Source organism: Kaistella sp., assembly GCF_041824135.1.
Taxonomy (GTDB): Bacteria; Bacteroidota; Bacteroidia; order Flavobacteriales; family Weeksellaceae; genus Kaistella.
This window is the reverse complement of record NZ_JBGZYM010000106.1, coordinates 1-57,671: the sequence shown is the minus strand read 5'-3', so window position 1 is coordinate 57,671 and position 57,671 is coordinate 1. Positions and strand designations below refer to the sequence as shown.

Genomic DNA, 57,671 nt, shown 5'->3' with positions numbered 1-57,671 from the left:
CGATTATTTACAATCCCAAAACCCAGCAGATTTTTCAGTTCGTTGAAGTGTCGAAATAATTAAAAAAGAAGAATGTCCCAAAATTTAATTCAGAATACGATCGCTTTTGTTAAGGAAAAACTGGAAGGTGCCGAAGCCGGACACGATTGGTTTCACATTGAAAGAGTTTGGAAACTATCAAAAAAGATAGCTGATTCAGAAACTTGTAATCTCCAGGTTGTTGAACTTGCTGCTTTGCTTCATGATATTGCAGATCCCAAATTTCACGATGGTGATGAAACTTTAGCCTTGAAAATATCTAATGAGTTGCTACAAAGTCAAAATGTTTCTGCAGACATAATCGAGCAGGTTTTATTTATTATTAAAAATATTTCCTTTAAAAATAGGGAAGAAGCGCCAGAGGTTTTGCCTATTGAATTACAAATTGTTCAAGATGCAGATCGCATTGATGCAATTGGCGCGATTGGGATTGCCAGGACTTTTAATTATGGTGGATTTAAAAATAATTTAATGTATCATCCGGATATTCAGCCAGCTTTGAATATGACCAAAGAGGAATACAAAAAATCGAAAGGGACAACCATCAATCATTTTTACGAAAAGTTGTTGCTTTTGAAAGATATGATGAACACTGCAACCGGCAAAAAGCTCGCAGAAGAACGTCACGATTTTATGGTTGAATTTCTCGATCAGTTCTCTCGGGAGTGGAATGTGGAGTAGAGAAGATCCAAGTAAAAAGAGCCATATTGAAAGTGAAAGGAAGTAATTATTATGAGTGGTAAACTTTAAATATAAATTATCGGCTTTTTTACTAATCAAATTTCGTCTATTTGATCGATTATGTGAAGAGTAAGAAACCACTCAGCACAACTTCATCAACCCCGAAATAACCATTTTCTACGTGGTAATTTTATTTATCTTTACGCCATGTTTTATTTGTTTTTCCTGCTTGCAGTTTTACTTTCTTTTGGGTTGCTTTTCTCCGTTATTAAAACCGGTAGATTCAGCTCGTATGCTCGTGCATATCGATTGGTAATTGTCGGACTTGCCGTGGTTGCCTTTACCTATTATTTTATTCAGAAAAGTATTGATCATTTTGTACAGGATTCTATGACGGTGCAGGTCGTTAATAAATTGCCTTTTCCCGTAGACTTTTACATCATTAAAATTAATAACGATGCTGATCCTGATTTAAAATTTGAAACACGTCATTTGGGAATTATCAGAAATAACTATTATCGCATCGATTATTTAAAAATGGATTCTTCTGACCAATATTGGATTGCCGCGTATATGGGCAAAAAAAATCTGGTTTATTTCTCGCAACATTCCGTTCCCAACAAAAATGAAGATCAAATAATTGAGGTTCAAAATTACATCGTGCAGAGTTCAAAATTAGCAGAAATTGCTAAAACACATATCGAGGAACTCAAATTTGAAAATATTAAATCCGCGATTTGGATGACTTTGAGTTTGCTTCTTTTGTTTCTAAACCTGGCTTTATTTTTTAGAAAAGATAAAATAAAAATCCCGAAATAAATTCCGGGATTTGCTGTTATTTAGTTTTCTTTTCCTTCAAGGCTTCTTTGTCCTTGTCACTTGGATTCCAAACTTTCACTTCCGAATCTTTCGAAACTCCGGATAGAACCTGAACATTTATTCCATCGCTCGCACCGAGTTTTACGTTAACTTTTTTGAATTTTCCATCGGGTTGTTTCACTTCCACAAAAGAATTATCTCGGCCATTTACTTTTTCATACTGAATTAAAGATTCATCCAAAAGCAAAGCATTCTTCTGAGAACTTAAGATAATCTCGCCGTTGGCAGAAAATCCAGCTCTGATATATTCATTGGTTTTATTAAAAACATCACCTTCAATCGGGAATTTTATCGTTCCAGCTTCATCTTTTCCTTTGGGTGCGATCATGGTTACACGACCTGGAAACGATTTATTCTGCAGCGCACCGATGACGATGTTCATATCCATTCCTTCTTTTAATTTTCCAGCTTGTGCTTCGTCAATGGTTCCTTCAAAAATAAGAGAATTCAAATCCGCAATTGAGCAGATCGTACTTCCTGCGTTGAAGGAGTTGGCTTCAATCACCTGACTTCCAACTTTTACAGGAACTTCTAATACGGTTCCGTTGGCTTTAGACCGAATCTGTGTGGTAGCCAAACCAGCTAATTCTGGCGTCGCGCCCGTTTTCGCGATCTGTAGATTTTTCTGCGCAGTTTGTCTTTGTTGCTGTGCATTTCGTAAACTTTGCTGCGTAGATTGCAATTGCTGTTGCGCTGAAATATATTCCTGTTTAGAAATCACGCCTTGAGAATACAAACTTTGTTGCATCGCAAATTGTTTCTGCTGTTGAGCAACATTAATTTGAGCATTGCTGATCTGTAAATTAGCGCTGTTAATTTCCTGCGTCGCCGCATTCACATTTTGGATACTCGGTACAATTCTGATCGTAGCCACCAATTGACCCGCGACCACTTTATCACCTTCAGTCACCAAAATTTTATCAATAATTCCAGAGATATTCGGTTTGATCTCAATTTCTTCTCTTGGTACAATTTTTCCGGTCGCCATCACTTTATCATCCATATTTTGCACGAATGGTTTTTTGGTGAGGAATGCTTCGCTTTCTGTTGAGTTGGATGAAATCAGATATTTAATTCCAAAAATCAACGCCACAACAAAAATCAATCCCAAGAATAGGTAAATTGCTTTTTTAAAGGTGAACTTCTTTTTCATATAATTAGTTTATTTTTTAATTTTTTTTTGGGCGACTTTTTCCATCCTCCATTCCCGCTTTTTTGCTCGGCTGGCGCCTCACAAAAAGAGCTCCATTCAGGCTGGGTCGCAAGGCAGTTTTTTAATTTAAAAAACGTAATCAATTTCCTATTTCTCATTACCCATTACTCATTTCTAATTACCCATTACTCATCATTCAGGATTACTCCGATCTCAGCGCTTCAATTGGTCTAATCTTCACCGCTCTTTGCGCTGGAATCATACCGACAATCAATCCTAAAACTACCATGATCGCCATCGCCCCGAAAACCTGTCCATAATTAACCGTCGGGTTGTAAAAAGGGAATGCATCCTGGTCTTTCGTAATGAGATTTAAAATCATCAGCAGAAATATTCCCAGCATAAAACCAATAAGGCCAGATGACAAAGTGATCACGACACTTTCCAATAAAATCTGATTTCTTACTTCTGCAGGTTTTGCACCCAAAGCACGACGGATTCCGATTTCTTTGGTTCTTTCCGTTACGGTAATTAGTAAAATATTAGAGATAGCAATAACGCCGGCTAAAATTGTTAATGATCCCACGGTAATAGTAAGTAACTGCATTCCGGTGAGGAATCCTGTTAGTTTTCCAAATTCCTTTCCGAGGTTAAAAGATCCGAAAGCATTGGTATCATCAGGGGAAACATTGTATTTGGTTTTAAGTTCCGTTTTTATTTGATCTTCCAGAAGACTTAGATCTGCATCGGGTTTCCCTACGATCGCAAAAAATCCTACTTTATCACCTTCATTATACATTTTAGAATAAGTGGTAAAGGGAATAAATGATTCCTGATCATTATCTGGGCCACCAGTTTTCTTTACCCGAAAAACGCCAATTACATTAAAGAAAACTCCTTTTACATTGATCGATTGTCCTATCGGATTTTCATTCTTTTTCGCATCAAAGAGGTTTTTATAAATCTCTTCTCCAATAACGATCACACTTTTATTTCCAGAAATATCAGCATCGTTAATGTACCGTCCGAAGATTAGGTTTTTTTCAGAAATTTTATTTCCAACTGGAAAATCTCCAGTTAAAGTATAAGTTGCATTCTTTCCATTTCTGGAAAATGATTCTCCTGGCGTTCCAAATTTTCCTCGGGAAGTTTGCGGAGAAATATAGTCGATCTCTTTAATTTTTTGGGGAAGTAACTCCAGGTCGCTTAAATGCAGATCCATTTTTCTGCCTTTTGGAAATCCATCATAAGGAATTGTAGTATTCTGTGCCCAAAGGAAAATGGAGTTGGTTGCAAACCCAGAGAACACTTTATCGAACCCATTTTCCATTCCTTTGGCGGCACCCAAAAGGGCCACAAAAAGAAACATTCCCCAGCCCACACCGATCATGGTGAGGAAGGTTCGTAACTTATTATTCTTGAGGGAATAATAAATTTCTTGCCAGGTATCTATTTTGAAAATGATGTTCATAATGTCAACTTCTTTAAGTGAGTAAATTCACTAATTAATGCGAAATTAATTTAATGGTGCTAATAAAGTCTTTTATCTATGTTCTTTTATCTAAAAAGCTATTCGCTTCTCAACGCCTCAATCGGTTTAATTCTACTGGCTCGATACGCTGGAACAAATCCCGCAATCAATCCGGAAATGACTAAACTGACAAAAGCTGCCGTCACGATTCCCCAACCAACTGATGGATCCATGATAAAATATTTTTCTAAACTGTCGCCAATTAAATTTAAAGTGAGTATTCCTAAACCAACGCCCATTAAACCAGAAACGACCGTAATCACAATACTTTCCTGCATAATTAAGCCTACGATACTGCTCGGTTTTGCACCAATCGCTTTTCTAACACCGATTTCCTGGGTTCGCTCTTTCACAATGTAAACCATGATATTGCTAATTCCGATAATTCCGGCGAGCAAAGTTCCCATTCCGATGAATCCAACGATAAGCGTGATGATGAATAAAAACTGAAAAGTTCGATCCATGTTTTTAGCATTGTTCCTGACCACGACACCATTTTCATCGTCAGGCGAAACTTTATGTTTTGCTTTTAATTCTTTTTCTACTTTCTCACCATATTTAATGGCTTGCTCCGGAGTGAGATCTGTATTATAAGTCAGAAAAATAGTACTTACTGTATCTGAACCTTTTTTGAGTTGCTGCAAAGTGGTGATCGGAACAGTGATCATTCGTTCATCGAAATCGCCACCATCGTCAGAGAAAACTCCGACTACTTTAAACATGGTTCCATTAATATCTAAATCTTTACCAATCGGACTGCCGTTTTTAATTAAATCCCGCTGAACCATTCGTCCAATGACGGCGACTTTTTGCTGACGGTTCATATCCAACGGACTTAGATATCTGCCTTCAGTTAAATTTCGGTTTTCGATAATTTTCTCATCGGGATTCGCGCCGCTAATTTGATAGTTACCACTTTCTCGACCATATTTCACCGTCATGTTGGCTGAATATCTTGGCGTAGAACTTTCTAACTTTTCAGGATCTTCGGTGCTGATTTGTTCGTAGTCATCGTTTTTTAGAACGATTTGTCGATCGGATTGTAAACCTCCATAGGCGATGGTTGTTTTACGGGTGAAAATAGTGATAAGGTTAGTCGCATCTCGAGCGAAACCTTGAGTAAAAGCATTTTGAAGTCCAGTTCCAATACCGAAAAGCACAATGAAAATATATAAACCTAAGGCCACGGTAAAGCCAGAAAGTACCGTTCGCAATATATTACTGCGAATGGATTCAAATATTTCTCTCCAGCGGTCGAGGTCAAACATATTGTCTAATTTTCTTTAAAAGCATTTTTTATTAAATTCACCATTCACCAAGTGGTCATTATTTATTCTAAAACTCTTTGGGTAATAAATTCATCACTTTCTATAATACCATCTTTTAAGATGACATTTCTTTTGGTTTCGGCGGCAACATCAGGTTCATGGGTCACAACGATAATTGTTTTACCGCCACGATTAATTTCCTGAAGGAGTTTCATAATGTCGTAGGTTGTTTTTGAATCAAGTGCTCCAGTTGGTTCATCGGCTAGAATTACTTTTGGATCGGTGATTAAGGCACGTGCTATGGCAACTCTTTGTTTTTGTCCTCCCGAAAGTTCATTCGGTAAATGGGTTGCCCATTCTGCCAAACCTACTTTCGCCAGGTATTCCATGGCTCTTTCATTTCTTTCTTTCCGTCCTATATTTTGGTAGTAGAGTGGAAGTGCAACATTTTCTAAAGCAGTCTTATAGCCAATCAAGTTAAAGGACTGAAAAATAAATCCTAAAAACTTACTTCGATATTCTGCGGCTTTTATTTCTGAAAGATGTTCGATCGGAATTCCATCAAGTTCGTAAATACCAGTATCTTTTTCATCTAAAATACCAATGATATTAAGTAAAGTCGATTTTCCCGACCCCGAACTTCCCATAATGGAAACGAATTCGCCTTCATCAATTGAAAGATCAATTCCTTTTAGAACGTGAAGTTTGCTCTTTCCGGTGTCGTATGATTTGTTGAGATCCTTAATTACTAACATCAAGTGGGGTTATTTACGTAATAAGTAGGTTTTTTATTTTGTTTGTTACAAATGTTTCGATAAACTGTAATTTAGGATAATTCTACCTATTGTATTTAATGCATAGTAATTATTTCTCTTTTATATTATTTTATATTAATTTTTTTTATTAATAGTAATTGTGTTTTTATTTAATATTATATAAGAATTAGTGTTGTTATAGTTTAAAAATTTCTAATTTGTTTTTATTAAATGGATAAATTTTACGATTTGATTTACTTTTGATTCAGTATGTTTGCATCAAGTCTGAATTTATTTATAAAAGAAGACTTCAAACACAAATAAAAACACAAATACGATGAAAAAAAAGATACAGCTTATGCTGTTATTCTCGGCTTGTGCCATGTCGGCTCAGTCTGGAAATGTAGGAATTAATACTTCTACACCCGAAGAAAAGCTCCATGTAAATGGTACAATGAAGGCAAAGGATATCATTTTAGATCTTAATGCCAGTGCGTCACAAATTCCTGAACTTTCTCCAGGCGAAAATTATTCTTTCCTTCTTAAATCTACCACTGCTAACCGAATTACAACCTACAACGTTCAGTCAAGTGGAGGAGGACCGACCAATACTTTCCCTGCTCCGTTTGGTATTATTCAATATAATATTAGCACCGACAATGGTGATAGGGATTGGGTTAACGCTTACAATACGAAGATTAACGCTTCTAAGTATGTCGTAATTGTCAATTCTTTCAATTTTAATCTTCCAGTGGTTTTAAATTCAACAGGTGTAGCAGCAAGGCGTCTTGCTCCAGTTGCGCAAGTTTATACTTACGAACAAGGTGGAACTTGGTGGATTAAAGCCGATTATAATGGATTTGCACCTCCGTCAAGCACGACCACTGCAGGATTATGGAATGTAAGTCTCATGATTTTCGATAAGACTTTTGCGAGAAATACACCAGTAACGGTCAATTTAGCGGGTGCCACAACTGGTGCTGCTACCTCTGCCTTGATTACCAATTAAAAAACACACTATTATGAAAAAAATAACTACAATTTTAGGATTGACTCTTTCGGCTGTGCTTTTCAGTCAGGTAGGAATCGGAACCGAAACTCCCCGCGATCAGTTGGATGTCATCGGAAATATATTGCTGGACGATTATCTTATTTTAACCGATACCAAAATCGTAACGGGCAATTATAATCTCCTGGTTAGATCCGAGGATTCTAATCCAGTGGGTGAAGTGAAGGTTTTGAATACCAGAACACGTACCGTTGTTCCAATTAATAAATACACGGTAAAGATCACCAACGTTGATGATGTTAGAGTGCTTAAATTAAATACGGGCTTAGACGTAAGTAAATATTTTGTTGGATTGGCAGAAGCGACTTTTACTGGTGCCAATATCATTCAGGTAAGTCCAACTGCAACCGGAAATACATCAACTCCTGTACATGGTACCTATCTAACGACGGTAGAACCAGGAACAGGAACAGCTGCGGGGAAATATGTAATAAGTTTAAATTTTAATGGGGCGAGAACGGATGCCAATGCCAACGGAACCTGGGATGTTTCCTTCATTGTTTATGAGAAAACGTTAGTGAAAGATTATGGGGTTTTTACAGGATCGGTTAGTGCTTCTGCCAACCCGGTTTATTCAGGAGTTTCTACCAATACCCCAGCAGGATTACAATAAAAAATAAAAATGATGAAAAAATTAATATTATTTGCGATTCTGTTTGTTATTACAGATCTGCAGGCACAATCTACCAATAATAACGTCGGGATCAATACCACCAATCCAACAGAAAACCTGGATGTGAATGGAGTCGTTCATGCCGACAAACTTTATCTTCGCGCGCCGGGAGATCCGCAGGAGTTGCCTATTAAATTTATGGCTTCGTCTAACCGAAGTCTAGATGTTTATGATTCTCAGGCAGGCGCATCGTCGCTGGTCAACTATATAAGTCTTAACTTTACCAATGTTTCTAACGTTGGAGTTACAGCTTACGATACTAAAATTTCTGCGGCTGATTTTACGGTTGCAGTTCGCAGTTTCAGTATTGAAAATACACCAACAGATATTGACGTTTACACGATGCATGATTTAAATGCTACAAAAACTTCCTCTCCTTATTATCAGCCAAGTCCAGATTTTGTGGCGTATGTGCAAAGTGGCACTTGGTGGGTCAGAGCCAGGTATCTTGATGCTAAATTTACAAAAGCTGGTGCAGGACCGGTAGCTGCAGATCGTTTTAATATCAGATTGCAATTATTGGTGTACAAAGAATTGATCACTAAAAACGTTGCCACACCAACTCCGGGAGCAGGATTAGATCTTGGTGGTACAAACGGATCAACTTCAGTGATACCGACTCCTACAGGATTTTAAATGACTCTGAAATTTTATACGGAAATTAGAGATTTCATACAATCACTCCAGCGAAAGTTGGAGTGATTTTTTTTAAGAAAGCGAGGTCCAATTAATTAATCATTCTATTTTTTATCCCCGCTTATTCATTCATCGTCTTGGTTGAAATTGGCGCCGTTTAATAATTTTTAACCTATTATGTGATGGTATAGAAGAGTTGTTTAAATCAGGATCGGGTCTAATCGTCGTGATCAAGTGTCGTACCGTTCTAAACGTAATGGGAACGCAAGGTCTGTGTGATTGTGGAAAACTTTTACCGCTTATAGTCAGTGAATTAATGATTACGACTTTCCTCATAAGGTTTCATTTCCTATTTTTGTACGGAACGCAATATGGTTAAAATTCTCTGTTTTAGCTTTCATTCGTTTTATAAACAGCTAATAATCATTACATTGTGTAATCGCTCTTTTCTAAGAGTAGTCACTTAAAAATTAAGTTTTATTATGGGAATTTTTGATAAAAGAATAGGATATAAACCATTTGAGTATCCAGAGGTTTTACAGTTTGTGGAAGCCATTAACAAATCATTTTGGGTACATTCAGAAGTTGACTTTACAGCTGATGTTCAGGATTTCCATTCTCAGTTAGAACCGCATGAAAAGAATGCGATCAAGAATGCTCTGTTGGCGATTGCCCAAATTGAAGTTTCTGTAAAAACATTTTGGGGGAATTTGTACAACCATATGCCGAAACCAGAATTGAACGGTTTGGGAGCGACGTTTGCAGAATGCGAATTCCGTCATTCAGAAGCATATTCCCGTTTGGTGGAAGTTTTAGGGTACAACGATGCATTTAATCAGGCTATCGAAATTCCTGCCCTTAAAAAGAGAATCGAGTTTCTTTCCAATGTTTTGAAACATGCCAATTCGAGCACTCAAAAAGAATATGTTTCTTCCTTGTTGCTGTTCAGTATTTTAATTGAAAACGTTTCCTTGTTCTCTCAGTTTGCGATTATTTTATCGTTCACGAGATTCAAAGGATATATGAAAAACGTTTCCAATATCATCGCCTGGACTTCCGTTGATGAGCAAATTCACGCCAATGCTGGGATTTATTTGATCAATAAAATACGTCAGGAACAACCGGATCTTTTAACCGATTCAGATATCGAAGATATTTACACTTTGGTCGATCATTCCATCAACGTAGAAGAAGAGATCCTGGATTGGATCTTCGAAATGGGCGAGATCGATAATGTGAGCAAAGAAAATTTACTGAATTTCATGAAATTCCGTGTAGACGACAGTTTGAAGAAGATCAATATGAAAACCCGCTACAATATCACGCCGGAACAATTCCGTCCGATGGTTTGGTTTGAGGAAGAAGTTTTCGCCAATTCAATGGATGATTTCTTCGCCAAAAGACCGGTTGATTATACGAAACACGATAAGAGTATTACCGAGAACGATTTATTTTAGTAGACGATGAATACTTTAGAATTTCTTTGGAGCATTGAAGAGCTTAGATCATTCATTATAAAATCTATAGTTATGATAATTGTTATTTTTGTTAGTCTCTTCGTTATTCACTTTGTTAAAGTTATTTTGGGACAGAGATCAAAATTTATGTTATTTGAGGTTTTTGATATAAAAAAAAATCTAATCTAGTTTCGTTTTGCTCTGGAAAACGAAACTAGAATTTAATAATATGGAACTTTTACTTTATTAATAGTAAAATTCTTTATTTCGTTTTGTATTCGAAAACGAAATAAAGAAAAGTATTGTAATAGTTTATCATTTTTCAGATTGTCAAGATAGTAATGTTAACCTTGAAAAGATTGAGAAAGGAATTGTTAAAGTAAAATCTGTAAAATCTTAAGAAGTAAGATTGATCAATATCAATAGTTTAACAAACGGAAGATTCAATTGGTTTTAGCCAAAACCTATTGTAGGAATTCAACCTTGTCAAGGTTCAAAACCTTACTTGGATTTCACCATCAGCAGGATTAAAAAACATCTACTGTAAATTAATTTTTTTAAAAGTGAGCATATGAAAAAAGCAACGCAAAACCAGATCGAGCAACTAGAAAAATTAAGGGAGAAAATTAAATTGTCTACTGACGTTGAAGCGAAAACTGATTTATTGGTTAATGCAGAAGAAATATTGAAGGAGATTGACTTTATGAGTAATTATTACACCAATTTCGTCGGCGATTTAAGAAGATATAAAACCCAGAAAGCAATAGCAATAGAAAGTGCTCTTGTCACGATCCTGGATGAGGCGATCGAGCAATACAAAAACTAAAAGAGGTTTATGCTATCTTCTAATCCTTATAAAGCGCGAGCGAAGCGATCGTCGAAAGAAAGATAGTTAGCATTATAAGCATTAATAAGAACGGGCTTTAGCCCTTCTAAAAGAAAGAAAAATTCCAGTGGCTTTAGCCAAAACTTATTTTGGAATTCAACCTTGTCAAGGTTTGAAACCTTGACAAGGTTTTTAAAAGGTATTAGGAATTTTCAAAAGAAAAACGACAGAAGTTTCTAGCCCCGATTGTAGTGGAAATCCTGGCATTGCGAATTGTAAATTTAAATGGATTAACCCTTTTCTATCGCAATGACAGATTGCAACGGAAAGCGGGACCGAGATATAAAAGAAGCAAAAATTGGATGCTTCAAAAAAATAATAAAAACACATTGTACGCGGTACATTTTTAGAGAAAGAGAATTATGGAAGAACAAAAGAAAATTTGGTGGCTGAACGAAGAGTCGGAGCAAATGCTCAACCGCGGTTATTTATTGAAAGGCGAAACCGTAGATGGTGCAATTACCAGAATCACCACCGCGGCGGCGAAAAGATTATATAAACCAGAACTGCAACCCGCTTTCGAAGAGATGATCAGAAAAGGTTGGATCAGTTTTTCTTCACCAGTTTGGGCAAACATGGGAACGGAAAGAGGATTGCCGATCTCGTGTTTCAATGTTCATGTGCCGGATAATATCGAAGGAATTACCCACAAATTAGGCGAAGTAATTATGCAGACCAAAATTGGGGGTGGAACTTCCGGCTATTTTGGTGAACTAAGAAATCGTGGAACAGCCGTAACAGACAACGGAAAATCTTCGGGTGCAGTTTCTTTCATGAAATTATATGATACTGCAATGGATGTGGTGTCTCAAGGCGGCGTTCGTCGTGGAGCTTTTGCCGCGTATTTGGATGTTGACCATGGAGATATTGAGGAGTTTTTATCGATCAAAGATATTGGAAGTCCGATTCAGAACTTGTTTACCGGAATCTGCGTACCAGATTACTGGATGCAGGACATGATCGATGGCGATATGGACAAGCGTAAGATCTGGGCAAGAGTTCTTGAAAGTCGTGCACAGAAAGGTTTGCCATATATTTTCTTCACCGATAATGTGAACCGTAACAAACCACAAGTTTATAAAGATCTTGGCATGCCGGTGAATGCAAGTAATTTGTGTTCGGAAATTATGTTGCCTTCTAATGAAGCAGAATCTTTTATCTGTTGTCTTTCTTCAATGAACTTAGAGTTATACGACGAGTGGAAAGATACGGATGCGGTGAAATTGGCGATCTATTTCTTAGATGCTGTTTTATCTGAATTTATTGAAAAAACAGAAGGGAATTATTATTTGACCGGAGCCAGAAATTTTGCTTTGCGTCACAGAGCGTTAGGTTTGGGAGTTCTTGGATATCATTCTTATCTTCAGAAAAATATGATCCCGTTTGAAAGTTTTGAGGCGACTCAGTTTAATGCAAAAGCGTTCAGACAAATTAAAGAGCAATCGATTATCGCTTCTCAGGAATTAGCGAATATCTATGGCGAACCGGAATTGCTGAAAGGTTACGGAATGCGAAATACCACAACAATGGCAATCGCACCAACTACTTCAAGTTCTGCTATCCTAGGACAGACTTCACCTGGAATTGAGCCGTTTGCTTCTAATTATTACAAAGCAGGTTTGGCAAAAGGGAACTTTATGCGCAAGAATAAATACCTCGCAATATTGCTTAAAGAAAAAGGAATCGACAACGAAGATACTTGGAGAACAATTATGTTGAACCATGGTTCGGTGCAAAATATCCCAGAATTGTCTGAAGAGGAAAAAGCAGTATTTAAAACCTTCCGTGAAATTTCTCCAATGGAGATTATATCGCAAGCTGCCCAAAGACAACAATATATTGATCAGGGACAATCATTGAATTTACAGATTCCAGCAACCATGCCGGTTAAAGATGTGAATTATCTATATATCGAAGCCTGGAAAAAAGGAGTGAAATCTTTGTATTACCAAAGAAGTTCGTCTGTTTCTAAGGAAATGATGGTGAACTTTGTGAGCTGCTCGAGTTGTGAAGCTTAAAAGACTTTCAGATTATAAACAAATAGATTATAGACTAAACCGTGGAATTTTTTCTACGGTTTTTTTTACCTTTGATAGATAAGACCTAAATTCTGCCACCTAATACCTAAAAAAATGAAATTCGGACAAGTACCAGACCCCTCTCAAATTGATTTCACACTTCCCAAAGACCATCCCAGAACAAAAGAGATCTTAAAAGAAAATAAATCCAAAGATTTTAATATTTTCGTCGGTTGTGCCAAATGGAACAAAACTGATTTGAAAGGTTTTTATCCCAGAGGAACGAAAGATGAATTGACGTATTATTCACAGCAGTTTAATTCTATTGAGTTAAATGCTACTTTTTATAAATCACCTTCACCAGAGCAGGTCTTCACTTGGAAAGATAAAACGCCGGCAGATTTTAAGTTCTTTCCGAAAGTTCCAAATACCGTTTCGCATTACCGAAGGTTACTCAATATCACAGATGTTGTTACCGAGTTCGCAAGCTCTGTTTTAAACTTTGATGAAAAATTAGGCATGGTTTTTTTACAGCTTCACGATAATTTCAAACCGAAAGATTATGATCGCTTAGAAACATTTATTAAAGATTGGCCTAAAGAAGTTCCGCTTGCGGTAGAATTAAGAAATGAGGAATGGTTTGGTGATGAGGAAGTTTTTAATACTACGATGGATCTCTTTGAAAAACATGCGATCACCAATATTATTGTTGATACTGCCGGAAGAAGAGATTTATTGCACATGCGTCTCACCACTGACACCGCTTTTATTCGGTACGTTGGCGCTAATGCTGACAGTGATTACACGCGACTTGATGACTGGATAGAGCGTCTTAAGGTTTGGGAAAAAGAAGGATTAAAAAATCTGTATTTCTTCGTTCATCAGAATGTCGAAAAAGCCTCTCCACTTTTATCTGCTTATTTTATAGAAGCGATCAATAAAGAATTTAAAACAGAAATTCATGTTCCCGTAATGGCGTAAATAAAATTGAAATTTATTTCTCTTAATTTGATTAAAAATAATAGAAGACTGTTTTGTCTTCTATTATTTTTTTTTATACATTTGTTAGGAGTAAAAAAAGATATGTTTTCAAAATCATGTGAGTATGGAATTCGAGCGTCAATTTATGTGGCAAAAAATTCTATTAAAGGCCGAAAAGTAAGTTTGAAGGATGTAGCGTTACATACTGATTCGCCACCCGCATTTATGGCGAAAATTTTACAGAAACTCACTAAGACAGAAGTGTTGTCTTCTATGAAAGGTCCAACTGGTGGGTTTTTCGTACCGTTAGATAGGATTGAGGATATATCACTTTTGACGATTGTTTTAGCAATGGACGGTGATGGTATTTTTGAAGACTGTACGCTTGGACTTAGACGTTGTGACGGCCAAAAACCATGTCCAATGCATTTCGCTTTTGTGAAAATCCGGGAGGAAATGAGAGAAAGTTTAGAAACAAAATCGTTAAAGTCTTTGGCTGATGAGGTTTCAGACGGTATTACGTTTTTGAAGCGGTAGTTTTTTTTACTATAATAAAGGACAATTTTATCTTTTAATATTTCTATATGAATAATTCAATATTTGGGGAATCGGGAATTCAGATCACGGTACTTCTCATTTTAATACCGGTTCTTGCCGGACTGGTCATTGCGATTGTGAAGACTTACAGTACGTACAAGAATTTAAAGAACCAACGGAAACTTTTTGAATTCAACAAAAAGATAGAAACGCTTACTCCCGAAGAACTGGATTTTTATGAGAAAAGGAGAGTGGAACAAGAATACCAACTTCCTCAAAATGAACTTTCTGGGGCAATTCTTCCTTCCGATGACAAGGGGATTATTCATAATATTAATGTGATTGATGAACTTCGGTTTATTCCACATAAAAGGAGTTTTGTTCCTCAAAAATATATTTCACCACAACTTGCAAAGTTAATTTTATACTACATTGGATTCTCTATTTTCTGGTTGCTTTTCGGTACAAGCGTTGGCGAGTATTTAGGGATTAAGTTCGTCGCACCAGATGCAGATCATGTCAGTTGGTTAAGTTTTGGGCGGCTTCGTCCGGTTCATACCAACATGGTATTTTGGGGCTGGGCCTCTTTTGCAATGGTTGGACTTTCCTATTATGTCATTCCGAGAGTAAGTAATGTGAGGATTTTCAGTCTTAAAATTGGGTGGTATACGTTCTACTTAATGAATGCTGCAGTTTTGCTGGGAACCATATCATTAATGGCGGGAATTAATAATGGCGGTGGAGAATACAGAGAATATATCTGGCCAATTATGGCTCTTTTTGCTGCCGGTATTGTTCTCACCTTGTATAACTTTTTGATGACCGTTGCAAGAAGAACAACCAAAGAGATCTATGTGTCGAACTGGTATATAATTTCTGCGATCATGTTTGTAATTGTTATTTTAGTCGTTGCTTACGTTCCTGTTTGGCAAGATGGATTGGCAGAAACCATTGTTCAAGGATACTATATGCACCAGGGAGTTGGAATGTGGTTCATGTTTTTAGTTTTAGGTTTAATGTATTATTTCCTTCCTCAACAATTGAACAAACCTATTTACTCTTACAGTTTAGGAATTTTAGCGTTCTGGACTCAGATTATATTCTATACTTTAATTGGAAGTCACCACTTTATATTCAGCGCGATTCCATGGTGGATGCAAACGGTAGCAATTGTCGCAAGTGTCGGAATGGTAATTCCTGTGGTAGCTGGAACAGCCAACTTTTTATTGACTTTTAACGGTGCATGGTATCAGGTAAAAAATTCTTATACACTTCCCTTTTATATCATCGGTATTATTTTCTACTTCACCGGCTCCATGCAGGGAACGGTAGAAGCCTTCCGATTTACGAATTTAATTTGGCACTTTACTGATTTCACGGTAGCTCACTCCCATTTAACGATGTACGGTATTATCACTTTTATGTTGTGGGGATTTATTTACACTTTAATTCCAAGAATTACTGGAAAAGAACCGCCAAAAATTTCGGTCGGTATTCATTTCTGGTTAGCCTTGATTGGTTTAATGTTTTATACCGTGCCTTTGATGATTGGTGCTACCGAAAAAGGATTGCTTTGGATGGAAAGTAAACCATTTATTCAAAGTGTAGTTTTAATGGCTCCGTACTGGTTATGGCGTGCGATTGGTGGAACGATGATGTGGATTTCGCACTTTGTATTTGCCTACAACTTCTACAAAATGGTCAATAAAAAACCGGAGGTCATTATTCCGACGACGCCCGCAGAAATTCTGGAAGCAAAAAGACAACTCAAAAATACTGAATTCATCCCTACAAAATAAATTGGAATAATGGAATTTTTAAATAATCATAAAACTTTGTTTTGGTCGGCCTTAATTTTATTTCTGTTCCTAACGTTACAGATTGCGATTTTGCCTGCTTTTACCATGCAACAAATTTATAAGCCGCTGCCGGATGCAAAACCTTTAACCATAGATGAGGCTGCCGGAAAAGCTGTTTATGTAGAAAACGGGTGTATCGCTTGTCACACGCAACAGGTGCGAGAAGTTGAAATGGATAAAGTATTTGGGAGCAGACCCAGTATTCCCGCAGATTACGCTGGAAATCATCAGACAGACATGTGGAGAAATACCGCTAATTTACTAGGATCCGAAAGAACGGGACCGGATTTAACCACCATTGGTGAGAGACAACCAAGTGATGATTGGCATTTACTTCATTTGTATCAACCAAGAGCGGTCGTGAAAGAATCGATCATGCCGTCGTATTCTTTTCTTTTTGAAGAAAAAGAATATTTAGCAAAAGGAGATATTGAGGTTAAAGTTCCGGCTGAATTTTTAAAACATAAATTTAAAAAAATTGTACCTACCAAAAAAGCACTTCAACTCGTTGCCTATTTGAAAAGTTTAAAGCAAACGAAATTACCAGAAGGAGTGGCTCCAGTGGAATTTTTGTATAAAAGAGAGGTCAAGAAAACTGCAGCCGCAGGTGGAGCAGATGCCTTACCAGATGGAGCAGAATTATATACTACAAATTGTGCAAGTTGTCATCAAGCTAATGGCGAAGGACTAGAGGGTGCGTTTCCACCTTTGAAAGGAAGCCCGATCGTTGCTGCTGAAGATATTGAAGTTTATGTGAATATTATCTGGGGCGGTTACAACGGAAGACCTGGCTATGGACCAATGCCTGCTGTCGGTAAAAATGCAAACTTCACAGCGGAGATGATTGCCGCGATCATGAATCATGAACGTTCTTCCTGGGGTAACAATGCCAAGCCAGTAACTGCTGCCGAGGTGAAGGCGGTAATGGATAACATAAAGTAAATGATATTGATTAAACCTTAAATGAGACCTATGAAAAATTTTAGAAATACCGCCATCCTGTTTTTTTTACTGTTACTGAATTTCGCTTTAGCATGTGAAGCCTGTAAGCTTCAACAACCAAAAGTGACCAGAGACTTTACCCATGGCGTTGGACCTCGTGGTGATTATGACTGGATTATCGTGGCTGTTATTGCAGTTCTTACTATTTACACTTTTATTTATTCATTAAAGTATTTGGTAAAACCAGGTGAGAAAAACCGGGATCATATTAAGAATTCTATTTTCAATTAATTCCATAAAAAAGTAAAAGATGACTAAAGATAGAAGTTCCGTTTTTCTCTTTATTGATGATGACGAAAAACCACTCGCAGAATTAGAAACTCCGATTGTCTTTGATTTTGATACGGCTAAATTGACGGACGGTGAACACGTGTTGAAAATTGTGAGCAAGTCTCCAACAGGAAGAGAAGGAATTCGAAAAATAAATTTCACGGTAAAAAATGGTCCGTCTGTTAGTGTAGAAGGGTTGAGCGAAGATGACATCGTAGATGGTGTAATTCCGTTGATGATAAACGCTTATGATAGAGGAAACCAAAAAAGTTTCGTTATTGAAGGAAGTGAAACTCCGCAAACAGTTCCGGTTTGGATGTGGATTATTATCATTTTAATCGTAGGTTGGGGTGCCTATTATGGAATAACCTATTTCAGTGGCTTCCCTTACTAATCGTCAAAATTCTAATTAGAAAAAAGAATATGATGCAGATCGCTAATTTCTAAAAGATATATTTCTTCTGAAAAATGATGTCATGAAAAGAAAACGGTTTCAATTATTTGAAACCGTTTTTCGTGTCGTAAATTGTCCTGATTTACCTATCATCTTCCAAAAGAATCATACTTATCTTCAGCATAAGCAATAAATCTGGTCAGCATTGCTATGTTCGATTTTTCCATCGGTGTTAACTCTTTTTCTACATCATTAGAAACTGGGATATACCAATCGGTCTGTTCGAAAAATGTTCTAAAAGTTTGTTTCTTGAATGAATATCCATGTCTGGCGTAGATGGCGTTTTTGATAATTTCCAGATCTAATTTTCGCAGATTTTTCAGTTCTTTTTCAGTTAATGATTGTTTCGAACCATTAATTTGAAAAATAGCTTCAGTGCCACTTCGGTTGAGTGAATTGCTATAAGTTTCGGTATTCCCGGTTTCCTCATCTTTATAAGAATTTTTTACTTCTTTGGAAGTCGTCCAGTCTACAAGATCTGTATTTTCTGGATCCAACATAAAATTAGGATTATAGACAAACGTCTTTTTAATTAATTTTACCGTCTTGGTAGGAGCTTTTACTTTTGATTTATCAAAGGCAACCCAATTTCCCGTCAAACTATCCGCGGACAAGTTGACTTCAAATCTTCCATCTGTTTTATCAGAACCTGGCTCATCCAAAACGAAATGATTCGTCTTATCATTAAAAACACCCCGAAACGGACGCTGATTCCCATTAACAATACTTTGTCCCCAAACGCTGTCTTTTGTGATTCGATTTATTTTTAAAGAAAGCCGTTTTGATTCATAATCCTCATACTCATCGTCGTCTGTACGGACTTTGTAATATCCTGAAAATGCTCCCGTATAAATTCCATAGAGCTCCTGATGGATATCCGGAATTTCAACGACCTGATTTTCTTCAAATTTTGCAACGTCAACGGTTTTTTTCTCATTCTTGCAACTCGTCACTGTAGCAGCAAGTAAGGCGATGGAGAGTAAAGTTAAATTTTTCATCAGAGTATTTTTTTTCTAATTAGTAATTCGATCAATAAAATATTTGGGATCCAACCCAGCCAGGCTACAATTTCGTAAACATCCATAGGGCTTGGATGGAAAAAATAAACAATGATCCATTTCCAAAGACGCAAAGTAATCGCAGACAGCGTTAGTGCGAAACTTCTCCACATCCACTTTTGATGAGCCTTATAATTTCTCTGGCGGATCAATTGGTAGGCTTTGAAAGTGGAAAACCACCAAAATATTCCTAAGATCACAAAGGATGTTTTTGAGAAGAATCCGCCATTGGCAAAAAACCCCATATAAATTCCGGTTGGTGCGGCTAAAAATAGAATCACAAACACATACACTTTTCCGACATATTGATGTATTTTTATTTTGTTGAAGTTGACTCTTATGATTGCTAAAAATCCGGTTAATAAAACCAATATCGACGAATAAACATGAATGTAAAAAAAGCTTAAATATTCGGGATGTGAAATGACTTCAGTTTGTTTGATCATCAAAAATGAAACGTCACTGTTGGCCGGAATATATTCGAATGTCAATTGAAGCATCAACCAAAAAAAGTAACCAAAGCAAAGGATTAGTCCTGTTTTGAGAATAATGGAAGAACTGTTTTTAATTGAAGCGAACATTGATTGTGAGGATTTTAGAGCTAATCTTTCTCAAATATAATCAAAAAACGATAATAAAATATTAAGCTTTTTTTACTGAGTTATTCTTTACAACACAAAAAAAAACGGCTTCAATTGTATTGAAACCGTTTTTTTTATTTTAAAAAAATTCTTACGCTAAAAACTCGATTTCTTTATCTTTAAAATCACTGTTTTCAACAAGGCTTTGCATAGTGCTCATAATTCTTTTACGAAGTTTGGCCATGTTACGGATATTTTCATCTTCGCTATAATCAAAGATATTGTCTTCGAATGAGAAAGTATCGCCTTTTTTGAATTCAATTTTATTGTCTTTAAATTCTTTCAACAGCATTAAATTGGTCATCGTTTCCAAAAGATCATATTCCGCTTTCGCCAATTTTTTTAACGATTTTAAAACCTGTTTTTTATATTTCTTCTTCGTTTTCATAATAAATATTCTTTTAAACTTTGTCTTGCAAGGTAAGATTTTAAAATAAATTTATCAAACTAATTTGTTACCGTTTCGACTGAAGATAATAGGCCAATTTCTTACCTTTGTTTGATTCATGAAAAACACAGATCTTTTATCGCTGATTGCTTTTGCGAAAAATAAAAATCAAAAAGCACAGACTCAATTAATTAATCTTTTTTGGGTAGACGTGTTCAGTTTTGTAATGAAAAAAGTTCAGGATGAGCATGTCGCCGATGAGCTCACCGTTTCTATTTTTTCGAAAGTATTGGCAAAGCTGGATTTATTTGATCCTAACTTTCAATTTAAGACCTGGATTCTCACCATTGCACAAAATTCCATCATTGATTACTGGCGGAAAAAAGCCCGGGAAAATGAAGATTCTACAGACAACTTCGACGGATTTAAAAATCATCTGGCACTTTCTCCCGAGGAACTTTTAATTTCCGAAGAAGATCAGAAACAGATTCTGTCAATCATTGAAAGTTTAGACTCTAATTACAAAGATATTATTCAACTTCGATTTTTTGAAGAAAAGAGCATCAAAGAAATTGCAGAAGAATTAAACTTAACAGTATCAAACACGAAAGTCAGAATTATGCGTGCTAAAAAACTGCTCGCTGAATTACTTAAAAACACAGAATTCGAAGATTAAGATTTTTAATTTTTGAAGAATCATCCACACCTCAACTTTGGTAGTCAATCCAAAGTATTGTAAATTTGCTTTTTATTTTTAAAAATGAACGAAACACTTACCGATACAGTCATTCAAAAACCAAAATGGATTCGCGTGAAACTTCCGACCGGAAAAAACTACCGCGAACTTCGAACGTTGGTCGATAAATATAAACTCAACACCATTTGCCAAAGTGGAAGTTGCCCAAATATGGGCGAATGTTGGGGTGAAGGAACTGCAACGTTTATGATCCTGGGAAATATCTGTACGCGAAGCTGTGGCTTTTGTGGTGTAAAAACAGGGAAACCTTTGGATGTTAATTGGGATGAGCCAGAGAAAGTGGCGCGTTCGATTAAATTAATGAAAATTAAACATGCCGTTCTTACTTCCGTTGACCGTGACGATTTAAAAGATATGGGTTCCATTCTTTGGGCTGAAACGGTGAATGCGGTTCGTCGTATTTCTCCCAGAACAACTATGGAAACTTTGATACCGGATTTTCAGGGAATTACAAAACACATCGATCGTCTGATTGAAGTCTCACCAGAAGTAATTTCTCACAACATGGAAACTGTAAAACGCTTAACCAGAGAAGTTCGGATTCAAGCGAAATATGAACGAAGTTTAGAAGTGTTGTCTTATTTAAAAGAAGCTGGTCAAAAACGAACTAAAACTGGTTTAATGCTTGGTTTGGGTGAAGAGAACGCTGAGGTTTTTAAAACCATTGAAGACATCAGAAACGCCAACGTAGATGTAATTACTATCGGTCAATATTTACAGCCGACGAAGAAACATTTACCGGTGAAAAAATTTGTTACGCCAGAAGAATTTAATGAATTCGGCGATTTTGCGAGAAGCTTAGGTTTTCGTCACGTAGAAAGTTCTCCCTTGGTGAGAAGTTCTTACCACGCAGAAAAACATATCCATTAAATAGAAAATTTTATATAGAAATAAACGCAGCTTAAAGGTTGCGTTTATTATTTCTGTAAATCTAAATCGCTATCTTTAAAAACTTAAATTATAAATTGCTTATTATGAAAATCCTTAAAATATCCACCGTGTTGTTCTCTCTGCTTTTTGCTTTCTCTTGTCAGGAAAAAAAGACAGAAGATATAGTTAATTTAAACTCGGTAAAATCAACTTCTGGGGAACTGACTACCGAAGAGGTAAGTTATGATATTGATGGGAAAACGCACAAATCTTTCGTCGCTTATGAAGGAGCTGCAGATCAGGTAAAACCTGTAGTGATGGTTTTGCCGGAATGGTGGGGCGTAACAGAATATGCAAAAAGCAGAGCCAAGCAACTGGCTGAATTAGGTTACTTCGCAATGGTTGTCGACTATTATGGTGAGGGAAAAACAGTTGATAATCCGGATGAAGCCGCACAATTATCAGGAGAGTTTTATAAAGTTCCCATTAATGCAAGATTGAAGTTCGACAAGGCCAAAGCACAACTTCTGAAATTTGATAATGCAGATTTTAACAAAATAGCGGTGATCGGTTATTGCTTCGGTGGAGCACAAGCCTTGAACATGGCTCGTCTTCAGGATGAATTAAAAGGAGTCGTTTCTTTCCACGGAAATTTAATGACTGGAATAAAGCCTAAAAATAATGATGTTAAAATTTTAGTTTTAAATGGTGCAGCAGATACTTTCGTTCCAGCAGAAGAAATTGCAGCGTTTAAAAAAGAAATGGATTCAGCGAAAATAGATTATAAGTTCATCGATTATCCAAACGCACTTCATTCATTTACCAATCCTGAAGCAACTGCAATTGGAGAAAAGTATAAAATGAAAGTTGCTTATAATAAAGAAGCAGATGTGAAATCATGGAATGATATGAAAGCTTTTCTAACGGAAGTTTTTAAATAAAAATTCTTTTACAGATTATATTAATTCCTTTTCTTAACCGAAAGGGAATTTTTGTTTCCAATCAAAACCTATCAGCCGCGGTATAATCACAGCTCTTTTTTATTTAGTCAAGTTCTTTTTTTAAAGGAATAGATTGGAAAGAGCCTTCTTAAATAAATTTCACTACTTGTTTTGAAATGCGGTTAAAAATTTAAGTCAATTTTAATTCGTTGACTAGGCGTTATTTATCACTTTTATATTTTCGCTTTTCGTGAATTTTGCAAGTCAAAAACTTCATCTGTTATAGTAGAGCAGGTATATTTGTTTCCAATTAATCAAATAAAATATTATGAAAAAATTCTACACCTTAGCAATAGGGGTTTGTGCCTTATCCTCAGCAAATGCTCAAGTGAGCGATCTTGGTAGTTATGTTCAGGTAACCGACGTTTCTAATAATGGGATCGCAGTTGGAAACGTTTTTGGAAGTGCCATATTTATGAGGTCTGAAGCGAATAGCGGAACTTTATTAGGTGAATCTGGAGACAGCGGAGTTTCGGGTAATGCGAATATATCTGCAGACGGATCTGTGATCTCAATGGCTTTGCCCAATGCCGCAAATCAAAATAAAGAAGAAGCCCTTTTATATACAGTGGCAAATGAATCATATAAATTTTTAGGATACCTTGGGGTCTCGTCTGGTGCCGATACTTCTTCTCCATGGGGAATGTCTGCGAATGGAAAAAACATCGTAGGTTTTGCGTGGAATACTTCTTCGAAAGGGGAAGCTGTTTATTGGAAAGAAGGAACCTCGATCGTAGGTTTGGGAAGTACAGTGGCAACGAGAAGTTCCCGTGCTAACGACGTCAATGCAGACGGTACGGTTATCACTGGTTGGCAGGATGCAATTAATGGGGTGCGCCAAGGAGTGATCTGGAGAAACGGAGTACAGGAATTTTTGAGAGATGATCAGGGTATAATTTTAGGTGAAGCAGTAGCAATTAGTGGCGACGGTAAAACTACTTGTGGTTCTACGATTGGAAGTGGTATCGGATATATTTGGAATGAAACCGATGGAACAACTTTTATAACCAGTGATAATCCAGATTATATTACCAATGTAACCGCTATTTCAGATGATGGCACCATGGCAATTGGTTTGTCTTTTGATCCTACCCAAAGTATTCTATTGGGAGAAGGGTTTGTTTGGACCAAAGCAGGAGGTAAAGTAAAGCTTGATGATTATGTTGCAGGCTTAAATTATAATAATCTGGGAATAACTTTCTCCGTACCAACTGGAATTTCACCAGACGGAAAGTTCATCGGCGGAATCGGTGTTAATTTTGGAGAAGGTGATGCAAAAGGATTTCTTATCAAACTTCCGGGAGCTAATTTAGGATCTCAGGAAGTCGTTAAATCAGATAAAATAAGTGTTTATCCAAATCCTGTAAGAGATGTCGTTACTATTAAATCTTCCGATAAAATAGAATTTGCAGAAGTTTACAGTACTTCGGGACAATTGGTTTTCTCTTCAAAGAATGTTGTTGAAAATAAGATTAATCTTTCTGTTCTGACCAAAGGAGTTTATATACTTAAAGTAAAAACAAATAAAGGGCTTCAAACGATAAAGTTAATGAAGAACTAAACAGCACTCCTTCGAGTACTATTCCTTAAATGTAAAAAAAGTCCCTGTCGAATTCGATAGGGACTTTTGATTGTAATAAAGACGACCAATTAGTCTTTGAAATATTTTCTCAGTTTCCAGGCCATTTTTTCGTGCTCTTGCATCAATCCGTTTAAGAAATCTGCAGTACCAGCGTCTTTATGATCTTCTTCCACTTTATCAAGATTCTCTCTTAGTGATTTTACGATCGATTCGTGATCGCCCACTAATTCTTTCAGCATGCCTTGAGTGTCAGGTACTTTTCCAGGAGTTTCTTTCAACTGAGATTCTTTCGCGAATTCAGTAGTAGTACCGATCGCCGTTCCACCCAAAGTTGCAATTCTTTCCGCAACTTCATCGGCTGCTTCTGCTATTGCATCGTATTGATCTTCAAATAGTAGGTGTAATTCCATAAAATTATCTCCTGATAAATTCCAGTGGAATTTTCTCATTTTGATATAGAGTATATTGCCGTCAGCCAAAACTTTATTTAAGATTTTGTGTACTGCGGTAAGATCTTTTTGTGCTATTCCTAAGTCTGGTTTCATATTTTAATTTTTAATGTGTTAATATTATACATGTAAATTTCCTTCTCTTCCATCATCGTTGTCAGATTTCTGTCCAGTGACTGCTGCGGTCGCAAAGTGAAGCATGGATACGAACTTGCCAACTTTAGGCTCCCAATAATACGTTTCTTCTGGCGTTACTCTAATAACGGAAACGTTTGGATCTTCGGAACCATCGAACCAGGCATTGGCCAATGGTGTCCATTTATCTTCTATCGTTGACCTATCGTTATAAATAAAAGCTTTGCCTAAAATAGAAAGGTATTCAGAATCACCATTGTTCATAAAATAAAGTTGAACCCGGTTATCTTCTTTTATTTCGAAATTTTTGTGACTTTGCTCGCTGCTCAAAAACCATAAGTTTCCTTCTTCATCCGTTTCTTTCAGACTCATCGGTCTCGACGCATTCGGAAGTGAATCTAAATCTGTACAGAACATGCAAACCCTTGCACTTTCGGATAGTTTCTTTAAAGTTTCTATAGCTTCTTTTTGACTTAAATTTTCAGTTGACATAAATTTGAATTTTTTTAATGTTAAGAAAGTCATTCCTCAGAATTGAGAGAATCGAATTTTCATTTGCCCCAATATAGATTCAAAAACTAAACCACATTCTATTAAAATTAATTTTAAAATGTTAAAAATTTCTTAAAACTCTTTATTTCATAATTTTTGAGTGTTTTATTTATTGATTTAATAGTGCGGCGTAGTTTTTGTTTCTGGGGAAGCATTAAAATTCACACGCCCATTATTTCAAATGTGTTTCTTAAAAAATAAATCATGATCAATCTTAAAAAAATAGCAATACCAGTGGCAGTCGGACTTTTTGGACTCGCTTTATTAAGTTCTTGTGCCGTCGGAGTTCCGAAAGGTGCAACAGCAGTTCAAAATTTTGACTCCCAAAAATATTTAGGAAAATGGTATGAAATTGCACGCTTTGATTTTCGCTTCGAAAAGAATTTGAATAACGTGACCGCTACTTACTCCATGAAAGACAACGGAAATATTAAGGTAGACAACAAAGGTTATGATTACGTAAAAGATAAATGGAAGGAAAGTATTGGTGAAGCCAAGTTCGTGAAAAATAAAAATATTGCCGAATTAAAAGTCTCTTTCTTCAAACCTATATGGGCAAGTTACAACGTTATCGACATCGATGAGGATTACAAATATGCTTTGGTCGCCGGTAATAATCTGGATTATCTGTGGATTCTTTCCCGTGAGAAAATAATTCCAGCCGAGTACAGAGAGCGGTTTTTAGCAAAAGCGAAAAGTATTGGTTACAACACCGATCAATTAATTTGGGTGGAACACGATAAATAAAATTTTGATTCTTTGGGCAACAATTTCCGCCTACCATTCCCGCTTTTTTGTTCCACTTCGTTTCACAAAAAGAGCTCCATTAAAGTCGGGTTGCAATGGGTTCTTTTTTACAAATACTGAAGTTAATTTCACTTGCTGGAATAAAATTCAGTATTTTTATATCCTTAAATTCTTTTATGAAAGCAGTCCTCATTACCATCGGCGACGAAATCCTGTCTGGAAATACCGTAGATACCAATTCAAATTTTATTGCCACCGAACTCAAGAAGATCGGAATTCCAGTCGTTCAGATTCTCACCATTTCAGATGAAATCGAAGCGATTAAAAAAGGTTTAACTTCTGCTTTTGAGTTAGGAGATTTGATTATCGCCACCGGCGGACTTGGTCCAACTAAAGATGATAAAACCAAAATCGCTTTCAAAGAATTTTTCAAAGATGAAATTGTTTTGGACCCAACGACCTTCGAACATTTACGGCAATTATTCGAAAAGAGAAATCGCGGACATCTACTGGCGTTGAATAAACCACAGGCCGAAGTTTTGAGCAAAGCCTTTATTTTCCAAAACGAAAACGGAAGCGCACCTTGCCAAATGATTCAGGAAAATGGAAAGATCGTAATTTCACTTCCTGGTGTTCCTTTTGAAGTCAAGCCTTTAATAAAGGATAAGATCATCCCTTTTTTGGCGAAAAAATTTAGTTTAAATCACATTGTCACCCAGACTATTTCTGTGGTCGGAATACCGGAAAGTTTGTTATCTGATCAAATCGAATCCTGGGAATTGGCTTTACCAAAAAACATTTCACTTTCTTATCTTCCTGTTGGCAATCGTATAAAACTGCGGTTAACTTCTCAGGGAAAATCCAAAGAAGAGCTGGAGCAAAGAATAGAAAATGAAGCTCAGAAATTAAAACCTTTAATTGGAGAAAATGTTATTTCCTGGAATGGCGATAATATTCAAGACATTCTAAAAGAAATTTTAGATGAAAAGAAATTGACGGTGTCAACTGCTGAAAGTTGTACCGGTGGCGAACTTTCAAGAATACTCACTTCAATTTCGGGAAGTTCTACTTATTTTTCAGGAGGAATAGTTGCTTACGATTATCAGAAAAAAATAGAAATTCTCGGCGTTTCAAAAGAAACCATAAAAGAAAAAACGGCCGTGTCAGAAGAGGTTGCACAGGAAATGAGTTTGGGTGGACAACAATTATTTAAGACCAATATATCACTTTCAACAACTGGAGTTGCGGGACCAAGATCAGATGAGTTTAATAATGAGATCGGAACCGTATTTTATTCAATACGCGTGAATGATTTTGAAAAAACCAATCGATTGCATCTTCCGCATTTTGAAAGAAATGATTTCGTCAATTTTGTTTCACAACGGGTTTTACAGGATTTGGTTGAAATTTTAATACGCGAAAAGTATTAGTTCTTTGACCACAGAAGTCACAAGGAAATTCTTTGATTATTTAAATCGGAAAACGAAAACTCGATTATTTTTTTTTGTGAACTTTGATAGCAGATTTTTTGAACTTCAACTTTTGTGACTTTTGTGGTTTCAAATTTAAAGTTCAAAAATAAGATCATCGTTAAAAGCAATACAATCAAAGTCCTCGCATGATTTAGTATCCAAACCCGTAAACTCACTGAAGGCTGGAAGAATCAATTGATTGTCAGAGACTCTGAAACAAGGCAATCGAACCGTTTTTCTTTTTTCTAATTTCACCGTAACTCCTGGATGAAGATGTCCTGAAATCGAAAATTGATTTTCGGAATCGATAGGTTCGTGGATAAAAGTAAAAGGATCCAATTTTAAAAAATCATTAAAAATCGTGATATCTAAATGCTTCAGGAAATCTGCTTTATGAATATCGTGGTTCCCTTTAATTAAAATGATCTTTAAAGTTAAATTCTTCGAACGCCACGCTTCGAAAATTTCGAAATCTTTATTTTTTCCAGCGTGTAGAAAATCGCCCACAATTAATAATTGTTCTGCATCAAAATTTTCAATCAAAACTGCTAATCGTTTTAAATCTTTTTCCAATATATCAGACGGAATCGGAATTCCATTTTTCCTAAAGTAAGCCGTTTTTCCAATATGCAGATCACTGATAATGATGGCTTTTTGTTCGTGCCAAAATAAAGCGCGTTGATTGGTGAAGACAAGGGTTTGGTTTTGGATTGTTTTTTCTAATGTCTGCAACGTCATTTTTTCATTTTCTTTTTCATGGCTTCCACTTTCATGCGTAGAATTCGGGCTTTTAAATCTTCGCTACTTAAACTTTGACGCAAACTGTCCACTTTGATAGGGAAACTTAAGGGTGTAAAGGTATTTGAATTTTTAATAATAATTTCACTTTGATGGATTCTATTAAAGGCTTCTACCAATCTCGCTTCGTCAATTTGTTGAAAAAATACTTCCGAATAAGCCTGCTTTAATAATAAGTTTTCAGGATCGTAATCTTCCAAAACATTAAATATTAATCCTGATGAGGATTGTAAATTTTTATTATTTTTCTGTTGTCCAGGATAAGTTCGAATCACCATTCCGGAAATGACGGCGATATCACGAAATTTCCTTCTTGCCATTTCGGTGGAATTGACAGAAGCCATCACATCGCGAATTAGATTTTCTTTGGACAAAATTTCATGAATGTTTTCTTCAGTTAAAGGGATTTCCAGTTTTGAAAATAATTCAAAACCATAATCATTCATTGCAATTGAAAAGGAGATCGGCGAAATACGGGAAATGCGATAGGCGATGAGTGCCGACATTACTTCATGAATCAATCTTCCTTCAAACGGATACATAAATAAATGATGACCTTCACGCGTTTTGATGCGTTCAACCAAAAACTCATTTTCACTTGGAATATGTGAATTTTCCTGCTGGCTGATCAAAAGCGGATGTAAAAACCGCAATTCTTTTTCGGAAGATTTTGCATGGAGCGACTCCGATAATTTTTGTCTTAAAAAACCGCTTAAATAAGAGGACAAAGGCAATCTACCACCCAAATAACTGGGCACAATTCCCTTACCACTGGAGTTTCGAACATAGACCGTCATTTCTTTAACATGAGAAACTTCAAGTACTCTTCCGGCTAAAACAAACTTGTCGTTCTTCTTTAATTTTGAAATAAAATATTCTTCGATCATGCCGACATATCCACCAGAAAAAAACTTCACTTTCAACATCGAATCACTTACAATGGCGCCGATGTTCATTCGATGCAACATCGCAATTCGGCGAGAAGTGACTTTGTATAAATCATTTTCGATGACGACTTTATGGTACTCTTCGTAGTTTTTTAATTTCCCGCCAACGGTAATGAAAGTCAAAATCCAGGTCCATTCTTCTGAGGATAATTCCCTAAAAGCGTTTGTCGAAGTAATTTGCTGATACGTTTCTTTTTCATTAAATCCATCTCCAACCGCCAATGTCAGTACAAATTGCAGCAACATATCATAACATAAAACTAAAGGTTCGCGAGGTTCAATTTTATTTTGTTTGACGGCTTCTTTCAGTGCTGCGACTTCAATCAGTTCTAGAGAATGCGTTGGTACAAAATATATTTTTGAGGTTTCAAAAGGCGAGTGTCCACTTCGTCCGGCTCGTTGTAGAAATCGCGCGATTCCTTTGCTGGATCCAATTTGAATCACGGTATCAACTGGTTTAAAATCAACTCCTAAATCTAATGATGAGGTTGAAATCACGGCTTTTAAATAACCGGAAGATAAATTTTCCTCGATCCAAATTCGAATATCTTTATCGACCGAACTGTGATGAATCGCAATTTGTCCGGCAAAATCTGGATGGGTATTCAGCAAAACCTGATACCACATTTCGGCCTGACTTCGAGTGTTGGTAAAAACCAAAGTGGTTTGACTTTCCAAGATAATTGGAATAATTTTATCGACAAGTTTGGTTCCTAAATGTCCCGCCCACGGCAAAACTTCAACATCATCCGGGAAAACAGATTTGATTTCGATCTTCTTTTTTTCCTTCGCAACGATTTTTGTTTTCTTAATATCATACGGAATCAGCACCTCCATTGCTTCCTCCAAATTTCCGATGGTTGCAGTGATTCCCCAGATTCGTAATTTTTTCTGGTAACTAAAAATTCTTGATACGGCGAGTTCTGTCATCACGCCACGTTTGGAACTGAGCAATTCATGCCACTCATCGACCACGATGCATTGTAATTTATTGAAGAACTTCTGATGTTGTTTTTGAGCGAGTAATAAATGCAGACTTTCTGGAGTGATGATTAAAATGTCGGGCATTTTTTTCGTCTGTTTGGCGCGAATATTCTTTGGCGTGTCTCCATTTCGAACCGAAACTTCCCAATCCAACCCAATTTCGTCCAAAGCTTCACTCATGGCTTTTGCAATATCCTTTGCCAGGGCTCGAAGTGGGGTGATCCACAACAGTTTCATTCCAGGTTTGTAATTTTCCGGATGATTCATGTAATCGATTACGACCGCTAAAAAGACAGAAAATGTTTTCCCGAAACCTGTGGGCGCGATAACCATTCCCGAATAATTATTGGAAAATTTGAACCAGGTTTCTGACTGAAAACTAAAAGGTTCTCGGTCTTTTTCATCCATCCATTTTTTGATGATTTGATATCCGGTAGAATTTAGAAACTTTTCGGTCATTGAAATTTTTAAATATTTTAAACACTAATAACACAAATGATTTCACGAATATCACTAATGAATATTATAATATGAAATTATTATTTAAAAGATAATTGCAATATGCTTTTGCTCTTTTGATTAAATTAAGAAGTAAAACTTTTGCGACTTCTGCCTGTCGGCAGACAGGTTTTCGGTTTTTAGAATTAAGTGATTAACTTTTTAATTTCTTCAAGTTCATCAATTTCTTCGACCGTTTTATCGCGACGCCACCGCACAATTCTAGGGAATCTCAAAGCAACACCACTTTTATGACGACTGCTAAAACCAATTCCTTCAAAAGCGATTTCAAAAACCAATTCTGGTTTTACCGTTCTCACGGGTCCGAATTTTTCAATCGCATTTTTATTCACAAACTTACTGACTTCCATGATTTCTTTATCAGTCAATCCAGAATAGGCTTTTGCAATCGTTACTAATTTATCTTCGTTTTTAACGGCAAAAGTATAATCAGTGTAATAATTACTTCTTCGACCAGAACCTTTCTGAGCATAAATTAAAACAGCATCAATTGTCAGCGGACTCACTTTCCATTTCCACCAATCGCCTTTTTTTCGGCCGGCGTGATAGTGAGAATTATTTTCCTTCAACATTAATCCTTCTGAATTATTATCTCGTGAATTTTCCCGAATTGCGGCTAAACCTTCCCATGTTTCTGCGGTAACAATTTCTGAAATTCTAATTCTGTCGACGGGAGAATTTTCAATTAAACCTTCTAAAAGCAGGCGTCTTTCAGATAAAGGTTTTTCTCGTAAATCTTCAAATTCCAACTCTAAAATGTCGTAAACAAAAATATGAACCGGAAGTTCTTCCAGCATTTTTTTCGGAATTGTTTTTCGATTTAAACGTTTTTGAAGTTCATTAAAATTAAGAACTTTGTCTTCTTTAACGACGAGGATTTCTCCATCAATGGCAAAATTTCCTTCTACTTCTTTTAAAGCAGAAACAATTTCCGGAAACTGCTCGGTGACTAATTCTTCGCCGCGAGACCAAATAAATATTTCGTCATTTCTTTTAATAAACTGTCCACGAATTCCGTCCCATTTAAATTCGGCCTGCCAATTTTTTCGGTCGCCCAAATCCTGCGTTTCCTTTTCTAAAGGATAAGCCAGACAGAATGGATAAGGTTTGGAGGCATCAGGATTAATATTGGTTCCCTGAATCAGATCTTCGAAATTCTCTTCTTCCATTTTCCATTTTCCCATAATGGAATGCATCAGAATATTTCCATCAACACCAGAAAATTTGGAAAGTGCATTGATCAATAATTTTTTGGAAACACCGATGCGGAAACTTCCGCCAATTAATTTATTAAAAATGAAACGTTCGACATGATTTAAGCCGTTCCAGGATTCCAGAACGTATTTCTTCTTCTCTTCATCGGTCTGATCTTTTAGGGCAATTAATTCGGTCATCCATTGCGTTAAAGATTTATCGATTTGATTTTCAGCATTGGGAAGGATCAACGATAAAGTTTCGCCTAAATCCCCAACTGACGAATAGGATTCTATAAAAAGCCATTCCGGAAGTTGCGTAATTTCTAAAGCCCATTGTTTTAAAAGATTGGTATTGACCGGTCTTTTCGGACGCTTACCCGTAAACAAAGCCAAAAACCACAACTTGTCACTATCATCTGCGGTTAGCAGATAAGCGACCATTGCATCTACTTTCGCAGTGGTTTTGTTGGTGCTGTCGAGCGCATTGATGAGGGATGCAAAATCTTTCATTAGTTTTCTATCAGTTCTTTTTCCGTAGTTTCTTCATCGCCGAAAATAGTTTTTAATTCTACGGCGTTGATTCCAATTTCGTTTAAATATTTGGAAAAAACGGCGGTTTGTCCGTGTGTTACATATACTTTTTCGGCTTCGGTCGCTTTTACCGTTTCGATCAATCCAGTCCAGTCGGCATGATCTGAAATAGCAAAGCCCGCATCTGCAGACCGCCAACGGCGGGAACCGCGAACCTGCATCCAGCCGGAACAAATTGCCGTGGCCCGGTTTGGGATCTTTTTAATAATATTAGAATCAAATAAAGCTGGCGGCAAGATCACAATTTCACCATCAGCGTGTTTTACACTTTCCTGAAAATCCAACGTTTCATATTCCGGTAAATTAATTCCGACGGACTCCATTCCTTCATTGAGTTTTCCAATAGAACGATGGACAAAAATTTTTCCGCTTCCTTCGACAGACTTCATAATCCTTTGGGCTTTTCCTAAAGAGTAACCGATAAAGACCGATGTTTTTCCATTCTCTTTATTCTGTTGAACCCATGATTGCATTAATTCTGCATATTCCTGAGGCTTTAACCAATGATAGATAGGCAAGCCAAAAGTACTTTCTGTAATAAATTCATTGCATTTCACCAATTCAAAAGGCGTTGATAAACCGTCGTCATCTGTTTTGTAATCTCCAGAAAACACTATGACATATCCTTTGTATTCCATTCTGATCTGTGCAGAACCAATGATATGTCCTGCAGGAAACATAGAAACTTTAACGCCATTGATCACAATTTCTTCAGCATAGCCAATCGTTTGAACCTCGATATCAGGTCCAATACGATGCAGTAAAATAGGTTTGGTAAAGTGATGACAAAGATATTTTTTCATTCCCCAGCGGGCATGATCGCCATGTCCATGGGAAATTACAGCGAGGTCAACAGGTTTCCACGGATCAATATAAAATTTACCGGGTATGCAGTAAATCCCTTTGTCTGTCAGTTTGATGAATGTCTTTGATTTCATAAAAATGGAGAAAATGTCTTTTATTGAGAAGTCGCTAATGGTATTCAAATATTACACCTTTCTTTGAATTTTGGTAAGATTTTAGACTAGTTTATCAATTAATGAAAGATTTTCAATTTAGAAAAAAGAATTATTATTGAAATAAAATACCGTTTAAAGTTTTGTTAGTGGAAAACAAAAAGGTAAAAATAACGTTGTGTACATTAAAATAAAATTAAAAATGAGAAAAATAGCAGTAGGTTTGATGCTTGTTGGATTTCAGTGGTCTTTCGCACAGATTTCGCGAAAGGTGGGTGAATTTTCTAATCTGAAAGTGTATGATATAATTACGGTCACCATCATTCCGAGTAATGAAAATAGGATAGAAAGTAATTCTGACGACGCAAGTCTGGAAACGGTCAATAAAAATGGAGAACTGAAGATCAGAATGTCCGCAGTAAAAACCTTGCAAGGAGATCAGGTTTCTGTAAAAGTGTATTACCAAAATATTAATGATATTCAGGCGAGTCAAGGGTCAATAGTCAGTTCGAATGAAACGTTGAAAGCGAGAATGCTGACTTTAACTTCCAATGAAGGGTCTAAAATAAATTTAGATGTCGATACTGGAAAGTTGAATATTAAAACCAATTCTGGCGGTGAAATTACGGTAAAAGGAAATGCCGACAACCAAGACATCATCGTGACTTCAGGTGGAAAGTTTTACGGTCAAAATTTAGATTCGCAAAGTGCAACGGTTTCAACAACTGCTGGTGGAGTTGCAGATATTTTCGCTTCAGAATCAGTAGATGCTAAAACCAGAGCTGGCGGGATCATCAATGTGTATGGTGATCCAGACGAACGGAAGTTTAAAAATGTCATTGGCGGAAAAATCATTTTTAAATAAATAACTTAAAGTCATTCACTAAGAATGGCTTTTTTATTTGAATTAATTGTAACAAATAAAAAAAAATTCAGACTAAATAAGAAAGTAATTCTTAATGAAAAATATAAATATTGGCATTCTGGCGTTTGCTGGAATTATTGCCCTTAATTCTTGTGCTTCTAAAGTTACAACAACTCAGGAGCCCGAAGCTACACCACTCGAAACAGTGAAATCAATTGTTGAGAACGGACTTGATTTTACAGCCTTCGACAAATCGATTCGTCCACAGGATAATTTCTATGACTTTGTCAATGGATCGTGGATGAAAACTGCGAAAATCCCTGCCGACAAATCGACTTGGGGTTCTTTTAATAAATTGGCAGAAGACACGGATAACAACTCGATGACCATCCTGCATTCCCTGTTGAATGACAAATTCGCACCAGGAAGTGAAGGCAAGAAGATCCAGGATCTTTACGCTACTTACATGGATATGAGTAAAAGAAATGCCGATGGACTTTCACCTATAAAATCTGATTTAGCCAAAATTGACGGTATAAAATCACTAACCGATTTACAAAATTATTTGATTGAAGCGACCAAAAGCGGAGAGAATCCTTTTTATTCCTGGAGTGTATTTTCAGATCTGAAAGATTCGAAAATGAACGCCATTTATTTAGGAGATGCGAGTCTGGGATTAGGTCGTGATTATTACCAAAAAGTAAATCCTAAGAATACTGAAACGGTATCGAAATATACAGAATACGTTTCTTCCATGTTGGATGTTTTAGGATATAAAAATTCAAAAGCAACCGCTCAGAATATTGTCAATTTCGAGAAAAGTATTGCGCAAACTTACCTAACGAATGAGCAGGTCCGGGATGCTACTTTACAGTACAATCCACGCACAATGCCCGAACTTTCGAAGTTGGTGAAGAATGTTGACCTGCCGAAATATCTTACTGCAGCTGGTGTAAATACGGATCGTGCCATCATTGGAGAACTAAAATATTATCAGAATTTAGACAAATTCATCAACGCAAAAAATCTTCCTTTGATCAAAGATTACATGAAGTTTCATTTGCTTTCCGGTAGCGCAAGTTACCTTTCCAAGGATTTAGATGATCTTAAATTTGCTTTTTATGGTAAATATTTAAGAGGTCAGGATGTTCAAAGAGCACAGGACAAAAGAGGATTTGAGTTGATCAACGGATCTCTAGGAGAAGCTTTCGGAAAATTATATGTTGAGAAATATTTCCCGGCAGAAGCGAAATCTCAAATGGTAGAATTAATTGGCTATCTGAAAAAAAGTTTCGGACAGCATATTGATAATCTGACCTGGATGTCGCCCGTTACCAAAGAGAAAGCGCTTAATAAACTGAACAAGTTCACTGTAAAAGTGGCTTATCCGGATAAATGGAAAGATTATTCTCAATTGACCGTAGATTCTAAAGAGAACGGCGGAACTTTATATAAAAACCTTCAAAATGTAACTGCTTGGCAATATGGGAAAGAATTAGAAAAAGTAGGACAACCAGTTGATCGTACAGAATGGGGAATGACGCCACAAACCGTGAATGCTTATTACAATCCGGTGAACAACGAGATCGTTTTTCCAGCCGCGATCTTACAGCCGCCATTCTTTAATCCAAATGCCGATGCCGCCATTAATTTTGGTGGAATTGGTGCCGTGATCGGTCACGAAATGACCCATGGTTTTGATGATTCCGGAGCACAGTTTGATGCCGACGGAAATTTGGTAGACTGGTGGACGCCAGAAGATAAAGCCAATTTCGAAAAAGCGACCAAAGCTCTTGCTGCACAGTATGACAAATACGAACCTGTAAAAGGGACTTTCGTCAACGGCGCCTTTACCAACGGAGAAAATATCGCCGATCTTGGTGGAGTAAATATTGCGTATGATGCTTTACAAATGTATTTAAAAGACCACGGCAATCCAGGAGAAATCAGTGGTTACACCCAAGATCAGCGATTCTTCCTGAGCTGGGCAACGGTTTGGAGAACCCTTCAAAAAGAAGCCGCTTTGGTGAATCAAATTAAAACTGATGAACATTCGCCGGGCTTATACCGCGCCTTTGGTCCACTTGTAAACACGGATGCTTTCTACAAAGCGTTCGATGTGAAGGAAGGTGATCAACTCTATAAAAAACCAGAAGACAGAGTTAAAATCTGGTAAACGGTTTGGATGAATTCGTTATAAAATCGCCCAATTATTCTTGGGTGATTTTTTATAGCGTAACCTGCATTCGGGAAATTCGTCTCGTTTTCTTAACGAGACCATTTTCCCTCATTCAGGTCGGGCTTTCCACTATACCTGCCTGCCGGCAGGCAGGTCTTTTTTGCCTTGGCAAAATCCATCGTTAAAAAAAAGGATGCCGTTGCAATCCCTTACGCAAAGTGGAATCCCTAATATCAAGTCAGTTTGACTTTAAAATAATTGCTATCTTTGAAATATTCATTATAAATCAATAATAAGTCTTCTGAAATCGTCGTTCAAAAATTTTACACCTAAATAAAGTAGAAGATTGACGATACCATAAGACCTTTAAAAATCAATAAATTTAACTTATGAAAAGAATTACCATTACTGTCCTTGCTTTTACGGGCGTAGTTTTTCTGAATTCTTGTTCAACTGCTAAAGTTGCAACCACAGAAACTACGGAAACAACAGAAATGACTGAAGTGAAACCTGTCGTAACCAACGACGAGGGAATCAATCTTTCTTATATGGATTCGTCCATTCGTCCGCAAGATGACTTCTTTAATTATGTCAACGGAAACTGGATGAAGACTGCCGAAATCCCTTCTGACAAATCAAGTTGGGGAAGCTTCAATGCTTTAAGAGAAGATGTTGATAATGCTTCTTTAGGAATTTTGGACAAAATCTTGGCAGACAAATTTGCTCCAGGTTCTGAAGGTCAAAAAATCCAGAATCTTTATGGAACCTTTATGGATTGGGATAAGAGAAATGCCGACGGAATCAATCCTATCAAAGGAGATTTGCAGAAAATCGACAATATTAAAACTGTTGCTCAGTTACAGAATTATTTAACGGAGGCAACCAAAACCAATGACAATCCTTTCTACGCCTGGCGTGTGGGTCCAGATATGAAAAACTCGGTGATGAACGCAGTTTATTTGGGCGGAGCATCATTAGGATTAGGACGCGATTATTATCAGAAAGAAAATGACGCAAACACCAAAACTTTGGTGGAATACAAAAATTACCTGGCTCAGTTATTCGAAGTGATCGGTTATAAAAATGCAGATCAAACTGCTCAGCGAGTGGTTGCTTTCGAAAAACAACTGGCCAACGACATGCTGACCAACGAGCAAAACCGTGATGCGAATTTGCGTTACAACCCGAAAACATTGCCAGAACTTTCGAAATTGGTTAAGCATGTTGATTTGCCGAAATACTTGGCTGATGCTGGTGTAAAAACCGACAAGGTGATTGTAGGTGAACTTAAATATTACCAGAAAATGGATTCCTGGATGAACGAAAGAACACTTCCGCTTATCAAAGAATATATGAAAGCGAGAATGGTTTCAGGAAATGCTGGAAATCTGGATAAGAAATTAGATGACTTAAGTTTCAATTTTTATTCAAAATATCTACAGGGTCAGCAAGAGCAAAGAGCGATGAACAAAAGAGGTTTAGGCGTGATCAATGGTGTTTTAGGAGAAGCATTTGGTAAATTATATGTAGACCAGTATTTTCCAGCTGAAGCGAAAAGCCAGATGGAAACGTACATTATGTATATCAAAAAATCGTTTCAGCAACATATTGCCGATAACGATTGGATGACTCCAGAAACGAAAGTGAAAGCTCAGGAAAAATTAGCGAAATTCTCTGTGAAAATTGCTTATCCAGACACTTGGAAAGATTATTCCAAATTACAGTTAAACAGTAAAGATGAAGGTGCAACGTATTACAAAAACCTTCAAAATATTACAGAGTGGTCTTACGCTAAAAATTTAGAGAAAGTAGGAAAAGCTGTTGATAAAACCGAATGGGGAATGTCGCCACAAACGGTAAATGCATACTACAGTGGTTCTAACAACGAAATCGTTTTCCCAGCTGCGATTCTTCAGCCGCCGTTCTTTAACTTTAAAGCCGATCCTGCTGTAAATTTTGGTGGAATTGGAGCCGTAATCGGTCACGAAATTTCGCACGGATTTGATGATTCAGGTTCTAGATTTGACGGTGATGGAAACTTGAATAACTGGTGGTCTGAAGCGGATCGTAAAAACTTCGATGCGAAAGTTGGAGCTTTAGCAACTCAGTATGATGCTTACGAACCGGTAAAAGGAAGTTTCATCAACGGTAAATTTACCAGTGGAGAAAATATTGGTGATTTAGGTGGAGTAGCCGTGGCTTATACTGCCCTTCAAATGTATTTGAAAGATAAAGGAGATCCAGGATTAATCAGTGGATTTACACAAGATCAAAGATTCTTTATGAGTTGGGCAACCGTCTGGAGAACCAAATCAACGGAGAAATATATGGTAAATCAAGTGAAAACCGATCCTCACTCCCCTGGTTATTTCCGTGCGTTTGGACCCTTGGTGAACCAGGATTCATTCTACAAAGCATTCGACGTTAAGCCGGGTGATAAATTATACAGAGCGCCAAATGAAAGAATAAAAATTTGGTAAAATTGTAAGATTAAATAATTCAAACCCTTTCAGCCCTTTTGTGGTTTGAAGGGTTTTTTGTTTTAAATCAGTAACTTTAATAAAAATAAAAAGATTCATCATGAAACTAAATATCGATCGAAATATCATCATTGAAAATTCCGAAACGCGGGACTTTTTAGCAGATTTTTATTACCCTGAAAGTGAACAGAAACTACCATTGGTGATTTTCGCTCACGGTTATAAAGGTTATAAAGATTGGGGCGCCTGGGATTTGATGGCTAAGAAATTTGCAGAAGCTGGATTTTTCTTTGTTAAATTTAACTTCTCGCATAACGGAACAACGGTTGGGCAACCAAAAGATTTTGCAGACTTAGAAGCTTTCGGAAATAATAACTTCTCCAAAGAAATGTCAGATTATGATGAGGTTTTAAACTATTTCTATAATCATCAAAAGGTAGATCAAGAAAAGGTTGCCATTATCGGACACAGCCGTGGTGGTGGAATTACCGTCATCAAAGGTTTTGAAGATGAACGCGTAAAAGTTTTAGTTGCTTTGGCAGGAGTCAGCAATTTCAAATACCGTTTCCCTTCTCAAGATCGTTTCGAAGACTGGAAAACCGAGGGCGTAATGTATTCTGAAAACAAAAGAACGCATCAGCAAATGCCGCATTATTTTCAGTTCTTTGAAGATTTTGAGAAAAATGAAAAGCGGTTTGATATTCAATATGCCGCCCAACATTTGGAAAAACCTTTTTTAATTGTTCAGGGAACGAGCGATGACGCTGTGAAAGATAAGGAAGCTTACTTATTAAATGAATGGTGTAAAACGTCGGAACTGGTCTTCATCGAAAATGCGAATCATACTTTTGGAGCGAAAGAACCCTGGACGGAAAAGGAACTTCCCGCCGATTTAGAAAAAGCAGTCCTAGCGATGACATCCTTTATCAGCAAGCAGTTCGAAGAGCCAATGTAAATAAAAATTAATATTAGATTAAATAAAAATTTCGGTAGTTTTGCGCACCAAAATTTAATTTATGATGTTATTATCAGTCCTTGAGTTTCCTGACTTTGCGCAACCGCAAATCTGGATCAGTTTATTAACACTTACTTTTTTAGAGATCATTCTCGGTGTTGATAATATCATTTTTATATCTATTATTTCCGATAAACTACCCAAAGCCAAACAGAAGTTTGCCCGAAATTTGGGATTGGCTTTCGCCATGATTTTCCGTGTTGCTTTATTATTAATGATCAACTGGATTATCGGTTTGAAAGAACCCGTTTTAACCCTACCTTTCTTAGAAGAACCGGGAACTGATATTCCTTTAGCTTTAAGTTGGAAAGATCTAATTTTATTATTGGGAGGTATTTTCTTGATCGGTAAAAGTACTTTCGAAATTCACGGAAAAATGCAGGTTCACGATGAAAATCACAAACCAAAATCTGCAGGTTCATCTTTGATGGCGATGGTGATTATTCAGATTATTATTATCGATATGGTGTTCTCCCTGGATTCTATTCTTACCGCGATCGGTTTGGTAGATAATGTGGTACTAATGATTATTGCCGTGGTTATTTCAATCGGAATTATGATGGCTTTTGCCGGACCAATTTCTGCGATCATCAATAAATATCCGAGTTTGCAAATGCTTGCACTTTCTTTCTTAGTGGTGATCGGTGTGATGTTGGTTTCAGAAGGAATTCATCAGCATGTAAGTAAAAATATTATTTATTCCTGTCTTGCTTTCAGTTTATTAGTCGAAGTTTTAAATATCAAATTGAGAAATAATCAAAACAAAAAAGCCTTAAAATTGAATCCTGATTTAAATGCAGATTTAAGTTTGAAAGATGAAAATAACTAATTAAGACTTTAAAAATTTAGATAAAAAATCCCGCTTCAAATGTGAAGCGGGATTTGTGTTTTTATGAATTACTCTTTAATAATTTTGGTTGTATAAACTGAATCCTTGTCGGTAAGAACTTTTACAAGATATAAACCAGCTTTTAAGTTGTTAAGCGAAACTTGCTTTTGGTCGCTGAATTGAGCAACTTTTTGTCCAACAGCATTATAAACTTCAACTACTTTTATCTTTTCTCCTTGTGGAAGTTCTATTTTTAAAACATCTTTCACTGGATTAGGATAGGTAACCAATTTTTTATTTTGAACTGACTGCACGGCGAGTTCCACATTGTTAATTTTAATGTTATCAATGTACGCAGCACCGCTAAAATTGTCATGTACAAAGTTGATCCCTTCGATATTGGTTTTAGTGAAATTCTCTCCAGTAGCAACTAGGTTTCCATCGATATAATAAAGAATAGAATTCTCCCGAATCTCTATCTTTAGTTTGTACCATTGATTGGGTTCCCATGTAAAATTGGCATTTTCATAATCATAATTTACACTGTTGACCAACTCCAGATTTCCCGTATAATTAAAGGAGTAAACAAAAACAGGCACAAACTCATCTGCGACAATTCCGTATGCTCCGAACTCGAACGTGGAACCTTCCAGTTCAGAAATGTAAACATCGAACTCGACATCCAAATTCTTATAATCAAGACTTGGAGACAGTTCTTTTGCGGCACCAAAAATTGGAAACCAGCCAAAATCCTCATTTAAATCTACATTGATTTTTAAAGATTGAGTACCGTCAGATGCGAATTCATTAGAGACATCTTGATCCTGAATTGGCTGTTCATCAGAATTCAGAGTGACTTCCCAACCGTTCTGATTGTGAATATTTCCTAATGTAAAATTTTCGGAATTTTCAAATGAAATTGTCTGCTGTGCGGCACAGAAAAAAGACGCTGCGGTCAAGGCGATAAGATAAATCTTCTTCATATAAAATTATTTTTTTCAATAATAGGAAAAATTAATTAATTGAATTTTTCAATTTTTTAATCTTTCTTAAAGAAACTGTCGAAATTTTTGAATTATTAATAGAAAGGTGAAAAGTGCTTTTTATTAGATAATTCACGGTCTTTCTAAGTTAGTTTTGCTAGATTTGAATTAATTATAAATTAAACAATATGAAAAATTCTCTACTTTTTGGAATTTCTTTGTTATGTGGCTCCTTTTTGATGGCTCAAAATAGCAATGGAAATCAAGTTACTCAGAAACCTGCTTCAAGTGCTAATCTTCCGTATTCTTACGGATTCGAAACCGTTGATTTGGATGAATGGTTTATCACCAACGAAGGGACCGGTAATATTTGGGAAAGGATGACGGCTTCGGCGTCGACGCCCGATCCTTCTGAAGGAACTTACTACATGATCTACCAATATAACGACACCGATCCAGCCAATACCTATCTTTATTCCAGAGGACTTAACCTGGAAGCTGGTAAGAATTTTACTTTGCAGTTCGATTACCAGGGAATCGACATTTATTTTCCGGAAAAAATGGAGGTGAAGATTGGTTCTGCGGCAACCGTTGCAGGACAAACAACTCAATTATGGATCAATGAAGAAATTGTGAATTATCCCTACGAAACTGCTACGGTGAATTTCACTGTTCCAGCAGATGGTGTTTACTATTTGTCGTTTCGGGCTTTTTCAGATCCAGATCAGTTTTATTTAGCTTTGGATAATGTGAAGATTTTTGAAGCAGACTTGGCCACTCAAAATGTAATTCAATCAACGCTGAAATTTTATCCAAATCCAGTAAAAGATATCCTGACCATTTCTGATGTGAACGAAATTTCAAGTTATACTATCTATGATCTTTCCGGGAAGCAACTTGTCTCAGCTTCTGCAAAATCGTCGAAACTGGAATTAAATGTTTCTCAGTTAAAACCGGGAATGTATATCGTTAAAGCTAAGTCCGATGGAACTTTAAAGACATTTAAATTTATTAAGAAGTAATATCTTCAGTAAATATCCCCATAAAAAAAGCCACAATAATCTGTGGCTTTACGTTTGAAATGTGGTTTGCTTAATATCTCGTAATTGCTGCAAAGCCATTGAATTCATTTAAGGAACCTTTCGGTAAAAAGACTGCGTCACCGCCATAGTTCATATTCATTTCGATCATTTCATCGAAAATGTCATCTATCGCATCTTTCGGTTTCTCGTCATTTTCCTGTAAGAGAGTAACAGAACCATTGCTCAAAAGTGCGGGTTGAAAAAGTCCTTTCTGCACGAAAATGGTCTGTACTTTTCCTTCTTTGATGGCTGCCATGATTTCATTCACGTCACTCAAGAACCGCCCGCCCCCCAAGGCTTGATCCAACTCTTTTTTTAGATCGCTGTTTCTTTTTTCGGTACGCTCTTTAATGATGGGCCATGCTTCTTTTACGATAGCAGCTGCTTTCTCTTCTAGACGATTTCCGTTGAGATAATTCTCAATGATACTTTCCTGCTCATCTGCAATTTTCAGATATTCATGAAAGTTTCCTTCTTCCGTACAGATCAGCACAGGTAAAGGATTTTCTTTTCTGATCTTATTTACTTCTTTATCAATGCGGTTAAAAAATTCTGCAATTAAATTCGTTTTTCGTCCTGCATCAGAACCTTCAATTGCAGAAGTGGTGTGAAATTCTTTATTTTCGATGGGGAAGGGATTTCCAACCTCGCGAATGACATCATCGTTCATCGCTTCAATCAACCTCACTTTTTGCTGACTCAAAACCAAAACGTAATAATTGGAAGTCAGGTGAATCGCTCTTAACAAATCACGGGTTGCAAATGTATCGCCGATAATGACGCGATCAACCACGGCAATTGGTAATCTAATAAACTCAGCGATCTGCTTCTCCACGTTTACAAAAAGAATCAAACTTTCTAAGTTATGGGAGTGGTCAATCGTGGCTGCGAGTTTTGTTAAATATTCTGCGATTTCTTGCGCTTTATTTTTCTCTAAAGATGTCATCAATCGTTCTGCTGCTTCCTTTATAGAATTTTTTAGAACGATGGCATCTTTTTGATTTTCTGGTAAAGTTCGATGCGTATTTAAAATTAGAGTGATACAATTTTCAGCAGTAACTTTTTTCAGTTCATTTAATTTCTTGTTCATATTGTTTCTTTTAAAAATTATTGTGAATCTTTCTTTAGAAAATCCATTTCATTGATTTAAACAAATTGTAAAATTTCGCTTTGATGTTATTCGTCTAATTAAATGAAGATGGTGTTTTTCTTTGATTTTAATATAGGTAAAATTTACGTCAATTCCTAATATCAGGACAATGTGAACGATTGTGTTTAATTCAATGGTCAATTTTAAAAAATTAAATATGTAGTCAAAAGTTCTAAATAATTAAAAAAAGAACAAAAAAAAGAGTGACTTAATCACTCTCTTATTTATTGTTTTAAAATTTCCCAGGCTTCCACAATTTGATGTTGATGCAGGAGTTTTTGCGCTTGTACATGAATCGTTTCCTCCGACGAAAAATCACCGCTTGGTAATTCTTCGGTGTTCGCTAACATTCCTAAATCATTTCCAGTAAAAATTGTGCTTAATTTGATGGAGTCGGGTAATCGGTCAAATCCAATTCCCTTTGTAACCAAAGGTTTCGGAACTTCAAACAAGTTATCTGCATTATTTCTGGAATACCAGTTTCCACCTAATCTGGCGACCAGATCTAATTTTTTTTGATCTAATGTTCCTTGCTCATTCAGGTATTCTTCCCGAACATGAATATTAATGACTTCACAAATGACTAAATTTCCAGCGCCGCCTTCTGTTCCTAAGTGTTTAACTTCTAAAACTTTACACTCTAAATTAACCGGACATTCTTCAATTAATTTTGGTTGAACTACGTCTGCATCTTTCATGGTCAATCCAGCTTTCACGAACTCATTCACTTCTTTCCCGTATTCCGTAGAAGAAAGAGAAATCTGCTGAACAATTTTATAGTTAACAATGCCAATAACTACTTCAGGAACTTCCAGAACATTCTCTAAAGTATGCTTGGTCGTATTATCCCGAACTCTTCTCGCTGGCGAAAAAATCACTACAGGCGGATTTGAACTGAACATATTAAAGAAACTGAACGGACTTAAATTGACGTTTCCATCTTTATCAACCGTTGACGCTAAAGCAATTGGTCTTGGTGCAATTGCGGTCTGCAAAAGCGTTTGTAATTCGAAGTTATTTAAGTCTTGTGGAGAAATTGTTTTCATTTTTATGGTTTTAAACCACAAAGTCACAAAGTGTTTATGGTTTTATTTTGTTATAAATTTTGTTTCAGATCATCAAGATTATAGATTACATCAATGCTTTGTAGTATTCATTAACAAAGGTTTCTTGCCCTTGATGCATTATGTTTTTCACATTAAAATTAACTAAAATTCCTTTAGGTTTTTTCATCAAATTGATATAATTAAGTATTTGCGCTCGATGGATATCACTCAGTGCTGAAACAGATTTCAATTCTATTACAATGCAATCTTCAATTAAAAAATCACAGAAGAAATCACAAAAAAGTTCTTTCTCTTTATAGAAAAGCGGAATTTTAAACTGCGATTTAAATTTGATGTCTCTTAACTTAAGTTCTTCTTCTAAACATTTATGATAAACACTTTCGAGTAATCCAGGTCCGATGATTTTGTGTACTTCAATACAAGCTCCATTAATTTTATAAGTTAGCTCATCAACTCGGGATTGTGTAGTCATAATTTTGAAGTTGAAATTTCTGTTAATTATTCAAACAATCTTCATGAACTTTTAGGAAGTATCATTGTTACTTGATTCTTTGTGACTTTGTGGTTATGAATTATTTCGCAGCCAACACCTTTCCTCTAACTTCACCAAAACCAACGCGCATTCCATCTTTTTCAGCATGCCCTCTCATAATCACGGTGTCATTATCATTAATGAATTTACGTTCTGTTCCGTCTGATAATTTCAAAGGTTCTGTACCGCGCCAAGTTAGTTCGAGCATAGATCCAAAAGAGCTTTTGTCAGTTCCTGAGATGGTGCCGGAAGCATACATGTCGCCAACTTCTACATTACAACCGTTTACCGTGTGATGAGCGAGTTGCTGCAGCATATTCCAATACATGAATTTATAATTGCTTTGCGAAATTAAATTCTCTTGTCCATTTTCCGGTTGAATATAGACTTGAAGTTTGATGTCGAAATTCTGATGACCTTCAAATTTTAAATAATCTAAAACTTCAGGTTCCTGTTTGGGCGAATCTGTTTTGAAAGGCTTCAAGGCTTCTAAAGTTACCACCCAAGGCGAAACTGTAGAGCAGAAATTCTTTCCTAAAAATGGTCCGAGGGGAACATATTCCCAACTCTGAATATCTCTGGCCGACCAATCATTAAAAATGACCAGTCCAAAAATAGCATCTTCAGCTTCCGCAGTTGAAATACTGTCGCCCATTTCGGTGTTTTTATTCACGATGAACGCCATTTCCAATTCGAAATCGAGTTGTTTGCAAGGTCCAAAAATCGGATTTTCATCAGCGACTGGTTTGGTCTGACCTTTCGGACGGTGAAATTCTGTTCCCGAAATGATGATCGAAGAAGCGCGACCGTGGTAACCAACCGGGAGATGTTTCCAGTTTGGTAGCAATGCGTTTGCTGGATCTCGAAACATCATGCCGACATTAGTCGCATGTTCGATGCTGCTGTAAAAATCGGTGTAGTTTGGTACATGAACAGGCATCATCATTTGAACTTGATTGAAATCGTAGAAACATTCTTCAATCGTTTTTTGATCACCAGCCAGTTTCGAGTCTTCGTGTAAAAGTTCCTGCAGTTTCAACCTTACGGCTTTGGTGACCGGTTTGCCTAATTCTATAAATTCATTTAAAGTAAAGGCTTCAAATATATTTTCTTCGATTCCTTCAATTTCATCGAAAAATCCGTAATCGTACAAAGTAGCTAAGTCGATCACCATGTCACCAATTCTGGAACAACAGGCGATATATTCTTTGTTAAAAACCCCAACGCCAAAAGGAATATTGTGAATTGAAAAATCTGAATTTTCTGGATATGTTATAAATGATTTCATAATAATTGTTCGTTATAGAAAAGGTTCAAAGCATGGATTTTAATTCCGGCCTTGAACCTTATTTTGTTTGCTGTTTATTTTTTGTTGAGCGCACGTTCCTCGATCCATCGTTCTTTCGTGTTGATGTCGATGAGATAAAGAATTTTTTTCTGTTGGGTCATCAAGAATGTTTTGGTAATCGGTAAAGGTAATTTTTTGCCTTCCAGTTCATCCGCTCTTAGAGAGAGAATCTGATTCTTTGACCGAACGACGTCGCCGGAAAAAACATTAGAAGAGGTGTCGCCCGTTTTCTTGTCATCAAAAACTTCTACGTAAGTTGCGAGGTTGCCTTTAATAATGATAAAGTTTCTTTCAATATGATCATCGAAATCTTTAATCAAAACAAATTTCACATCGTCGATGACAACATTACTTAGATTTTTGTTCAGTCCTTTTTTTTCTTCCAGACGATCGAGAATCGCATTGATCGTTCCATATTGCGCTTTAAAACCCAAAGCGGAAATTAAAAAAAGAACTGCGAATATTTTTTTCATTAAAGTATTTTTTAGTTCAAATTCAGGTCGAACTCAAAGGTGTTTTTTATAGGTTACCTCTTTTTGCCTGTTCTCTTTCTAATGCTTCGAATAATGCTTTGAAATTTCCAGCTCCAAAACTTTGGGCTCCGTGTCTTTCGATAATTTCGAAGAAAAGAGTAGGACGGTCTTCAACTGGTTTGGTGAAAATTTGGAGTAAATAACCTTCTTCATCGTGGTCGATCAAAATTCCTAAATCCTGTAATTTTTTTAGATCTTCATCAATGTGACCAACTCTTTCGGGAACCATTTCGTAATAAGCTTCTGGCGGTGCAGAAAGAAATTCAATTCCTCTTGCTTTTAATTCGACAACGGTTTTAATGATGTCTTTGGTCGCAACCGCGATATGCTGAACGCCTTCGCCTTCGTAATAATCTAAATATTCTTCTACCTGAGATTTTTTCTTTCCTTCGGCCGGTTCATTGATAGGAAATTTTGCAAAACCATTTCCGTTACTCATCACTTTAGACATCAACGCAGAATATTCAGTGTTGATTTGCTTGTCATCAAAACTTAGAATATTTACAAATCCCATAACGTCTTCATACCATTTTACGACAGGAATCATTCGGTCCCAATCCACATTTCCTACGCAGTGATCAACATAAAGAAGACCTACCTCTTCTGGTGCGTAATCACTTTCCCATTTTTGAAAGCCAGGCATAAATTCACCGGTGTAATTTTTCCGTTCGATAAACATGTGGATCGTTTCGCCGTACGTGTAAACGCCAGACATTCTTACCTCGCCATGTTCATCGGTTAAGGTTTGAGGTTCAAGGTAAGGTTTAGCGCCTCTTTTCGTTGTTTCTTCAAAAGCTGAATAAGCATCATCAACCCAAAGTGCCAAAACCTTCACGCCATCGCCATGTTTTTTTTGATGCTCACAAATCGGAGAATCAGAATTAAGACCAGACGTAAGAACCAGTTTGATTTTACCCTGTTGCAAAACGTAAGATGCTCTGTCTCGAATACCAGTTTCTGGTCCCGCATAGGCTAACGATTGAAAGCCGAATGCAGTTTTGTAAAAATGGGCAGCCTGTTTGGCATTTCCCACGTAAAATTCTATATAATCTGTTCCGTTTATGGGTAAGAAATTCTCTGCTTGCGCTATTTTTTCAGCAAATGTAAGTGTTGACATTTTATTCTTTTTTAGGTAATGCAAAGTACAAAAATTTTAGGAGTACTAAAAACGGTGCTAGAATAAATGCAAATAGTGATAGGTATTTTTAAGTTTTTTTATGTCTAAATTTTGCGGAATAATCGCGATACTTTTGTGCCTGTAAAAAAGCACAGCGCGATTCTAAATACACAAATGATGATTTTTAAACTAAGCCGGTCGAGTGGCTTAGTTTATTTTTGCCAAATTCGCAAAATCTGGATTGTAGTTGTCCCAAATTTTCCAGTGATCACCGAAGTTTCTGATAAAGTAAAACTGGGTATTGATGTGATGCACGACGAAATTGTTTTCTCGCTCGTCTTTAAAAACCAGATTCCAAAATTCTTTTGTTTTAATCACTCTTAGTTCTGAATCTTCAGATACTGTCGTAATTTGATAAATTTCATAATTGGAGCGATTGTTTTCGGTAACAAAAACCAAGTTGTTTTCGCTTTTGTCTTTGAGATACGACACCGTTCTTGCTAAAATTGGAGAGTCTTTACCAACCGTAGTTGAAAGTTTTTCAAGATTAATGTTGGGCAAATATTTGAGTGCATCGAACTGAAATTCACAAAATTTAGATACCAGTTCTTTATCGGATAAGTTATTGTTGGCATCCTCTTCTGGCTTTAAGTTATTCTCGTCTTTAAAGTTTTGATGGATATAATCATTCAAATCATTTTTGCCGAGGAAGATGCAAATTTTATCTAATGTTTTGATGAAACGTAAATCATTATGCGTTTTAAACTGATAGTCGTTTTCGAAAAACCGCTGTAAAGTTATTGGGGAAATAGTAGTTCCCAAACTGAGTCTTCTAGGATCAGTTAAAGGTAAAGAATTCGCTAAATTTTCTGAAATAATGTCTGCCAAAATCACAAACTGGCTTCTTTTCCAATCCTCAATCATTCCTAAAAGTGAAGATTTCAAATCAGGATGATTTTTAATATCTTCTTTTATTGTATTGTAGATTTTTTCCAAATTAGATTCTTTTGTTCGGCAAATATAATATTCTTCTCAACGAGAAGAATCAATAAGTGACTATTTAATAAATTATTTCAAATCAATACTTTTTCAAATCAAAAATCCCCAACTTTCATTGAGGATTTTGAGCTGTTTTATTGTTTAAACCAATACTTTAAATCTTTCAAACGCAGCTGCATCAAGCATTTCTCTGTCGTCAGGGTGGGCGATTTCAATCAGTGCTTTTGCTCTTTGTCTTAAATTTTTTCCATACAAATAAGCTACACCGTATTCAGTAACGACGTAATGAATATGACCTCTAGTAGTTACAACTCCCGCGCCTTGTTTTAAGAAAGGGGCAATTCTCGGAATTCCTTTTTTAGTTCTGGATGAGATAGCGATGATTGGTTTTCCACCATCAGAAAGTGCTGCACCACGCATGAAATCCATTTGTCCACCAATTCCACTGAACTGATAAGTTCCAATAGAATCTGCACAAACCTGTCCGGTTAAATCAATTTCAATGGCGGAATTGATCGCAACCATTTTTTTATTTTTCATGATATTGATCGGATAATTCACATGCTCCACATCCATGAATTCGAAGGATGGATTATCATGAATATAATCATACAATTTACGGGTTCCGAAAGCAAAACTGGTAATCGTTCTGTTAAGATGCGTTCCCTTGTATTTATTGGTAATGATGTCATTAGCAACTAAATCTACGATTCCGTCACTGATCATTTCGGTGTGCACACCTAAATCTTTGTGATTATGCAGGCATTTTAAAACCGCATCTGGAATGGTTCCGATACCCATTTGCAATGTGGATCGATCATCAATTAATTCTGCCACGTTTTTACCAATCAACATTTCACAATCACCGACCTTTGCGCCGTAGTCAACGGTCAGCAATTCTTCTTCATGCCATACCATTTTGTGGATTTTAGTATAGTGAATCATTCCATCACCATGCGTTCTTGGCATTCTTGGATTAACCTGAGCGATGATGATTTTTGCAGTATCAACTGCACTTCTCGCCACGTCAACCGAAGTTCCTAAGGTACAATATCCATGATTATCTGGTGGAGAAACTGTTACCATCGCAACATCAAGTGGAAGCATTCCTCGTTTAAAAAGAATAGGAATTTCACTTAAAAAAACAGGTACAAAATCACCACGATCCGAATTCACAGCCTCTCTAACAGGCGTTGAAACGAAGAGTGAATTGATATAAAAGCTGTCTTTATATTGAGGTTTTGCAACTTCTACATTTCCCTGTTGCGTGATCGAAACGAACTCTACATCTCGCAATCTGCCGGCTTGGTTAGCCAACTCGCTGATTAAAAGATTTGGAGTACAAGCACTTCCGTGAGAAAAAATCCGGTCACCACTTTTTATTAATGAAATTGCGTCTTCGGCACTGACATACTGAATCATATTTTTATTTTTTAATTGCTGTTGTTTACCTTTCAAAAGTAATTCTTTCATTTCAGAATTGAAATGAGCAAAATCAGTTTTGATAAAAGTCATAAAGAAATTATTCCTGGCTACGGTCCGCTATGTAATTATCCTCCTCTTCCAGCCAAGAAGTTTTATAAGAAGGATCTTCTACTTTCATCGCTTCTTCGGTAATTTTAAAAGGTCTGAAAGGATCGATCATCACCGCAAATTCTTCCGTAGATTTTTTGCCGATGCTGCGTTCCATCGCTCCGGGATGAGGACCATGGACAATTCCGCCTGGATGTAAAGTGAAATCCATTAAGTCGATATGATTTCTGCTCATAAAATCACCTTCTGTATAAAACAGAACTTCATCAGAATCGATGTTGGAATGATTGTATGGAGCAGGAATTGCTTGTGGATGGTAATCATACATCCTCGCCACAAACGAACAAACCACGAAGTTATGCGCTTCAAAATTCTGATGAATAGGCGGCGGCAAGTGAACTCGACCAGTGATCGGTTCGAAGTTTTTAATATTGAATTTATAGGGATAAAAATAACCATCCCAGCCAACAACATCAAATGGATGCGTGGCGTAAATGAAATCCCAGATTTGATCTTCTTTCTTTACTTTAATTAAAAATTCGCCTTTCTCATCGATAGGTTCCACAAATGTTGGAGCGATCATATCTCGTTCGCAAAAAGGAGAATGTTCCAGCATTTGTCCAAACTCATTTCTGTATCGTTTTGGAGTATTGATCGGCGAATGGCTTTCGATAAAGAGAAGCGTGTTATTTTCGTCTTTAAATTCTATTGAATAAATGGTTCCTCTTGGAATAATTAAATAGTCACCGTAAGAAAACTCAAGGTTTCCGAGAAAAGTTTTCAGTGTTCCGCTTCCTTCATGAATAAATAAAAGTTCATCGCACTCTGCGTTTTTATAAAAATAGTCGGTTGATTTCTTCGGTTTTGCAAGTCCCATTTTCAAATCGTTGTTGACCAGCAAAATTTTTCTACTATCCAAAAAATCGTTCTCTGCTGTCACGTTCATTCCTTTGAACATCCGCGGAGTTACATTTTTAGCCACTGCAATTTTTGGACTTACATCTTTCGGCTCGCTGATCGATTTAATTTGCGTTGGTCTGTGAATATGGTATAAAAGTGATGAAATTCCGTGGAATCCTTCGGTACCGAAAAGTTGTTCGTAGTAAAATTGATCATCCTCTGATTTGAAAACAGTATGTCTTTTTTGTGGAATTTTTCCGGAATGCTGATAACTCATTTTTTACAATTTTAGATAGTAAATTTAATGAATTTTTATTTGCTGAGAATTACCGACTTCTTTTACAGCTTGCTATTATTCTAATTGAATAACTGCTAAAATTTTAAATAAAATTATAGGGAATTATTTGTGTATTCGTGGCCTTTTATTCTACTCAAAACTCATCACCGGTTCGTAAAAATCTTCTTCCATCACGCCGAATTGCTGAGAAAGCAATTTAAGACCCTCGATGTTTTGGATCAGATTTTCATCAGAAGACGAAATAGGAATGTCGCCAAGATTGGTTTGTAAAGTAAACTTAGAATCTATTTTTGAAAAAGCTGTTCCGGTAAATTCTAACTTTCTAAAAAAATTGGATGATGCTTCTACAAGCTCGGACAGATTCGAATGATAGACCAGAACACCGCCCGGAGTAATTTTTTCAATCACCGAGATAACATCCTTACTAGAGATGTCAGAAGTGATCAGTGCAATATTCGGTTCGAATAAAGTTGCTTCTTCAAGATTAGAAGTTTCCAGGATGACAAAATCGGTATCTGAATTTTTGAACGAGCCTTCTTCTAAATAAAAGTCAAAATCTTTTTCATGAAACTGAAGAACTTCAAGTAAAAGTTGGGTGACGGCAGATTGGGAACTTAATACAAGAACTCTGGTTTTGTTTTTAGATTGCTCTAAGATATTTTGCATCGGTTGAGTCGAGTTATTTTAAGAATCCAGATTTACTTTGCTGTCAATGACTTGTTGAAAAGTATTTACAATCTTTTCCCATTGATCTTTGTTTTTCTCCATAATCAAAGAAGCATCTGTTTTACTACCAGCGTTACTACCTCTTTTTACATTGATCTCAACAGAAATATTATCATATAACTTTCTATAATCTTCTTGAATTCTTGTAAATTTATTTTGAGTCAATGTGTTCTCAATGTTTTTTAAATCTTCATTGGTAATCGTAAAATCTTTTTTGATGTTTTTACCATGTCCTTCAAAAGAATAATGAGCTTTATTTCCTTTTATTAGTAAGTTTTCATAAATCGGAGAAAGACCACCACTTCTGGCAAAACTATAATCGAAATCAGAATATTTTTTTTGATTGCTGCTGCTGGCGCAACCCGCTAAAATCATTATTAGAAATACAAAAATCGCTTTTTTCATAGGAACTTTTAATTAATTTTGAACTTCAGCTTTTTGTGCTTTTAGTTCTTCATCATAATCGTGTAGAACGTTAAAATCCTCGGTTTGTTCTATAGCAACCATGATTTTATGCATGATCGTACGTGCATCGTCGTTCTCATAATCGATATCTAAAGCTGGTTTAAATTCCATTGTTGGCTTAACTCCGGTTACCTTTACACGCAAACCCTGTTTGTCGAACGCCCGTCGAAAACCATTAATTTTTATTGGAATTACAATGGGTTTTTGATTTTTAACCAACTTCGCTGTTCCTTTTCTACCTTGAGCAAAAGCCGAAGTTGTTCCTTGCGGAAACGTAATCACCCAACCGTTATCGAGCGCCTTCATGATATTTTCAACTTCTGATAAATCTACCATTCTGTTGACGTTGTGGCCTTCTGCTCGCCAGGTTCTTTTTACGGTAACGGCGCCAGCTAATTTAAAGATTTTAGTCATGAAACCTTTGTTCATGGTTTCTTCAGCTGCAACATAATAAATGTCAACTTTTGGATTTAAGAGATAAATCGGATTTTTAATAGAATTTAAATAACCATTATTTACAGCACAAAAAGCCTGGTACATCGCTGCAACATCAGCGAAATACGTTTGATGGTTGGATACGAAAAGAACGTTGGTATCTGGTAAATCGACCAAATGGTCGGTTCCGGAAATTTTCAATTTATTAAATCCATTGAACCTTCTGTAGGAAATAATTCCTAAAACGAAAATAATCAGTCTTTTTAGGAAATACAGATTACCAAAGGCATCCGTGAAAATATTTTTCTTGGCCATTATCTAATTAACATAATCCGCGAATTTACAAATTTTTCAGCAACTGACTAAACTCGCTTAAGATCATCGAAGTCGCGCCCCAAATGATATAACCATTAAAATCGATGACCGGAACTTTCACGCCGCGGGACCTTGGTAAAACTCTCATTTCTGGCTCATTACCTAAAGTTAATATTGATGAAATCGGAAATTCTATCAACTCAACTGCCTCGGTTTCCTGTAGGAAAAACTGTGGATTTTTCTTGGTATAAGATACGAACGCTTTCACATAAAAATTGCTCGGTGGAATATAAATCGGCGAAAGTTCTCTAATGATTCTTATATAATGTTCATCAATACCAACCTCTTCTGAAGTTTCGCGTTTGGCTGTGGCCGCAAAATTAAGATCAAAATCTTCTTTTTTTCCACCGGGTAAAGAAATTTGTCCGCTGTGTCGGTCTCGTTCATTTTCGCTACGAACAAAAAGCGGTACATACCATTCGTTTTCTTTTAAATATAATAAAATGTTGACGGCGGCGAACTTTGGATTTTTAGTTAAAATTTCATCGTAAGAATATAGTGGTCGATAAGGTGGTGAGTAAACTTCGTGGGCGGCTTCACCCTGAAGTGTTGCCTGCTGTATTTTTGTGAGTAAATCTCTGCCAAAGGTTTTCATGACGTAAATTTAGGGAATTAGTCTTCGAAACTGTTTTAAAGGAAAGTTAAAATTTGGTGAGAATTATTTCAAAAACTGAGTTGGTGTTCATCGATCTAAGCTTATTTAAAGTTCGGTAAGATGGTTATAAGTGTTTTATTAAGCCTACATCTTCGAGGATTCAATATATTAAAGAACCGTTGGGATTATAATGATGAGATATTCCATAGTTGTCTCGCTGGAAAGAATCAAAATGTTTTGTTCATTAACGACTAGAATTGTAACCATCGTTAAATCCTCTCTTGAAAGACGAAGCGTGCTCTCTCCAATTCCAAATGCTTTCGATTACAAATAATGTAAATATTCCCAAAAGGAAAAATTTTACGTCTCTTTTACTGATTTTGTTCATTTTGTTGTTTTATAAATGATGGTTAATGCTAGGTTATCGCTACAATCACTCCCAAAACTACAACATTTTTTAATTTTAATCTTTTTTATTTTCGTTACTTTTGCAATTCTCTAAAAATACCGTATTTGGAAAGTCAGGAACTTATTTTTAATCCGCAGGATATTGCAGAAACGCTCAGCCAACTTCGTGGCGACGAGCGGCTTTTGGCATTTTTAAAGGTTCCAAAGCAATATAAATCCAATGTCTTTTCGCATTTAGACCCAGATTTTCAGGAAGAAACCATTCGCAGTATTGCCAGTGAAGACGCTTCTGAAATTCTGAATGCCATGAGTCCGGATGACAGAACGGCTTTGTTTGAAGATTTTCCCGATGAATTAATCCGGTATTCCATCAATCATCTTAATCCGCAGGAACGAAGAATTGCGCTGAAACTTTTAGGTTATCATGTAGATTCTATTGCGCGATTGATGACGCCATACTATATTCAAATCCGTAAAGAATGGACCGTCAAAAGATGTTTCCAGCAAATTAAAAAAGTGGGCAAGAAGGTAGAAACCATGAATCATCTTTATGTGGTTGATGAAAAAAACCGACTTGTAGATGATATCGCGATTGGATCTTTATTACTTGCCGAAGAAGATACTTTAATCTCCGAAATTACTGATAATCATTTTGTTGCAATCAAAACAACGACGACGAAAGAAGATGCGGTAACCTATTTCGAAAAGTATGACCGGTCTGCTTTGCCGATTGTTACTGAAGCCGGCGTGCTGGTCGGTATTGTAACCATTGATGATATTTTGGATCAGATTGAAGCACAAAATACAGAAGATATTCAGAAATTCGGGGGTGTTGATGCGCTCGATATGCCATATACTCAAACCTCGTGGACCGAGATGATCAAGAAGCGCGGAACGTGGTTGGTGATTCTTTTCTTTTCGGAAATGTTAACTGCGTCGGCGATGGGTTTTTTCGAACATGAAATTGAAAAAGCAGTCGTACTTGCCTTATTCGTTCCATTGATTATTTCCAGTGGAGGAAACTCGGGATCACAGGCGGCAACCTTGATTATTCGCGCTATGGCACTTCAGGAAATTACGTTGAAAGATTGGTGGTACGTCATGAAAAAAGAAATTGTATCCGGCGTTTTTCTGGGTGGGATTTTAGGAATTATCGGTTTTACCAGAATTATGATGTGGCAGAAAATGGGCTTGTATGATTATGGAGAACATTGGGTTTTTATCGGACTGAGTATCGCAGTATCACTCGTGTTAATCATTCTATGGGGAACACTTTCGGGTTCTATGATTCCTTTTGTTTTAAAGAAATTCAAACTGGATCCTGCAACTTCCTCCGCACCATTTGTAGCAACACTGGTGGATGTCACTGGTTTGATCATTTACTTCACCGTGGCAGGCATGTTCTTAGCGGGTAAATTACTCTAAATTCCATGAAAATTATTTCGCTGGTTCCCAGTATTACTGAAACTTTATTTGATTTTGGCTTAACTGCTGATGAAGTTGTTGGAAGAACGAAATTCTGCATTCATCCTTCAGATTTGGTGAAGAAGGTGGAAGTGATTGGTGGAACAAAAAATTTGAATATTGATAAAATTAGATCTTTAAAACCAGATTTAATTATCGCCAACAAAGAAGAAAACGAAAAACTTCAGGTAGAGGAATTAATGAAAGATTTTAAAGTTTGGGTTACTGATATCGAAACTTTAGAAGACAATGCTAATTTCATTTCTGAACTCGGAAAGGTTTTAAATAAAGAAGATTTAGCAAAGAATTATAATCACAAAATCGCTTCTGGTTTTACTCAAATTAAAGTTTCGCAAACCAAAAGGATAGCTTATTTAATTTGGAAGAATCCTTATATGACCGTAGGTTCGGATACTTTTATTCATGAAGTATTACAGAAATTAGGATTTGAAAATTTATTTAAAAATAAAAAGAGATATCCCGAAGTTTCTGTGGAAGAATT

The 57,671-nt window shown here is 36.4% G+C and carries 56 protein-coding genes (1 of these 56 running past the window's edge); 29 read left to right on the top strand and 27 right to left on the bottom strand.

All coding sequences use genetic code 11. The annotated features are described in order from the left end of the window. The 3 genes from ACEYOS_RS13760 to ACEYOS_RS13750 form a co-directional block, all read left to right on the top strand. On the top strand, window positions 1-59 hold the end of the coding sequence (locus ACEYOS_RS13760; protein WP_373708039.1) for a hypothetical protein. 526 nt of this gene lie to the left of the window's left edge; only the last 59 of its 585 coding nucleotides appear in the window; its start codon lies off the left edge, out of view; its stop codon occupies window positions 57-59. 13 nt (window positions 60-72) lie between these two features. Continuing rightward, window positions 73-720 (top strand): HD domain-containing protein, encoded by a 648-nt coding sequence (locus tag ACEYOS_RS13755; protein WP_373708040.1) that lies wholly within the window; start codon window positions 73-75, stop codon window positions 718-720. 207 nt (window positions 721-927) lie between these two features. Then, window positions 928-1,539 (top strand): hypothetical protein, encoded by a 612-nt coding sequence (locus ACEYOS_RS13750; RefSeq protein ID WP_373708041.1) that lies wholly within the window; start codon window positions 928-930, stop codon window positions 1,537-1,539. 16 nt (window positions 1,540-1,555) lie between these two features. On the opposite strand, the gene ACEYOS_RS13745 is transcribed toward ACEYOS_RS13750, so the two are convergent. The 4 genes from ACEYOS_RS13745 to ACEYOS_RS13730 form a co-directional block, all read right to left on the bottom strand. Next, window positions 1,556-2,752, bottom strand: coding sequence for an efflux RND transporter periplasmic adaptor subunit (locus ACEYOS_RS13745; protein ID WP_373708042.1), 1,197 nt, complete (start codon window positions 2,750-2,752; stop codon window positions 1,556-1,558). Between the two features lie 202 nt (window positions 2,753-2,954). Then, window positions 2,955-4,223 carry an ABC transporter permease gene (locus ACEYOS_RS13740; RefSeq protein WP_373708043.1) on the bottom strand — a complete coding sequence of 423 codons (1,269 nt, stop codon included), beginning with the start codon at window positions 4,221-4,223 and terminating at the stop codon, window positions 2,955-2,957. A gap of 98 nt (window positions 4,224-4,321) precedes the next feature. Next, complete coding sequence (locus tag ACEYOS_RS13735; RefSeq protein ID WP_373708044.1) at window positions 4,322-5,551, bottom strand: ABC transporter permease; 1,230 nt, start codon at window positions 5,549-5,551, stop codon at window positions 4,322-4,324. A gap of 62 nt (window positions 5,552-5,613) precedes the next feature. Then, complete coding sequence (locus ACEYOS_RS13730) at window positions 5,614-6,306, bottom strand: ABC transporter ATP-binding protein (RefSeq protein WP_373708045.1); 693 nt, start codon at window positions 6,304-6,306, stop codon at window positions 5,614-5,616. A 337-nt stretch (window positions 6,307-6,643) separates the two neighbouring features. Here ACEYOS_RS13730 and ACEYOS_RS13725 point away from each other — a divergent pair, with 337 nt between their 5' ends. From ACEYOS_RS13725 to ACEYOS_RS13670, 12 genes are all read left to right on the top strand, one after another. After that, window positions 6,644-7,315 (top strand): hypothetical protein, encoded by a 672-nt coding sequence (locus tag ACEYOS_RS13725; RefSeq protein ID WP_373708046.1) that lies wholly within the window; start codon window positions 6,644-6,646, stop codon window positions 7,313-7,315. 13 nt (window positions 7,316-7,328) lie between these two features. Continuing rightward, entirely contained in the window at window positions 7,329-7,988 is a 660-nt protein-coding gene (locus ACEYOS_RS13720) for a hypothetical protein (RefSeq protein WP_373708047.1), read from the top strand. Window positions 7,989-8,000: 12 nt separating this feature from the next. Beyond that, window positions 8,001-8,684 carry a hypothetical protein gene (locus ACEYOS_RS13715; RefSeq protein WP_373708048.1) on the top strand — a complete coding sequence of 228 codons (684 nt, stop codon included), beginning with the start codon at window positions 8,001-8,003 and terminating at the stop codon, window positions 8,682-8,684. A 482-nt stretch (window positions 8,685-9,166) separates the two neighbouring features. Continuing rightward, window positions 9,167-10,141, top strand: a complete 975-nt coding sequence (locus ACEYOS_RS13710) for a ribonucleotide-diphosphate reductase subunit beta (protein ID WP_373708049.1) — start codon at window positions 9,167-9,169, stop codon at window positions 10,139-10,141. A 571-nt stretch (window positions 10,142-10,712) separates the two neighbouring features. Continuing rightward, entirely contained in the window at window positions 10,713-10,967 is a 255-nt protein-coding gene (locus ACEYOS_RS13705) for a hypothetical protein (RefSeq protein ID WP_373708050.1), read from the top strand. Between the two features lie 422 nt (window positions 10,968-11,389). After that, on the top strand, window positions 11,390-13,045 hold the full coding sequence (locus ACEYOS_RS13700) for a ribonucleoside-diphosphate reductase subunit alpha (RefSeq protein WP_373708051.1): 1,656 nt from the start codon (window positions 11,390-11,392) through the stop codon (window positions 13,043-13,045). Between the two features lie 114 nt (window positions 13,046-13,159). Further along, the gene (locus tag ACEYOS_RS13695) at window positions 13,160-14,026 is read left to right on the top strand and encodes a DUF72 domain-containing protein (protein WP_373708052.1); all 867 of its coding nucleotides are present in this window, start codon (window positions 13,160-13,162) and stop codon (window positions 14,024-14,026) included. 102 nt (window positions 14,027-14,128) lie between these two features. Next, on the top strand, window positions 14,129-14,563 hold the full coding sequence (locus ACEYOS_RS13690) for an Rrf2 family transcriptional regulator (RefSeq protein WP_373708053.1): 435 nt from the start codon (window positions 14,129-14,131) through the stop codon (window positions 14,561-14,563). A 47-nt stretch (window positions 14,564-14,610) separates the two neighbouring features. Continuing rightward, window positions 14,611-16,362, top strand: coding sequence for a cbb3-type cytochrome c oxidase subunit I (locus tag ACEYOS_RS13685; protein ID WP_373708054.1), 1,752 nt, complete (start codon window positions 14,611-14,613; stop codon window positions 16,360-16,362). A 9-nt stretch (window positions 16,363-16,371) separates the two neighbouring features. Further along, window positions 16,372-17,364, top strand: a complete 993-nt coding sequence (locus ACEYOS_RS13680) for a cytochrome c (protein ID WP_373708055.1) — start codon at window positions 16,372-16,374, stop codon at window positions 17,362-17,364. Between the two features lie 30 nt (window positions 17,365-17,394). Continuing rightward, window positions 17,395-17,655 (top strand): hypothetical protein, encoded by a 261-nt coding sequence (locus tag ACEYOS_RS13675; protein ID WP_373708056.1) that lies wholly within the window; start codon window positions 17,395-17,397, stop codon window positions 17,653-17,655. Window positions 17,656-17,674: 19 nt separating this feature from the next. After that, on the top strand, window positions 17,675-18,088 hold the full coding sequence (locus ACEYOS_RS13670; protein ID WP_373708057.1) for a cytochrome C: 414 nt from the start codon (window positions 17,675-17,677) through the stop codon (window positions 18,086-18,088). A gap of 149 nt (window positions 18,089-18,237) precedes the next feature. Here ACEYOS_RS13670 and ACEYOS_RS13665 read toward each other — a convergent pair whose 3' ends face one another. The 3 genes from ACEYOS_RS13665 to ACEYOS_RS13655 all read right to left on the bottom strand — a co-directional run bounded on the left by ACEYOS_RS13665 (window position 18,238) and on the right by ACEYOS_RS13655 (window position 20,235). Then, on the bottom strand, window positions 18,238-19,146 hold the full coding sequence (locus ACEYOS_RS13665; RefSeq protein ID WP_373708058.1) for a YARHG domain-containing protein: 909 nt from the start codon (window positions 19,144-19,146) through the stop codon (window positions 18,238-18,240). After that, the gene (locus tag ACEYOS_RS13660; protein WP_373708059.1) at window positions 19,146-19,787 is read right to left on the bottom strand and encodes a DUF2306 domain-containing protein; all 642 of its coding nucleotides are present in this window, start codon (window positions 19,785-19,787) and stop codon (window positions 19,146-19,148) included. The genes ACEYOS_RS13665 and ACEYOS_RS13660 overlap by 1 nt, the downstream gene beginning before the upstream one ends. Window positions 19,788-19,938: 151 nt before the next feature. Then, window positions 19,939-20,235 carry a hypothetical protein gene (locus ACEYOS_RS13655; RefSeq protein ID WP_373708060.1) on the bottom strand — a complete coding sequence of 99 codons (297 nt, stop codon included), beginning with the start codon at window positions 20,233-20,235 and terminating at the stop codon, window positions 19,939-19,941. A 118-nt stretch (window positions 20,236-20,353) separates the two neighbouring features. Between ACEYOS_RS13655 and ACEYOS_RS13650 the strand changes: the two genes are divergently transcribed. The 4 genes from ACEYOS_RS13650 to ACEYOS_RS13635 all read left to right on the top strand — a co-directional run bounded on the left by ACEYOS_RS13650 (window position 20,354) and on the right by ACEYOS_RS13635 (window position 24,424). Further along, on the top strand, window positions 20,354-20,911 hold the full coding sequence (locus tag ACEYOS_RS13650) for an RNA polymerase sigma factor (protein ID WP_373708061.1): 558 nt from the start codon (window positions 20,354-20,356) through the stop codon (window positions 20,909-20,911). Between the two features lie 84 nt (window positions 20,912-20,995). After that, entirely contained in the window at window positions 20,996-21,862 is an 867-nt protein-coding gene (gene lipA / locus ACEYOS_RS13645) for a lipoyl synthase (protein ID WP_373708062.1), read from the top strand. Between the two features lie 104 nt (window positions 21,863-21,966). Further along, window positions 21,967-22,803: a dienelactone hydrolase family protein gene (locus tag ACEYOS_RS13640; protein ID WP_373708063.1), complete on the top strand. Its 837-nt coding sequence runs from the start codon at window positions 21,967-21,969 to the stop codon at window positions 22,801-22,803. Between the two features lie 328 nt (window positions 22,804-23,131). Continuing rightward, window positions 23,132-24,424 (top strand): T9SS type A sorting domain-containing protein, encoded by a 1,293-nt coding sequence (locus tag ACEYOS_RS13635; RefSeq protein ID WP_373739105.1) that lies wholly within the window; start codon window positions 23,132-23,134, stop codon window positions 24,422-24,424. A gap of 89 nt (window positions 24,425-24,513) precedes the next feature. Here ACEYOS_RS13635 and ACEYOS_RS13630 read toward each other — a convergent pair whose 3' ends face one another. Both ACEYOS_RS13630 and ACEYOS_RS13625 read right to left on the bottom strand, forming a co-directional pair. Then, window positions 24,514-24,990, bottom strand: coding sequence for a Dps family protein (locus ACEYOS_RS13630; protein WP_373708065.1), 477 nt, complete (start codon window positions 24,988-24,990; stop codon window positions 24,514-24,516). Between the two features lie 24 nt (window positions 24,991-25,014). Then, entirely contained in the window at window positions 25,015-25,521 is a 507-nt protein-coding gene (locus ACEYOS_RS13625; protein WP_373708066.1) for a pyridoxamine 5'-phosphate oxidase family protein, read from the bottom strand. A 264-nt stretch (window positions 25,522-25,785) separates the two neighbouring features. On the opposite strand from ACEYOS_RS13625, the gene ACEYOS_RS13620 reads away from it, so the two are divergent. Both ACEYOS_RS13620 and ACEYOS_RS13615 read left to right on the top strand, forming a co-directional pair. Beyond that, window positions 25,786-26,328: a lipocalin family protein gene (locus ACEYOS_RS13620; protein ID WP_373708067.1), complete on the top strand. Its 543-nt coding sequence runs from the start codon at window positions 25,786-25,788 to the stop codon at window positions 26,326-26,328. A gap of 176 nt (window positions 26,329-26,504) precedes the next feature. After that, window positions 26,505-27,758, top strand: a complete 1,254-nt coding sequence (locus tag ACEYOS_RS13615; protein WP_373710086.1) for a CinA family nicotinamide mononucleotide deamidase-related protein — start codon at window positions 26,505-26,507, stop codon at window positions 27,756-27,758. Window positions 27,759-27,893: 135 nt separating this feature from the next. On the opposite strand, the gene pdeM is transcribed toward ACEYOS_RS13615, so the two are convergent. The 4 genes from pdeM to ACEYOS_RS13595 all read right to left on the bottom strand — a co-directional run bounded on the left by pdeM (window position 27,894) and on the right by ACEYOS_RS13595 (window position 33,773). Continuing rightward, window positions 27,894-28,538 carry a ligase-associated DNA damage response endonuclease PdeM gene (gene pdeM, locus ACEYOS_RS13610; RefSeq protein ID WP_373710085.1) on the bottom strand — a complete coding sequence of 215 codons (645 nt, stop codon included), beginning with the start codon at window positions 28,536-28,538 and terminating at the stop codon, window positions 27,894-27,896. Then, window positions 28,535-30,988: a ligase-associated DNA damage response DEXH box helicase gene (locus ACEYOS_RS13605; protein ID WP_373710084.1), complete on the bottom strand. Its 2,454-nt coding sequence runs from the start codon at window positions 30,986-30,988 to the stop codon at window positions 28,535-28,537. The genes pdeM and ACEYOS_RS13605 overlap by 4 nt, the downstream gene beginning before the upstream one ends. A gap of 185 nt (window positions 30,989-31,173) precedes the next feature. Then, window positions 31,174-32,754: an ATP-dependent DNA ligase gene (locus ACEYOS_RS13600; RefSeq protein ID WP_373710083.1), complete on the bottom strand. Its 1,581-nt coding sequence runs from the start codon at window positions 32,752-32,754 to the stop codon at window positions 31,174-31,176. Next, window positions 32,754-33,773, bottom strand: coding sequence for a ligase-associated DNA damage response exonuclease (locus tag ACEYOS_RS13595; protein WP_373710082.1), 1,020 nt, complete (start codon window positions 33,771-33,773; stop codon window positions 32,754-32,756). Before ACEYOS_RS13595 ends, ACEYOS_RS13600 begins: the two co-directional genes overlap by 1 nt. A gap of 220 nt (window positions 33,774-33,993) precedes the next feature. On the opposite strand from ACEYOS_RS13595, the gene ACEYOS_RS13590 reads away from it, so the two are divergent. From ACEYOS_RS13590 to ACEYOS_RS13570, 5 genes are all read left to right on the top strand, one after another. Then, on the top strand, window positions 33,994-34,656 hold the full coding sequence (locus ACEYOS_RS13590) for a head GIN domain-containing protein (protein ID WP_373710081.1): 663 nt from the start codon (window positions 33,994-33,996) through the stop codon (window positions 34,654-34,656). A gap of 94 nt (window positions 34,657-34,750) precedes the next feature. Continuing rightward, window positions 34,751-36,832, top strand: a complete 2,082-nt coding sequence (locus tag ACEYOS_RS13585) for a M13 family metallopeptidase (protein WP_373739104.1) — start codon at window positions 34,751-34,753, stop codon at window positions 36,830-36,832. Window positions 36,833-37,224: 392 nt separating this feature from the next. Then, on the top strand, window positions 37,225-39,315 hold the full coding sequence (locus ACEYOS_RS13580; protein WP_373710079.1) for a M13 family metallopeptidase: 2,091 nt from the start codon (window positions 37,225-37,227) through the stop codon (window positions 39,313-39,315). Between the two features lie 100 nt (window positions 39,316-39,415). Then, window positions 39,416-40,270: an alpha/beta hydrolase family protein gene (locus tag ACEYOS_RS13575; RefSeq protein WP_373710078.1), complete on the top strand. Its 855-nt coding sequence runs from the start codon at window positions 39,416-39,418 to the stop codon at window positions 40,268-40,270. Between the two features lie 61 nt (window positions 40,271-40,331). After that, window positions 40,332-41,159 carry a TerC family protein gene (locus ACEYOS_RS13570; RefSeq protein WP_373710077.1) on the top strand — a complete coding sequence of 276 codons (828 nt, stop codon included), beginning with the start codon at window positions 40,332-40,334 and terminating at the stop codon, window positions 41,157-41,159. 68 nt (window positions 41,160-41,227) lie between these two features. Here the strand turns inward: ACEYOS_RS13570 and ACEYOS_RS13565 are convergent, their stop codons facing one another. Then, window positions 41,228-42,142, bottom strand: coding sequence for a T9SS type A sorting domain-containing protein (locus tag ACEYOS_RS13565; protein WP_373710076.1), 915 nt, complete (start codon window positions 42,140-42,142; stop codon window positions 41,228-41,230). A 188-nt stretch (window positions 42,143-42,330) separates the two neighbouring features. Here ACEYOS_RS13565 and ACEYOS_RS13560 point away from each other — a divergent pair, with 188 nt between their 5' ends. Further along, window positions 42,331-43,164, top strand: a complete 834-nt coding sequence (locus ACEYOS_RS13560; protein WP_373710075.1) for a T9SS type A sorting domain-containing protein — start codon at window positions 42,331-42,333, stop codon at window positions 43,162-43,164. A 70-nt stretch (window positions 43,165-43,234) separates the two neighbouring features. Here the strand turns inward: ACEYOS_RS13560 and ACEYOS_RS13555 are convergent, their stop codons facing one another. The 13 genes from ACEYOS_RS13555 to ACEYOS_RS13495 form a co-directional block, all read right to left on the bottom strand. Beyond that, the gene (locus tag ACEYOS_RS13555) at window positions 43,235-44,314 is read right to left on the bottom strand and encodes a hypothetical protein (RefSeq protein ID WP_373710074.1); all 1,080 of its coding nucleotides are present in this window, start codon (window positions 44,312-44,314) and stop codon (window positions 43,235-43,237) included. A gap of 284 nt (window positions 44,315-44,598) precedes the next feature. Further along, complete coding sequence (locus tag ACEYOS_RS13550) at window positions 44,599-45,420, bottom strand: flavin reductase family protein (RefSeq protein ID WP_373710073.1); 822 nt, start codon at window positions 45,418-45,420, stop codon at window positions 44,599-44,601. A gap of 85 nt (window positions 45,421-45,505) precedes the next feature. After that, a complete protein-coding gene (locus ACEYOS_RS13545) occupies window positions 45,506-45,913 on the bottom strand; it encodes a GxxExxY protein (protein WP_373710072.1) in 408 nt (135 codons plus the stop codon). Window positions 45,914-46,013: 100 nt separating this feature from the next. Further along, window positions 46,014-47,261, bottom strand: a complete 1,248-nt coding sequence (gene fahA / locus ACEYOS_RS13540; protein WP_373710071.1) for a fumarylacetoacetase — start codon at window positions 47,259-47,261, stop codon at window positions 46,014-46,016. Between the two features lie 74 nt (window positions 47,262-47,335). Next, on the bottom strand, window positions 47,336-47,794 hold the full coding sequence (locus ACEYOS_RS13535) for a hypothetical protein (RefSeq protein ID WP_373710070.1): 459 nt from the start codon (window positions 47,792-47,794) through the stop codon (window positions 47,336-47,338). 46 nt (window positions 47,795-47,840) lie between these two features. Continuing rightward, entirely contained in the window at window positions 47,841-48,971 is a 1,131-nt protein-coding gene (gene hppD / locus ACEYOS_RS13530; protein WP_373710069.1) for a 4-hydroxyphenylpyruvate dioxygenase, read from the bottom strand. 207 nt (window positions 48,972-49,178) lie between these two features. Continuing rightward, window positions 49,179-49,967, bottom strand: coding sequence for a hypothetical protein (locus tag ACEYOS_RS13525; protein ID WP_373710068.1), 789 nt, complete (start codon window positions 49,965-49,967; stop codon window positions 49,179-49,181). Window positions 49,968-50,111: 144 nt separating this feature from the next. Beyond that, entirely contained in the window at window positions 50,112-51,392 is a 1,281-nt protein-coding gene (locus ACEYOS_RS13520) for an acetyl-CoA hydrolase/transferase family protein (protein WP_373710087.1), read from the bottom strand. A 100-nt stretch (window positions 51,393-51,492) separates the two neighbouring features. Beyond that, the gene (locus ACEYOS_RS13515; protein ID WP_373710067.1) at window positions 51,493-52,680 is read right to left on the bottom strand and encodes a homogentisate 1,2-dioxygenase; all 1,188 of its coding nucleotides are present in this window, start codon (window positions 52,678-52,680) and stop codon (window positions 51,493-51,495) included. Window positions 52,681-52,830: 150 nt separating this feature from the next. Then, window positions 52,831-53,367: a hypothetical protein gene (locus ACEYOS_RS13510; protein ID WP_373710066.1), complete on the bottom strand. Its 537-nt coding sequence runs from the start codon at window positions 53,365-53,367 to the stop codon at window positions 52,831-52,833. Between the two features lie 18 nt (window positions 53,368-53,385). Then, a complete protein-coding gene (locus ACEYOS_RS13505; RefSeq protein ID WP_373710065.1) occupies window positions 53,386-53,832 on the bottom strand; it encodes a hypothetical protein in 447 nt (148 codons plus the stop codon). 12 nt (window positions 53,833-53,844) lie between these two features. Beyond that, window positions 53,845-54,642 (bottom strand): lysophospholipid acyltransferase family protein, encoded by a 798-nt coding sequence (locus ACEYOS_RS13500; RefSeq protein WP_373710064.1) that lies wholly within the window; start codon window positions 54,640-54,642, stop codon window positions 53,845-53,847. Window positions 54,643-54,667: 25 nt separating this feature from the next. Next, the gene (locus ACEYOS_RS13495) at window positions 54,668-55,297 is read right to left on the bottom strand and encodes a CoA pyrophosphatase (protein WP_373797597.1); all 630 of its coding nucleotides are present in this window, start codon (window positions 55,295-55,297) and stop codon (window positions 54,668-54,670) included. Window positions 55,298-55,810: 513 nt separating this feature from the next. On the opposite strand from ACEYOS_RS13495, the gene mgtE reads away from it, so the two are divergent. After that, window positions 55,811-57,130 carry a magnesium transporter gene (mgtE, locus tag ACEYOS_RS13490; protein ID WP_373797596.1) on the top strand — a complete coding sequence of 440 codons (1,320 nt, stop codon included), beginning with the start codon at window positions 55,811-55,813 and terminating at the stop codon, window positions 57,128-57,130. 5 nt (window positions 57,131-57,135) lie between these two features. Continuing rightward, on the top strand, window positions 57,136-57,671 hold a 536-nt coding region (locus tag ACEYOS_RS13485), incomplete at its 3' end, for an ABC transporter substrate-binding protein (RefSeq protein ID WP_373797595.1).

Excerpts from the sequence above, each read along its gene's own strand:
- ACEYOS_RS13755 (WP_373708040.1), top strand. The coding sequence starts at position 73 with ATGTCCCAAAATTTAATTCAGAATACGATCGCTTTTGTTAAGGAAAAA.
- ACEYOS_RS13750 (WP_373708041.1), top strand. The coding sequence starts at position 928 with ATGTTTTATTTGTTTTTCCTGCTTGCAGTTTTACTTTCTTTTGGGTTG.
- ACEYOS_RS13745 (WP_373708042.1), bottom strand. The coding sequence starts at position 2,752 with ATGAAAAAGAAGTTCACCTTTAAAAAAGCAATTTACCTATTCTTGGGA.
- ACEYOS_RS13740 (WP_373708043.1), bottom strand. The coding sequence starts at position 4,223 with ATGAACATCATTTTCAAAATAGATACCTGGCAAGAAATTTATTATTCC.
- ACEYOS_RS13735 (WP_373708044.1), bottom strand. The coding sequence starts at position 5,551 with ATGTTTGACCTCGACCGCTGGAGAGAAATATTTGAATCCATTCGCAGT.
- ACEYOS_RS13730 (WP_373708045.1), bottom strand. The coding sequence starts at position 6,306 with ATGTTAGTAATTAAGGATCTCAACAAATCATACGACACCGGAAAGAGC.
- ACEYOS_RS13725 (WP_373708046.1), top strand. The coding sequence starts at position 6,644 with ATGAAAAAAAAGATACAGCTTATGCTGTTATTCTCGGCTTGTGCCATG.
- ACEYOS_RS13720 (WP_373708047.1), top strand. The coding sequence starts at position 7,329 with ATGAAAAAAATAACTACAATTTTAGGATTGACTCTTTCGGCTGTGCTT.
- ACEYOS_RS13715 (WP_373708048.1), top strand. The coding sequence starts at position 8,001 with ATGAAAAAATTAATATTATTTGCGATTCTGTTTGTTATTACAGATCTG.
- ACEYOS_RS13710 (WP_373708049.1), top strand. The coding sequence starts at position 9,167 with ATGGGAATTTTTGATAAAAGAATAGGATATAAACCATTTGAGTATCCA.
- ACEYOS_RS13705 (WP_373708050.1), top strand. The coding sequence starts at position 10,713 with ATGAAAAAAGCAACGCAAAACCAGATCGAGCAACTAGAAAAATTAAGG.
- ACEYOS_RS13700 (WP_373708051.1), top strand. The coding sequence starts at position 11,390 with ATGGAAGAACAAAAGAAAATTTGGTGGCTGAACGAAGAGTCGGAGCAA.
- ACEYOS_RS13695 (WP_373708052.1), top strand. The coding sequence starts at position 13,160 with ATGAAATTCGGACAAGTACCAGACCCCTCTCAAATTGATTTCACACTT.
- ACEYOS_RS13690 (WP_373708053.1), top strand. The coding sequence starts at position 14,129 with ATGTTTTCAAAATCATGTGAGTATGGAATTCGAGCGTCAATTTATGTG.
- ACEYOS_RS13685 (WP_373708054.1), top strand. The coding sequence starts at position 14,611 with ATGAATAATTCAATATTTGGGGAATCGGGAATTCAGATCACGGTACTT.
- ACEYOS_RS13680 (WP_373708055.1), top strand. The coding sequence starts at position 16,372 with ATGGAATTTTTAAATAATCATAAAACTTTGTTTTGGTCGGCCTTAATT.
- ACEYOS_RS13675 (WP_373708056.1), top strand. The coding sequence starts at position 17,395 with ATGAAAAATTTTAGAAATACCGCCATCCTGTTTTTTTTACTGTTACTG.
- ACEYOS_RS13670 (WP_373708057.1), top strand. The coding sequence starts at position 17,675 with ATGACTAAAGATAGAAGTTCCGTTTTTCTCTTTATTGATGATGACGAA.
- ACEYOS_RS13665 (WP_373708058.1), bottom strand. The coding sequence starts at position 19,146 with ATGAAAAATTTAACTTTACTCTCCATCGCCTTACTTGCTGCTACAGTG.
- ACEYOS_RS13660 (WP_373708059.1), bottom strand. The coding sequence starts at position 19,787 with ATGTTCGCTTCAATTAAAAACAGTTCTTCCATTATTCTCAAAACAGGA.
- ACEYOS_RS13655 (WP_373708060.1), bottom strand. The coding sequence starts at position 20,235 with ATGAAAACGAAGAAGAAATATAAAAAACAGGTTTTAAAATCGTTAAAA.
- ACEYOS_RS13650 (WP_373708061.1), top strand. The coding sequence starts at position 20,354 with ATGAAAAACACAGATCTTTTATCGCTGATTGCTTTTGCGAAAAATAAA.
- lipA (WP_373708062.1), top strand. The coding sequence starts at position 20,996 with ATGAACGAAACACTTACCGATACAGTCATTCAAAAACCAAAATGGATT.
- ACEYOS_RS13640 (WP_373708063.1), top strand. The coding sequence starts at position 21,967 with ATGAAAATCCTTAAAATATCCACCGTGTTGTTCTCTCTGCTTTTTGCT.
- ACEYOS_RS13635 (WP_373739105.1), top strand. The coding sequence starts at position 23,132 with ATGAAAAAATTCTACACCTTAGCAATAGGGGTTTGTGCCTTATCCTCA.
- ACEYOS_RS13630 (WP_373708065.1), bottom strand. The coding sequence starts at position 24,990 with ATGAAACCAGACTTAGGAATAGCACAAAAAGATCTTACCGCAGTACAC.
- ACEYOS_RS13625 (WP_373708066.1), bottom strand. The coding sequence starts at position 25,521 with ATGTCAACTGAAAATTTAAGTCAAAAAGAAGCTATAGAAACTTTAAAG.
- ACEYOS_RS13620 (WP_373708067.1), top strand. The coding sequence starts at position 25,786 with ATGATCAATCTTAAAAAAATAGCAATACCAGTGGCAGTCGGACTTTTT.
- ACEYOS_RS13615 (WP_373710086.1), top strand. The coding sequence starts at position 26,505 with ATGAAAGCAGTCCTCATTACCATCGGCGACGAAATCCTGTCTGGAAAT.
- pdeM (WP_373710085.1), bottom strand. The coding sequence starts at position 28,538 with ATGACGTTGCAGACATTAGAAAAAACAATCCAAAACCAAACCCTTGTC.
- ACEYOS_RS13605 (WP_373710084.1), bottom strand. The coding sequence starts at position 30,988 with ATGACCGAAAAGTTTCTAAATTCTACCGGATATCAAATCATCAAAAAA.
- ACEYOS_RS13600 (WP_373710083.1), bottom strand. The coding sequence starts at position 32,754 with ATGAAAGATTTTGCATCCCTCATCAATGCGCTCGACAGCACCAACAAA.
- ACEYOS_RS13595 (WP_373710082.1), bottom strand. The coding sequence starts at position 33,773 with ATGAAATCAAAGACATTCATCAAACTGACAGACAAAGGGATTTACTGC.
- ACEYOS_RS13590 (WP_373710081.1), top strand. The coding sequence starts at position 33,994 with ATGAGAAAAATAGCAGTAGGTTTGATGCTTGTTGGATTTCAGTGGTCT.
- ACEYOS_RS13585 (WP_373739104.1), top strand. The coding sequence starts at position 34,751 with ATGAAAAATATAAATATTGGCATTCTGGCGTTTGCTGGAATTATTGCC.
- ACEYOS_RS13580 (WP_373710079.1), top strand. The coding sequence starts at position 37,225 with ATGAAAAGAATTACCATTACTGTCCTTGCTTTTACGGGCGTAGTTTTT.
- ACEYOS_RS13575 (WP_373710078.1), top strand. The coding sequence starts at position 39,416 with ATGAAACTAAATATCGATCGAAATATCATCATTGAAAATTCCGAAACG.
- ACEYOS_RS13570 (WP_373710077.1), top strand. The coding sequence starts at position 40,332 with ATGATGTTATTATCAGTCCTTGAGTTTCCTGACTTTGCGCAACCGCAA.
- ACEYOS_RS13565 (WP_373710076.1), bottom strand. The coding sequence starts at position 42,142 with ATGAAGAAGATTTATCTTATCGCCTTGACCGCAGCGTCTTTTTTCTGT.
- ACEYOS_RS13560 (WP_373710075.1), top strand. The coding sequence starts at position 42,331 with ATGAAAAATTCTCTACTTTTTGGAATTTCTTTGTTATGTGGCTCCTTT.
- ACEYOS_RS13555 (WP_373710074.1), bottom strand. The coding sequence starts at position 44,314 with ATGAACAAGAAATTAAATGAACTGAAAAAAGTTACTGCTGAAAATTGT.
- ACEYOS_RS13550 (WP_373710073.1), bottom strand. The coding sequence starts at position 45,420 with ATGAAAACAATTTCTCCACAAGACTTAAATAACTTCGAATTACAAACG.
- ACEYOS_RS13545 (WP_373710072.1), bottom strand. The coding sequence starts at position 45,913 with ATGACTACACAATCCCGAGTTGATGAGCTAACTTATAAAATTAATGGA.
- fahA (WP_373710071.1), bottom strand. The coding sequence starts at position 47,261 with ATGAAATCATTTATAACATATCCAGAAAATTCAGATTTTTCAATTCAC.
- ACEYOS_RS13535 (WP_373710070.1), bottom strand. The coding sequence starts at position 47,794 with ATGAAAAAAATATTCGCAGTTCTTTTTTTAATTTCCGCTTTGGGTTTT.
- hppD (WP_373710069.1), bottom strand. The coding sequence starts at position 48,971 with ATGTCAACACTTACATTTGCTGAAAAAATAGCGCAAGCAGAGAATTTC.
- ACEYOS_RS13520 (WP_373710087.1), bottom strand. The coding sequence starts at position 51,392 with ATGATTCAGTATGTCAGTGCCGAAGACGCAATTTCATTAATAAAAAGT.
- ACEYOS_RS13515 (WP_373710067.1), bottom strand. The coding sequence starts at position 52,680 with ATGAGTTATCAGCATTCCGGAAAAATTCCACAAAAAAGACATACTGTT.
- ACEYOS_RS13510 (WP_373710066.1), bottom strand. The coding sequence starts at position 53,367 with ATGCAAAATATCTTAGAGCAATCTAAAAACAAAACCAGAGTTCTTGTA.
- ACEYOS_RS13505 (WP_373710065.1), bottom strand. The coding sequence starts at position 53,832 with ATGAAAAAAGCGATTTTTGTATTTCTAATAATGATTTTAGCGGGTTGC.
- ACEYOS_RS13500 (WP_373710064.1), bottom strand. The coding sequence starts at position 54,642 with ATGGCCAAGAAAAATATTTTCACGGATGCCTTTGGTAATCTGTATTTC.
- ACEYOS_RS13495 (WP_373797597.1), bottom strand. The coding sequence starts at position 55,297 with ATGAAAACCTTTGGCAGAGATTTACTCACAAAAATACAGCAGGCAACA.